This window comes from Paraburkholderia sp. LEh10 (genome assembly GCF_017814945.1).
GTDB lineage: Bacteria > Pseudomonadota > Gammaproteobacteria > Burkholderiales > Burkholderiaceae > Paraburkholderia.
Genome location: NZ_JAGIPX010000007.1, coordinates 170,191 through 216,416 on the forward strand (window position 1 = coordinate 170,191; position 46,226 = coordinate 216,416).

43 protein-coding genes and 1 pseudogene (1 of these 44 running past the window's edge) are annotated in these 46,226 nt (G+C 64.7%); 18 read left to right on the top strand and 26 right to left on the bottom strand.

Annotated features, from left to right (window positions below):
- From J8I87_RS08455 to J8I87_RS08490, 8 genes are all read right to left on the bottom strand, one after another.
- On the bottom strand, nt 1–987 hold the 5' portion of the coding sequence (locus J8I87_RS08455; RefSeq protein ID WP_209930985.1) for an efflux transporter outer membrane subunit. It extends 504 nt beyond the left edge of the window; the window shows 987 of its 1,491 coding nt (coding positions 1–987); its start codon is at nt 985–987; the stop codon falls past the left edge of the window.
- Nucleotides 988–1,030: 43 nt separating this feature from the next.
- Nucleotides 1,031–2,611 carry a DHA2 family efflux MFS transporter permease subunit gene (locus J8I87_RS08460; RefSeq protein ID WP_209930986.1) on the bottom strand — a complete coding sequence of 527 codons (1,581 nt, stop codon included), beginning with the start codon at nt 2,609–2,611 and terminating at the stop codon, nt 1,031–1,033.
- 22 nt (nt 2,612–2,633) lie between these two features.
- Complete coding sequence (locus J8I87_RS08465; RefSeq protein WP_209930987.1) at nt 2,634–3,737, bottom strand: HlyD family secretion protein; 1,104 nt, start codon at nt 3,735–3,737, stop codon at nt 2,634–2,636.
- Nucleotides 3,738–3,818: 81 nt separating this feature from the next.
- Nucleotides 3,819–4,262 (bottom strand): MarR family winged helix-turn-helix transcriptional regulator, encoded by a 444-nt coding sequence (locus J8I87_RS08470; protein ID WP_209930988.1) that lies wholly within the window; start codon nt 4,260–4,262, stop codon nt 3,819–3,821.
- A 59-nt stretch (nt 4,263–4,321) separates the two neighbouring features.
- On the bottom strand, nt 4,322–4,747 hold the full coding sequence (locus J8I87_RS08475; RefSeq protein WP_209930989.1) for a MarR family winged helix-turn-helix transcriptional regulator: 426 nt from the start codon (nt 4,745–4,747) through the stop codon (nt 4,322–4,324).
- Nucleotides 4,748–4,820: 73 nt separating this feature from the next.
- Nucleotides 4,821–5,711, bottom strand: a complete 891-nt coding sequence (locus tag J8I87_RS08480; protein ID WP_209930990.1) for a transglutaminase N-terminal domain-containing protein — start codon at nt 5,709–5,711, stop codon at nt 4,821–4,823.
- Complete coding sequence (locus J8I87_RS08485) at nt 5,708–8,320, bottom strand: circularly permuted type 2 ATP-grasp protein (protein WP_209930991.1); 2,613 nt, start codon at nt 8,318–8,320, stop codon at nt 5,708–5,710. The genes J8I87_RS08480 and J8I87_RS08485 overlap by 4 nt, the downstream gene beginning before the upstream one ends.
- 34 nt (nt 8,321–8,354) lie before the next feature.
- Complete coding sequence (locus tag J8I87_RS08490; protein ID WP_209930992.1) at nt 8,355–11,804, bottom strand: DUF2126 domain-containing protein; 3,450 nt, start codon at nt 11,802–11,804, stop codon at nt 8,355–8,357.
- A gap of 337 nt (nt 11,805–12,141) precedes the next feature.
- Between J8I87_RS08490 and J8I87_RS08495 the strand changes: the two genes are divergently transcribed.
- Nucleotides 12,142–13,212: a putative zinc-binding metallopeptidase gene (locus J8I87_RS08495; protein WP_209930993.1), complete on the top strand. Its 1,071-nt coding sequence runs from the start codon at nt 12,142–12,144 to the stop codon at nt 13,210–13,212.
- Nucleotides 13,213–13,251: 39 nt separating this feature from the next.
- Here the strand turns inward: J8I87_RS08495 and phaP are convergent, their stop codons facing one another.
- Nucleotides 13,252–13,671 carry a phasin family protein gene (gene phaP, locus J8I87_RS08500; protein ID WP_209930994.1) on the bottom strand — a complete coding sequence of 140 codons (420 nt, stop codon included), beginning with the start codon at nt 13,669–13,671 and terminating at the stop codon, nt 13,252–13,254.
- Between the two features lie 296 nt (nt 13,672–13,967).
- Between phaP and J8I87_RS08505 the strand changes: the two genes are divergently transcribed.
- The 8 genes from J8I87_RS08505 (at nt 13,968) to J8I87_RS08540 (ending at nt 21,290) form a co-directional block, all read left to right on the top strand.
- Nucleotides 13,968–15,389: a cytochrome P450 gene (locus J8I87_RS08505; RefSeq protein WP_209930995.1), complete on the top strand. Its 1,422-nt coding sequence runs from the start codon at nt 13,968–13,970 to the stop codon at nt 15,387–15,389.
- 234 nt (nt 15,390–15,623) lie between these two features.
- Entirely contained in the window at nt 15,624–16,793 is a 1,170-nt protein-coding gene (locus tag J8I87_RS08510; protein ID WP_245253790.1) for an HPP family protein, read from the top strand.
- Between the two features lie 120 nt (nt 16,794–16,913).
- Entirely contained in the window at nt 16,914–17,333 is a 420-nt protein-coding gene (locus J8I87_RS08515) for a MarR family winged helix-turn-helix transcriptional regulator (RefSeq protein WP_209930996.1), read from the top strand.
- Between the two features lie 20 nt (nt 17,334–17,353).
- Nucleotides 17,354–19,171, top strand: a complete 1,818-nt coding sequence (locus J8I87_RS08520; RefSeq protein WP_209930997.1) for a chloride channel protein — start codon at nt 17,354–17,356, stop codon at nt 19,169–19,171.
- Between the two features lie 151 nt (nt 19,172–19,322).
- Entirely contained in the window at nt 19,323–19,853 is a 531-nt protein-coding gene (locus J8I87_RS08525; protein WP_209930998.1) for a DUF4142 domain-containing protein, read from the top strand.
- 5 nt (nt 19,854–19,858) lie between these two features.
- Complete coding sequence (locus J8I87_RS08530; protein WP_245253803.1) at nt 19,859–20,191, top strand: cupredoxin family copper-binding protein; 333 nt, start codon at nt 19,859–19,861, stop codon at nt 20,189–20,191.
- Nucleotides 20,192–20,218: 27 nt separating this feature from the next.
- Nucleotides 20,219–20,923: an RNA polymerase sigma factor gene (locus J8I87_RS08535; protein ID WP_209930999.1), complete on the top strand. Its 705-nt coding sequence runs from the start codon at nt 20,219–20,221 to the stop codon at nt 20,921–20,923.
- A gap of 13 nt (nt 20,924–20,936) precedes the next feature.
- Nucleotides 20,937–21,290 (top strand): hypothetical protein, encoded by a 354-nt coding sequence (locus J8I87_RS08540; RefSeq protein WP_209931000.1) that lies wholly within the window; start codon nt 20,937–20,939, stop codon nt 21,288–21,290.
- A 13-nt stretch (nt 21,291–21,303) separates the two neighbouring features.
- Here the strand turns inward: J8I87_RS08540 and J8I87_RS08545 are convergent, their stop codons facing one another.
- The 6 genes from J8I87_RS08545 to J8I87_RS08570 form a co-directional block, all read right to left on the bottom strand.
- Nucleotides 21,304–21,510 (bottom strand): hypothetical protein, encoded by a 207-nt coding sequence (locus tag J8I87_RS08545; protein ID WP_409518733.1) that lies wholly within the window; start codon nt 21,508–21,510, stop codon nt 21,304–21,306.
- Between the two features lie 9 nt (nt 21,511–21,519).
- On the bottom strand, nt 21,520–21,855 hold the full coding sequence (locus J8I87_RS08550; protein WP_209931001.1) for a ribbon-helix-helix domain-containing protein: 336 nt from the start codon (nt 21,853–21,855) through the stop codon (nt 21,520–21,522).
- Between the two features lie 115 nt (nt 21,856–21,970).
- Nucleotides 21,971–23,554 (bottom strand): GMC family oxidoreductase, encoded by a 1,584-nt coding sequence (locus J8I87_RS08555; protein ID WP_209931002.1) that lies wholly within the window; start codon nt 23,552–23,554, stop codon nt 21,971–21,973.
- Between the two features lie 17 nt (nt 23,555–23,571).
- Nucleotides 23,572–24,195, bottom strand: coding sequence for a tat (twin-arginine translocation) pathway signal sequence (locus J8I87_RS08560; protein WP_209931003.1), 624 nt, complete (start codon nt 24,193–24,195; stop codon nt 23,572–23,574).
- Nucleotides 24,196–24,246: 51 nt separating this feature from the next.
- Nucleotides 24,247–24,645 carry a VOC family protein gene (locus J8I87_RS08565; RefSeq protein ID WP_209931004.1) on the bottom strand — a complete coding sequence of 133 codons (399 nt, stop codon included), beginning with the start codon at nt 24,643–24,645 and terminating at the stop codon, nt 24,247–24,249.
- Nucleotides 24,646–24,938: 293 nt separating this feature from the next.
- A complete protein-coding gene (locus J8I87_RS08570; protein WP_209931005.1) occupies nt 24,939–26,657 on the bottom strand; it encodes a SulP family inorganic anion transporter in 1,719 nt (572 codons plus the stop codon).
- Nucleotides 26,658–26,836: 179 nt separating this feature from the next.
- Between J8I87_RS08570 and J8I87_RS08575 the strand changes: the two genes are divergently transcribed.
- The 5 genes from J8I87_RS08575 to J8I87_RS08595 all read left to right on the top strand — a co-directional run bounded on the left by J8I87_RS08575 (nt 26,837) and on the right by J8I87_RS08595 (nt 31,642).
- Entirely contained in the window at nt 26,837–27,451 is a 615-nt protein-coding gene (locus J8I87_RS08575) for a LysE family translocator (protein WP_209931006.1), read from the top strand.
- A 328-nt stretch (nt 27,452–27,779) separates the two neighbouring features.
- Entirely contained in the window at nt 27,780–28,427 is a 648-nt protein-coding gene (locus tag J8I87_RS08580; protein WP_209931007.1) for a hypothetical protein, read from the top strand.
- 9 nt (nt 28,428–28,436) lie between these two features.
- A complete protein-coding gene (locus tag J8I87_RS08585) occupies nt 28,437–29,621 on the top strand; it encodes a GGDEF domain-containing protein (protein WP_209931008.1) in 1,185 nt (394 codons plus the stop codon).
- 211 nt (nt 29,622–29,832) lie between these two features.
- The gene (locus tag J8I87_RS08590) at nt 29,833–31,365 is read left to right on the top strand and encodes a sensor domain-containing diguanylate cyclase (protein ID WP_313064290.1); all 1,533 of its coding nucleotides are present in this window, start codon (nt 29,833–29,835) and stop codon (nt 31,363–31,365) included.
- Between the two features lie 85 nt (nt 31,366–31,450).
- Nucleotides 31,451–31,642, top strand: coding sequence for a hypothetical protein (locus J8I87_RS08595; protein ID WP_209931010.1), 192 nt, complete (start codon nt 31,451–31,453; stop codon nt 31,640–31,642).
- Nucleotides 31,643–31,687: 45 nt separating this feature from the next.
- Here the strand turns inward: J8I87_RS08595 and J8I87_RS08600 are convergent, their stop codons facing one another.
- A complete protein-coding gene (locus tag J8I87_RS08600; protein WP_209931011.1) occupies nt 31,688–33,106 on the bottom strand; it encodes a PLP-dependent aminotransferase family protein in 1,419 nt (472 codons plus the stop codon).
- 176 nt (nt 33,107–33,282) lie between these two features.
- On the opposite strand from J8I87_RS08600, the gene J8I87_RS08605 reads away from it, so the two are divergent.
- Nucleotides 33,283–34,611 carry an aspartate aminotransferase family protein gene (locus J8I87_RS08605; protein WP_209931012.1) on the top strand — a complete coding sequence of 443 codons (1,329 nt, stop codon included), beginning with the start codon at nt 33,283–33,285 and terminating at the stop codon, nt 34,609–34,611.
- A 65-nt stretch (nt 34,612–34,676) separates the two neighbouring features.
- Here J8I87_RS08605 and J8I87_RS08610 read toward each other — a convergent pair whose 3' ends face one another.
- Entirely contained in the window at nt 34,677–35,258 is a 582-nt protein-coding gene (locus J8I87_RS08610; RefSeq protein ID WP_209931013.1) for a DUF6496 domain-containing protein, read from the bottom strand.
- A 298-nt stretch (nt 35,259–35,556) separates the two neighbouring features.
- Between J8I87_RS08610 and J8I87_RS08615 the strand changes: the two genes are divergently transcribed.
- Nucleotides 35,557–35,808 (top strand): hypothetical protein, encoded by a 252-nt coding sequence (locus tag J8I87_RS08615; protein WP_209931014.1) that lies wholly within the window; start codon nt 35,557–35,559, stop codon nt 35,806–35,808.
- A gap of 76 nt (nt 35,809–35,884) precedes the next feature.
- Here J8I87_RS08615 and J8I87_RS08620 read toward each other — a convergent pair whose 3' ends face one another.
- From J8I87_RS08620 to J8I87_RS08640, 5 genes are all read right to left on the bottom strand, one after another.
- Nucleotides 35,885–37,093 carry an ABC transporter substrate-binding protein gene (locus tag J8I87_RS08620; protein WP_209931015.1) on the bottom strand — a complete coding sequence of 403 codons (1,209 nt, stop codon included), beginning with the start codon at nt 37,091–37,093 and terminating at the stop codon, nt 35,885–35,887.
- Between the two features lie 122 nt (nt 37,094–37,215).
- Entirely contained in the window at nt 37,216–37,929 is a 714-nt protein-coding gene (locus tag J8I87_RS08625) for an ABC transporter ATP-binding protein (protein WP_209931016.1), read from the bottom strand.
- Nucleotides 37,926–38,741: an ABC transporter ATP-binding protein gene (locus J8I87_RS08630; protein ID WP_209931017.1), complete on the bottom strand. Its 816-nt coding sequence runs from the start codon at nt 38,739–38,741 to the stop codon at nt 37,926–37,928. Before J8I87_RS08630 ends, J8I87_RS08625 begins: the two co-directional genes overlap by 4 nt.
- Nucleotides 38,738–40,651, bottom strand: coding sequence for an ABC transporter permease (locus J8I87_RS08635; protein ID WP_209931018.1), 1,914 nt, complete (start codon nt 40,649–40,651; stop codon nt 38,738–38,740). The genes J8I87_RS08630 and J8I87_RS08635 overlap by 4 nt, the downstream gene beginning before the upstream one ends.
- Nucleotides 40,652–40,888: 237 nt before the next feature.
- Entirely contained in the window at nt 40,889–41,107 is a 219-nt protein-coding gene (locus J8I87_RS08640) for a hemagglutinin repeat-containing protein (protein WP_209931019.1), read from the bottom strand.
- A gap of 17 nt (nt 41,108–41,124) precedes the next feature.
- Between J8I87_RS08640 and J8I87_RS08645 the strand changes: the two genes are divergently transcribed.
- Nucleotides 41,125–41,544, top strand: coding sequence for a helix-turn-helix domain-containing protein (locus J8I87_RS08645; RefSeq protein ID WP_209931020.1), 420 nt, complete (start codon nt 41,125–41,127; stop codon nt 41,542–41,544).
- Between the two features lie 39 nt (nt 41,545–41,583).
- Nucleotides 41,584–41,880, top strand: a complete 297-nt coding sequence (locus tag J8I87_RS08650) for a SymE family type I addiction module toxin (protein WP_209931021.1) — start codon at nt 41,584–41,586, stop codon at nt 41,878–41,880.
- Between the two features lie 48 nt (nt 41,881–41,928).
- Here the strand turns inward: J8I87_RS08650 and imm45 are convergent, their stop codons facing one another.
- The 4 genes and pseudogenes from imm45 to J8I87_RS44565 all read right to left on the bottom strand — a co-directional run.
- The gene (gene imm45 / locus J8I87_RS08655) at nt 41,929–42,255 is read right to left on the bottom strand and encodes an Imm45 family immunity protein (RefSeq protein ID WP_209931022.1); all 327 of its coding nucleotides are present in this window, start codon (nt 42,253–42,255) and stop codon (nt 41,929–41,931) included.
- Nucleotides 42,252–43,670: a hypothetical protein gene (locus tag J8I87_RS45935; protein ID WP_209931023.1), complete on the bottom strand. Its 1,419-nt coding sequence runs from the start codon at nt 43,668–43,670 to the stop codon at nt 42,252–42,254. Before J8I87_RS45935 ends, imm45 begins: the two co-directional genes overlap by 4 nt.
- 757 nt (nt 43,671–44,427) lie before the next feature.
- Nucleotides 44,428–44,778, bottom strand: a complete 351-nt coding sequence (locus tag J8I87_RS08665; RefSeq protein WP_209931024.1) for a hypothetical protein — start codon at nt 44,776–44,778, stop codon at nt 44,428–44,430.
- Nucleotides 44,775–46,226 (bottom strand): annotated as a pseudogene (locus J8I87_RS44565) (cell surface protein); the annotation flags it as partial. The gene J8I87_RS08665 and the pseudogene J8I87_RS44565, both read right to left, overlap by 4 nt.

Here is a 46,226-nt window from a genome sequence, read left to right on the forward strand (position 1 = left end):
CCCGAGATACGACGACGCGAGAATGCCGTCGCTCAGGCTCAGGCGGAACTTCGGATAACGGTCCGCTCTCGCGACACCCACTTCCGCCGCGCGCTGCTCGACGCTCGCATAAGCGGTGCGCACATCGGGACGGCGCAGCAGCGCTTCGGAAGGCAGCGTCTGCGGCACGCTTTGCGCGGGCACGGGAATCGGCCGCGCCTGCGCCAGCAGCAGACTGTCGACGCTTTCCGGCGTGCGCCCCGAATACACGGCGATCAGGCTCATGTCGTGCTGGATATCGGACTGGATCTTCGGAATCTGCGCTTGCAGATCCTGCAACTGGTTCTGCGCGCGCGCGACATCGAGCTGCGTCGAAAGCCCGTATTTCAGGCGCTGTTGCGTGAGCTTCAACGCGCGGCTGCGGATTTCCTGGTTGTCGTTGACGATCTGCAACTGCGATTGCGCCCAACGCAAGTCGATATACGCAGCCGCTGCATTGGCAGCCAGCGCGAGCCGCAATTCGTTCAGCGCCGACTGGCGTCCGGACACCTGCGCCTGCGCCGCGAGCACGGCAAGACGCTCGCCGCCGAACACGTCCGGCTGCCACGAAGCCGTCAAGCCGATGCCCGCCTGCTTCACATAGCCAAGCGGCGGCGGCGTGTTCTGACGCTCGTACGACGCCGTAGCACCCGCGTCGAGCTGTGGCGCAAGCGCGGCACGCTGCTGCTTCGTGATGTCCTGCGCCTGCCGCACGCGCTCCACGGCGGCCTTCACGTCGAGGTTGTCATTGAGCACGATATCGACGAGCCGGTGCATCGTCGGGTCGCCGAACTGCGACCACCACTCGTCGGCGTCCACCGTGTCTTTCGGCGCGTCGACGCTCCACGCGTCGGGCGCGACGGTCTTCACGGTCTGCGGCAAATCCGCGTGCGTCGCGGGCTGCACTGCGCATGCCGCAAGCGTCATGGCGGCGGCAACGGCAAGCGCTTTGGCTACGATCGATTTCATATCGGGTCTTTTGATCGGATACGTGGGTTGGGCTTCGCGCATGTCAGTGCGCATCGGGCGGCGGAGCCGCATTGCCGAACGGCCGCGAGAACAGCACGCTGACGAGGCCCACCGCAAAGCAAGCCGACACAGCGAGGAACGTGTCGGAGAACGTCAGCACGAGCGCTTCGCGCATCAAGAGTGCATGCAACTGGCCAAGCCCCGCCGCCGCGCCGTCCAGCATGTCGCCGCCGACTGCCGCGAAGTGCGCGGCCTGATTGCGCAGCAGCGCTTCGATCACGGGGCGCCCTGCCGTCACGTGTTCGTCGAGACGTTCGTAATGCAGGTTCAGCCGGTCGTTGAGCATCGTGCTGCACACGGCGATGCCGATCGCGCCGCCCAGGTTGCGCATCAGATTGAAGAGTCCGCTCGCCGACTTGAGCCGTGAAGGCGGCAGCGATCCGAGCGCCATCGTCACGATGGGCGGCACGCAGAACTGCTGGCCGATGCCGCGCAGCGCCTGCGGAATCAGCAGTTCCTGCCAGCCCCATTGATTCGTCAGCGGCACGTACAGATAACAGCCGACGCCGAAGCAGACGAGGCCGAATACCATCAACAGGCGCATATCGAGGAAGCGCGCCAGATACGAATACGCGGTCAGCGCAATCAACTGGAAACAGCCGACCGACAGCAGCGCGACACCGATTTGCAGCGAATCGAAACCGCGCACTCGCGACAGGAACACGGGCGTCAGAAACACGGCGCAAAAGAGCCCGATTCCCGTGATGAACGACAGCAGACTGCCGATGCCGAAGTTGCGGACCGCGAGCGCCTTGAGATCGACGATGGGCTCTTTGGCCGTGAACGCATGCACGAGGAACAGGAAGCCGCAGATTGCGGAGATCCATGTGCAAAAGAGAATCGCGCTATCGCCGAACCAGTTCTTGCGCGGACCTTCTTCGAGCACGTATTCGAGGCAGCCGAGAAAACCCGACATCAGCACGATGCCGGTATAGTCGCCGCTCTTGAGCAGCGACAGATCCGCGCGGTCGACGTCGACGTAGCGCGGCACGAGAAACGTCACGGCCAGGCCGGGCACGAGGTTCAGATAGAACAGCCAGTGCCACGACCATTGACCCGTGATCCAGCCGCCGATCACCGGACCGATCGTCGGCGCAAGCGACGCGAGCGCGCCGATGGTCGTCGATGCGAGCAGGCGCTGCTTGCCCGGAAACAGCATGAATGCCGTTGTGAACACGGTGGGGATCATCGCGGCGCCGAGCGCGCCCTGCAGAGCGCGAAACAGGATCATCGAGTTGATGTCCCAGGCGAGCCCGCACAGCATGCTCGTGACCGTGAAGCCGAATGCCGAGAAGGCGAACACCCAGCGCGTGGAGAACACGCGCGTGAGCCAGCCGGACATCGGAATCACCAGAATCTCGGCGATCAGATAGGAAGTCTGCACCCAGGACAGTTCGTCCTGGCTCGCGGACAAACCGCCACCGATGTCCTTCAGCGACGACGCCACGATCTGGATATCGAGCGTCGCCATGAAGAATCCGAGGCACAGCAGCGAGAACGCGAAGACTTTGGTTCCGGTCGGCAGATCGGCCGGATTCATCGGAGCGGATGTCGTCTTGCTCATAGTGGGCGTCGCATCCGTCGAATCAGGACGCCGCGCGGGCCGTTTCGCCGTCCGCGCGCAGGTGCACCTTCACCGTCGCCGAAAGGCCGGGGCGCAGCACGCCTTGCATTCCCTTCGGCACGGACAGACGCACACGCACGGGTACGCGCTGCACGATCTTCGTGAAGTTGCCCGTCGCGTTCTCCGCGGGCAGCACGCTGAAGGTCGCGCCCGTCGCCGGGGCGAGGCTCTCGACCACGCCTTCGATGCGGCGGCTCGATGCGTCCAGATCGACGTCGACGGTATCGCCCACCTGCATCCGCTTCAACTGGTCTTCCTTGAAGTTCGCGTCGATCCACAGGCCGTTGGCGGGCACCACCGTCAGCAGCGACACGCCGACATTCGCGAGCACGCCGACGCGCGCCGTGCGGTTGCCGACATAGCCGTCGATCGGCGAGCGGATCGTCGTGTACTCGACGTTCAGCTCGGCGACCCGCTGCGCCGCCTTGGCCGTCGCGATGCGGGCGTGCGCGTCGTTGATCTGCGCATCGATCACGGTCAGCTGACGCTGCGCGGCCGTCAGTGCGGCGCTGGTGCGATCGACGGCGGCGCGCGCTTTCAGGAGGTCCGCATCGGCGCGTTCGACGACCTGGTTCGATACCGCATCGTCCTTCACCAGCTGGCGATAGCGCACCGAGTCCGACGCGCTGCGCGTGAGCTCTGCGCCCGACGCGCGCACTTCGGCCGACTGCTCGTTGATCGTCGCGAGCTGCAGCGACTTCTTCGCTTCGAGTTCGGTCTGCGCCGCTTCCGCGCTCGCGACTTCCGCGTTGGCCTGCGCGAGCCGCGCGTCGTAGTCGCGGGCGTCGAGGCGGATCAACACTTGTCCCGCTTTCACAAACTGGTTGTCTTGCACCAGCACGTCGGTGACGAAGCCGTTCACCTTCGGCGCGAGCACGGTGACGTCGCCGCCCACGTACGCATCGTCCGTCGTCTCGACAAAGCGGCCTACGAAAAACCAGTACGACGTAGCCGCCGCAATGACGACCACCACGGAAAGCACCGCGAGCGCCATCCACGGAATGCTGCGTGTCTGTTTCGCGGCGCCGGCGGCGCTCGGCGGAGCAATGGAAGGTGAAGTAGACATGGCTAGTTGTGCGTATGCACTGAAAAACGTTGAAAAAAAGCGCCGATGAGCGCCCGTCGATCTGCCTGCAAAAATCCGCTGTTACCGCTTCGTCATATCGAACAGTTCGGTTCGCAGATCCGCTGCGCGCTTCGAGCCGAAGCGCTGTTCGAATTCGGTCTGCGCGGCGAACCAGTGGTCGCACGCGTTGATCAGGCGCTCTTCGCCGGCCGTCGTCAGCATGACCGTCAGCACGCGGCGGTTGCTGCGCGACGCCTCCGTGTAGACGAGTCCGTCGCGCTGCAACGGCTGGATCGCACGCACGAGGGTCGTGCGCTCCATCACCATCGAGTCGGCGAGTTCCTTCATCGTCATCCACTTGCGGCGGCGCAGGTGGTACATGATCGAAAACTGCGTCGTCTTCAAACCAACCTGCGCGAGATGACGGTCGTAAAGCTGCGTCACGTACCGCGCCGCCTGCCGGATTGCAAAGCAATCATCTTCGGGCGAAACCTTCATTTCTTCTGGTTCGGCTTCAACGTGCATATGCACACCAATGAGTCGAATTATTGAACCGTCCTGCGACGGACGAAAACGGAGTCTGATTACGATGACGTGAGATTGAACAGTTCGGCGCGCAATGCCTTCGCGCGGCTGCGTCCGAACTTGCTCTCGAATTCGTCCTGCGCGGCGCGCCACGCGATGGCGGCCTGCTCGAACGTCTCCTTGCCAGTCTTCGACAGCCTGAACAGATACGTGCGGCCATCATGCTCGGACGGCTCGCTGATGACGAGACCATCGCGCTGCAGCGGCTTGAGCGCACGCACGAGCGTGGTGCGTTCCATCACCATCGAGTCGGCGAGATCCATCATCGTCAGACCGGGCTTGCGCGACAGCTTCGCGACGATCGTAAACTGCGCCGCCGTCAGACCGACCTCGCCGAGATGGCGCTCGTAGATCTGCGTAACGTACCGCGCCGCCTGGCGCAGCGCGAAACAGTTGCAATCGTCATGGGAAAGGGGCTTGCTCATAAGAACGAAGTCTATATGTGTGTATGCACGGTGTCAAATCGCACCGCAGCATAGCAATTGAAATTCATTGTTGCTAAAGCGCGAGCACGCTGACGGCGACGTCGACACGATGCGCGCCCCCTCCAAGAATCATGCCGCGCAGAAGGGACACATCGCTGTAGTCACGGCCGATCGCGAGCGTCACGTGGTCCATATCGGCGAGCACGTCGTTGGTCGGGTCCAGATCAATCCAGCCGCTTTGCGGGCAATGCACCGACACCCACGCGTGCGACGCGTCGGCGCCGATCAGGCGCGGCTGCCCGGGTGGCGGATCGTTGCGCAGATAGCCGCTGACATAGCGCGCGGGCAGTCCGAGCGCGCGCAGGCAGCCGATCATCACCTGCGCGAAGTCCTGGCACACGCCGCTTCTCATATCGAACGCGCGTTCGGCGGGCGTATCGAACATCGTCGCGGACGGCTTGTAGTCGAAGTCCGCGTGAATGCGGTGCATCAGGTCGATCGCGCCCGCGACGATGGGCATGCCCGGCCGGAAGCTGCGCAGTGCGTACTCGCGCAACGTCGGCTTGAGCGCGATATTCGGCGACGCAAAACAGAACTCGACCTGCTCCTGACAGACGCCGCCCGCGCGAAAGCGCAGCGAGTCCGCGACTTCTTCCCATGCGGGCGTCGCGCCGGGGTCGAGACGGGTCCAGCGCGGCGCAAGCTGCACCGTCGTTTCGCTGATCATTTGCAGGCGCTCGTGCGGCGCATCGAGCGCGAAATAGAGCACGTCGTTGCCGAATGCATCCGTGCGGCTATGCAGGTACGAAGGCGTGGGCTCGATGCGCTCGCTGTGCGCGACCACGCGTTGCCACGCGCACGCGAGCGGACGGATCGTCGCCAGATGCTGCGCGGTTTCGACGAGCGTCGAGTAGTGATAGGTCGTGCGATGCGACACGGACAGCAGCGTCTGCGCGTCGCTCATGACGACACCTGCGCCGCGAACGTGTTCGCATGGCTGAAATAGCGCGCGCTGATTTCGTTGGCGGCCGCCGTCATGCTGATCGCGAGGCGATCGCACAGCGCAATCACTTCCGCGTACAGGCCGTTGCCGTCCGTCGTGCACAGTCGTTCGAGCGAAGGCAGCGAACTCGCGGGCGGCAGCAGCTCGCTGAACGGACGATGCCACGTGCTGCCCGCCGCCATCGAAATATCGTCGAGCTTCGCGCACAGCCGCGCGTACACGCCATACAGACCGCGCGGATTGGTCGGCTCGATCACGAGCAGATCGAGCAGCGCGGGCACCTCGAAGCGGCCCGGATAAAGCGATCGGTACGTGAGCGTGCTGTCGAACAATTGCAGCAGCAGATCGAAACCTGCGGGCGTCGCAAGCTGCCGCGTCAACGCGACGACGCGCAGTATCGACGTCATCGCCCACACGCGCTCGATGTGGCGGCCCGCGAACATCAGGCGCCACGCTTCGTCGCGCGTCATGCGGTCGCCTTGCGCGCCGCTGATCGCCGACAGTTGCGTCGCGAGATGCTCGAGCGCGTTCATCAGCGTGACGCGGTTGTAGCGCGCCTTGCCGCGCGACGACGCATGCGACGACATCGCGGCGGCAGGCGTCAGTTCGTGCAGCGCATCGCGGAAGTCGTTGCGCGCGGCCAGAATGATGCGCCAGTGATCGTTCGACAGACGCCCGCGAATCTCGCCGCTCGCGCGCGCCTGGCTCGCGAGGTTCTGCCCGATGCTGTAGGCGCCCGTGCTCTCATGCAGATTCGCGACCAGCGTGCGCTCGAAGGCCTGCAACGATTGCCCGGCCACCATGTCGCCCGATTGCACGAGACCGAAATGCAGCGCGAGTTCGGCGAGCGTCGAGAACATCGTGTCCGCGCCGTTGCTTTCCAGCGAGCCGAGTATCAGCCGCAACACGCGCACGTTGTTTTCCGCGCGTTCGCCGTAACGCCCGCTCCAAAACAGGTTCTCCGCCGCGCGGCTCGACACCGTGCGGTGCTTGCGCGCGAGATCGGCGGGCTTGAGCGGCGACGGCAGCAACGTGAACGTCGAGTTCGGATGGCTCGACAGCACCCATGTATCGACGCTGCTGCCGCCGAACTGCATCGACACCGACGCCTGCCGTTCCGCGGCGAGACGCGTGAAGCCGCCGGGCAACACGTGCCAGCCGCCGCTCGCATCCGCGACGGCGACCGCGCGCAGCACACTGGGCCGGTTGCCGAGCGCGCCGTCCTCATAACGCGGCGTGCACGAATACGGCAGCGGCTGCTGGATCGTGAACGCATCGGGCGAGCGCTCGATGCGGCTGCGCCAGCTTTCCAGCCGCTGCGCGCCTTGCGCGATGCCGGGCGGACCATCGGACGTGCGCGTGGGCCATGTCGGCTGAAGAAACGCGTCCGTCATGGTCGCGAACGCGTGCTCGCGCGCGGCATCCTCGCCGCACCACCATGTCGGCACGCCGTTGAGCAGCAGCGGCTCGCCGAGCAGCGCCTGCGCGATGCCGGGCAAGAAGCCGTGCATCGCCGGCGATTCGAGAAAGCCCGAGCCCGGCACGTTCGATACGATCACATTGCCCGCGCGCATCACCTGCAACAGCCCCGGCACGCCGATCGTCGAATCGGCTCGCAGCTCGACGGGATCGCAGAATGCGTCGTCGAGCCGCCGCAGCACGACATGCACGCGCTCGAGCCCAGTGAGCGTCTTCAGATACAGCATGTCGTTGCGCACCGTCAGGTCCTTGCCCTCGACGAGCGTCACGCCCAGATAGCGCGCGAGAAACGCATGCTCGAAATAGGTCTCCGCGAACGGCCCCGGTGTGAGCAGCGCGATATGCGGCGCGCTGTCCGTCTTGCCGTCGCGCATGGTGGCGCGTGCGCTCGCGGCGAGCATCGCGATCAAAGTCGAAAACGTCGGCGCGAGGCGGCTGACGCGCAGTTCGCGGAACGCATCGGCGAACACGCTCGAAACGATCATCCGGTTTTCGAGCGCGTAACCGGCGCCCGACGGCACTTCGGTGCGATGCGACATGACCGTCCATGTGCCATCCGGCGCGCGCGCCAGATCGACGCCGATCACTTGCAGGAACTGGCCGCCCAAGGGGAGAAAACCCTTCACCGAGCGCAGGTAGCCCGGATGTCCATAGACGAGCGCGGGCGGCAGCTTGCTCTCGCGCAACAGCCGCTGCGGCCCATACACGTCCGCGGCGATTGCGTTGAGCAGTTGCGCGCGCTGCTTCACGCCGCGTTCGATCTGCGCCCATTCATCTTCAGCGATGATGAACGGCAGCAGGTCGAGCGCCCACAAACGCGGCTCACCCTTGTCCGCATACACGTTGTACGTGATGTCGTTGTCGCGCACCTGCTGCGCGACGGATGCGCGCCCAGCCTCCAGTGCCGCGATGCCTTCCTCGCCGAGCAGTTCGAAAAAGCGCCGCCACGGCTCGCGCAGCGCGCCTGATGCGTCGCGCAGCTCGTCCCAGTGGCCTTCGCGCACGTCCAGCAGCGGCAACGTGCGCAGCAGCGCCAGCGCGTCGGGATGGCCTGCTGCCGCTTCGAACGGAAAGGTCGATTGAAAGGCCAAGGTTTGATCGCGAATCTGTTGTCGTGGGTTTGGCTTACCAGTGCCGCAAATCCAGCGTGAACGGAAACTCCGCGCTGCGCGGCGGTGCCTGCGTCACCAGCGGGCCCGGCGTGTGGCCCGTCGTGAAGAAGCGCGCACGGCGCCGGCTCTCCGCTTCGTACGCATTCACCGGGAACGTCTGGTAGTTGCGCCCGCCCGGATGAGCGACATGATACTGGCATCCGCCGATCGAGCGTCCCGTCCACGTATCGACGACATCGACGGTCAGCGGCGCATTCACGCCTATCGTAGGATGCAGCGACGACGCCTGCTGCCATGCGCGGAAGCGCACGCCCGCGACGAATTCACTGATGCGCCCCGTGGGCTGCAGCGGCAGCCGCACGCCGTTGACGGCCACCTGATGGCGATTGTCGTTGAGACCCAGCACCTTCACTTCGAGCCGCTCGACGGACGAATCGACGTACCGCACCGTTCCCCCCGCCGCGCCCTCCTCGCCCATCACGTGCCAAGGCTCCAGCGCGCCGCTGAGCGCAAGCGCGATGCCGTTCGCGTGCAGCTCGCCGATGGGCGGGAAACGGAACGCAACATGCGGCGCGAACCATTCGGCTTCGAACGCGAAGCCAGCCTCGTGCAAGTCCGCGAGCACGTCGTCGAAATCCATCTGCACGAACGTGCCGAGCAGGAAGCGGTCGTGCAGCTCCGTGCCCCAGCGCGTGAGGCGCGTCGTGTACGGCGTCTGCCAGAACTTCGCGACCAGCGCGCGCAGCAGCAGTTGTTGCACGAGACTCATGCGTGCATGCGGCGGCATTTCGAAGCCGCGCAGTTCGAGCAGGCCGAGGCGCCCCGTCGGGCCATCGGGCGAATAGAGCTTGTCGATGCAAAACTCGGCGCGGTGCGTGTTGCCCGTCACGTCGATCAGGATGTTGCGCAGCGCGCGGTCGATCATCCACGGCGGCAGTTGCCCGCCACCGCTGCGCTCAATCTTGCCGCCGAGCAGATCGACCTGCCGTTGCAGTTCCTTGAACGCGAGCTCGAGTTCGTAGACCTGGTCGTTGCGCGCTTCGTCGACGCGCGGCGCCTGGCTCGTCGGCCCGATGAAGAGCCCGGAGAACAGATACGACAGCGACGGATGGTTGTGCCAGTACGCGACGAGGCTCGCGAGCAGATCGGGGCGGCGCAGGAACGGACTGTCGGCGGCCGTCGCGCCGCCGAGCACGAAGTGGTTGCCGCCGCCCGTGCCTGCGTGGCGGCCGTCGAGCATGAACTTTTCGGTGCTCAGATAAGACTCGTGCGCGGCGTGGTACAGGAACTCCGTGTGATCGACGAGTTCGTCCCAGTTCCTGGCGGGATGTATGTTCACCTCGATCACGCCCGGATCAGGCGTCACTTGCAGCACTTGCAGGCGCGGATCGCGCGGCGGCGGGTAGCCTTCGATCACCACTGGCATCGCCAGCTCGGCGGCCGTCGCTTCGACGGCGGCGAGCAGCTCGAGATAATCGTCGAGCGCGGTCTGCGGCGGCATGAAGACGTGCAGCAGCGCGCGGCCGTCGCCCGACGTGCTGGCCTCGACGCCGGGCCCTGCCGCACGCGCCGGATTGCGCGCCTCGACGCACAGCGCGGTGCGAATCACCGACGACGCCGATTCGCCGCGCCCGGGCATGCGCTGTTGCGGCTCGATGCCCGCGGCAAGGCCACTGCCCGCCGCGCCTGAGCCTGCGCCACGGCCATTGCCGACTTCCCCGCCGCCGCGGCCTTCAGGCGACACACCTTCATACTGCATCCGCAATTGCGCCGATGTGCGCAGCGGCACGGGCTCGGCAAACGGATCATGCGCATGCTGATACGGATAATCGCCCTTCGAAACCCACGGCAGCGAATCGAGCGGCAAGCGCAAGCCCATCGGCGAATCGCCGGGAATCAGGTACATGCGATCGTCGCGGAAGAACCAGGCGCCGCTCGCCCAGCCCGGTCCGTCGCTGGCGCGGGCGAGCGGCAGCACGTAGCCCGTCACGCTCGACAGCCCCGCATCGAACACGCGGCGCAAGCGCATGCGCTCCAGTTCGTCGTCGAGACGCGAATCGAATGGATCGACGTTGACGGGCAAGCGTCGCTCGCGCCACAGGTAGTACCACGTGTCCTCGTAGCCCGCGTGCACGTACTGGCTGCCGACGCAAAGCTTGTCGGCGAGCCGCGTGATGAAGCGGCGCGCGTCGTCCGACGTATGGCGGCCCGGATCGCGCTCGTCGGCGAACAGCGTGGGATCGCGCCAGCACGGCTCGCCGTCCGCGCGCCAGTACAGCGACAGCGCCCAGCGCGGCAACTGCTCGCCCGGATACCACTTGCCCTGGCCGACATGCAGAAAGCCGTTCGCGCCGTAGTACGCACGCAGCTTGTCCATCAGCGTGACGGCATAGCCGCGCTTGGTGGGGCCGAGCGCGTCGGTGTTCCACTCGGCGGCGTCGCGGTCGCGCACCGACACGAAGGTCGGCTCGCCGCCCATCGTCAGACGCACGTCCATCGCGTCGAGCCGGCTGTCGACTTGCGCGCCCATCGTCAGCACGCGGTCCCATGCGGCTTCCGTGTAGGGCTTCGTCACGCGCGGCGTTTCGAGCACGCGCGTGATGGACATCGCGTGCGCGAACTCGACTTCGGATTCGTCGACGGCGCCCGAGATCGGCGCGGCGCTGCCCGGCTCGGGCGTGCACGCGACGGGAATGTGCCCCTCGCCCGCGAGCAGCCCCGAGGTCGGATCGAGGCCGATCCAGCCCGCGCCCGGCAGGAACACTTCGCACCACGCGTGCAGGTCGGTGAAATCGTATTCGGTGCCGCTCGGGCCATCGAGCGACTTCGTGTCGGGCGCGAGTTGCAGCAGATAGCCCGACACGAAGCGCGCCGCGAGCCCCAGCTGACGCAGCGTCTCGACCAGCAGCCAGCCCGAATCGCGGCACGAGCCCGACGCGTTGACGAGCGTTTGCTCGGGCGTCTGCACGCCTGGCTCCATCCGGATCAGATAGCGGATCTCGCGTTGCAGCCGCTGGTTCAGATCGACGAGAAAGTCGGATGTGCGGCGCGGCGAGCGGTCGATGCTCGCGACGAACTCCGCGAAGCGCGGCGTCATCTCGCGCGTCACGCGATACGGCGCAAGCTCCGCGGCGAGCTCGGGCGAGTAGTCGAACGGAAACTGCTCGGCGGCCGGTTCGAGAAAGTAATCGAACGGGTTGTAGACGGCCATCTCGGCAACGAGGTCGACCGTGATCTTGAACTCCGGCGTGCGCTCGGGAAACACGAGCCGCGCCTGATAGTTCGCGAACGCGTCCTGCTGCCAGTTGATGAAGTGCTGCTCGGGCTCGACACGCATCGAGTACGACAGGATCGGCGTGCGGCAATGCGGTGCCGGCCGCAGCCGCACGATCTGCGGCGACAGCCCGACGAGCCGGTCATAGCGGTAATGCGTGACATGGTTCAACGCGACACGTATGGACACTCGAGGCTCCTCAGCAGGAAGAGGCAATAAGGGGGCAGCCGCGAAAAGCAAGCTTTATGCCGTTGACCGGCCGGTCTGCTGGCTGAACTGCGTTTTGCATCTGTTGCGCGGTCACGCCCTGGCTTCATGCTTCGAGTAATTGCATGACATCGTTGCGCGCCCGGCTGCGCGCACCAAAGCGGCGCATCGCGTGAAGCGCTGCGCACGCAATGTGCGCAAGACCTGCGACGTCATAGCGAAGCGGCATGAGGATTGCGGGACGCTCGCTCGTATGCTGCACCGACTTTCATGCGGGACACGGACAGCCCGCTCACCGACAACACCCTGGATTGAAGCGATGAAAGCCTTCCACTGCAATCGATGCGACCAGCGCGTATTCTTCGAGAACGTACTGTGCGAGCGTTGCGAGGCGCTGCTTGGCTACGTGCCCGAGCTCGGCGAGATCAGCGCGTTCGAAGAGACGGGCGAAGGCCAGTGGCGCAGCCTGCATCCCGATGCCGACGGCAAGCTGTATCGTCAATGCCACAACTACGCGGTCGAAAACGTCTGCAACTGGATGCTGCCCGCCGACGACCCCGCAACGCTGTGCCGCTCATGCCGCCTCACGCGCACGATTCCGAATCTCGCCGAACCGAACAACCGCCTTTACTGGTATCGCCTGGAGACGGCCAAACGACGGCTGCTCTATACGCTTTACGCGCTGGACCTGCCAATCGAATCGCGCAAGGCGGACCCGCACAACGGCCTCGAATTCGACTTCCTCGAAAACACCGGCGAAGACGCGCCCGTGATGACGGGGCACGACAACGGCCGCATTACGCTGAACGTCGCCGAAGCCGACGACGCGCACCGCGAAAAAGTCCGCAACGACATGCGCGAGCCATATCGAACCTTGCTCGGGCACTTCCGTCACGAGTCGGGGCATTACTTCTTCGAAAAGCTGATTGCCGGCACGCGCTGGCTCGAGCCGTTCCGCCAGCGTTTCGGCGACGAGCAGGCCGACTACCGCGAAGCGCTCGACAACTACTATCGCGACGGCCCACCCGCCGACTGGACGGACAGCTTCATCAGCGCATACGCGACGATGCACCCGTGGGAAGACTGGGCCGAAACCTGGGCGCACTACCTGATGATCGTCGAGGTGCTCGACACGTCCACGGCATATGGGCTCGCGCTGTTGCCGCCCGCGCCGAACGAGCCGCGTCTGACCGACCAGACGCCCGTCGAGGAAGCGAGCTTCGATAACCTGATGAAGCGCTGGTTTCCGCTGACGGATGCGCTGAACAGCCTGAACCGCAGCCTCGGCATGCCCGACGGCTATCCGTTCACGCTCGCGCCGCCCGTCGTCGACAAGCTGCGCTTCGTGCATCGCGTGATCGCGCAAGCGCCGGGGCCGGCGCGCACGTAAGCCCGCGCGCCCGACCCGCCCGTCTTGCGTCGCGGCGCGCTACTTCTTCTGCAACAGCGCCTTGAGTTCCTCGACGTTTTCTTCGACCCGCTTGGCGATCACCGCATACGAGTCGGCTTGCGTGCGATAAGCGGCTTGCGTGAGTTGCTGCATGTCGGCGAGCGCCTTGTGCAGCGTCTGCTGGACGAGCTCCGCCGTTTGCGCCGACGGCATGCCGCCCGCCGCCGCCTGCTTCTGCACGAGCGTCTGAAGCTCGCCCAACGTGGAGCGCAGCATCTCGGCCTGCTTTTGCGCGAGCGACTGCATGCCCTGCACGGCCGTCTGATTCGCGGCGATCAACGCCTCGACGTCCTTGCGGCGCGCTTCCATCACGGCGGGCACGTCGAATCCGGGCAGCTTGAACTGTTCGAACAGCTTGTTGAATTCGGCGAACGGATTGGCGGCGTCAAAGGGTTCCATGCGAGATCTCCTCAAGGCGCGTCGGTGGGGGGAAATGTGCAGCGAAGGGTTTGAGCGCGCACATGGCTCGATCATGCCCGTTAATGCGGCGATGCGCCAGCGCAAGGCAAGCTTCTTCGCACAGCCGTTAAGCGTGCGCCTACAAGCGCGCGCCGCCATCGCCGCGCGCCGGGCGTCCTGCCGCGAGCAGCCCGGGTCGGCGTCGGAACTGATGCGCGGATGCACTATGCTTGTCGGCGTATCCGCTGCGCGGGCGCGCTGCGATGCGAGCCCGGCGGGACGGGATGGACGGGAGCATGAACACATTGACGACGGCGACCGCGCGCACGCGCCGCATCGCCGACCTGCCGCATCCGAAGGGCTTGCCGCTGATCGGCAACGCGCATCAGTTGAAGCCGGACAGGCTGCATCTGATCCTCGAACGCTGGGCCCAAGAACTCGGCGTGCCCTATCGCCTGCAGATTTGCGGACGGCCCGTCGTCGTGACGACGGACGCCGAGCTTGCGCAACGGATGGCGCGCGAGCGGCCGCATCGTTACCGGCGGATGCGACAACTCGAATCGGTGCTGGAGGAAATTGGCTGCAATGGCCTGTTTTCCGCGGAGGGTGTCGCGTGGGAGCCGAACCGCCGGCTCGTGATGCAGGCGCTGTCGATGCCGCACATCAAGGCGTTTTTTCCGACGCTCAACGCGATTACGGGGCGCCTGCGCGTGCGCCTCGCCCGCGCCGCGAGCGAAGGCCGCACGCTCGACATGACGCAGGAACTGAAGCGCTACACCGTCGACGTGACGAGCGCGCTCGCGTTCGGCGAAGACCCGCACACGCTGGAGCAGGAACGCGGCGTGATCCAGGAACATCTCGCGCTGATCATGCCGATGCTGATGCGGCGCATCAACGCGCCGTTTCCGTACTGGCGCTACGTCAGACTTCCGCAGGACCGCCAGGTCGACCGCGCGCTCGTCGAGATCCATCGCTATGTGCGCCGGATGATGCAGCGCGCGCGGGAACACATGCGCGACGATCCGCGCGAAACGCCGCGCCATCTGCTCGAAGCGATGCTCACGATGTGCGATGCGCCCGGCTCCAGCGTCACGGAAGACCAGGTCGCCGCGAACGTGCTCACGCTGCTGCTCGCGGGCGAGGACACGACCGCGAATGCGCTCTCGTGGGCACTGTTCTATGTCGCCACCGACCGGGCATTGCAACAACGCCTCGCCCGCCATGCACGGCGCGTGCTCGGCGAGTCGGCCGTCTGCCCGGACTTCGAATGGCTGAAGCATTTCGATCTGTTCGAGGCGGTGTGCACAGAAGCGGGGCGGCTGCGGCCGGTCGCGTCGATCAGTTCGTTCGAGCCGCTCGAAGATGTTCAACTGGACAATCTGTTCGTGCCCGCCGGCACGACGATTTTCTTCGTCCATCGCCCCGCGATGCTCGATCCGCGCCATTTCGCGAACCCAGAACGTTTCGACCCTGACCGCTGGCTGCATCCGCGCGATGCCGGAGGGCCCCATGAGCCGCGCGCGTGCATGCTGTTCGGCGCGGGACCGCGCGTATGCCCGGGACGCTATCTGGCCGGTGTCGAAATGCGGCTCGTGCTGTCGATGCTGCTGGCGGGCTTCGAGGTCGAACTGACCGTCGATCCGGCGTCGATAGAAGAAGTTACCGCCTTTGCGATGGTCCCGAACGTAATGCCCCTCAGATTGAGGCCCCGCGCGTGAAGAACGGCACCCGTTTTCGCGCCATTCGTATCACGTCATGATGCAGAGGGAATACGGCTGCCGTGCGGGTTTTCCCTGTATTTTGCGCCCTCGCAGAAGTATGCGGATGCGCTTGCGGGTGCGATTTATATCACGTTGGCATATATCCATGACGACAAGTTGTTTCATTTCTGACAGCTTTTCCCTTAACGTAGCCGTGCGGTTTTCCCTCGTCACCTACTACACAACAAGACCTTGTCCCGTTCCCCTATTGTCCCGTGGCTCGCGCGTTTCTATCCCGCCGCGATGAACGTCAAGTGGCCCGAGCGCCTGCGCTCGGCACTCGGCGCGTTAATCGGCATTGCGTTCACGGGCGGCAGCATGCAGCTGCTGCTCGGGCCGAACGCGAACATCCCGATGCTGGTCGCGCCGATGGGCGCGTCCGCCGTGCTGCTGTTCGGCGTGCCCGCGAGTCCCCTCGCGCAGCCGTGGTCGATCATCGGCGGAAACCTCGTGGCGGCGACCGTCGGTGTCGCCGGCGCGGCCCTCGTCGCCGATCCCGTCGCGGCGGCCGCGCTGGCCGTGTGCGTGGCGATCGTCGCGATGTTCGCGTTGCGCTGCGTGCACCCGCCATCGGGCGCGGTTGCGCTGACTGCCGTGCTCGGCGGTCCCGCGATTCACGCACTCGGCTTTCGCTTCGTGCTGGAGCCGATCCTGATCCAGTCGGCGGCGCTGCTCGGCGCGGCGCTCGTTTACCATGCGGTGACGGGCCACCGTTATCCACACGCGACGCGCGCAGCACCCGCCGCGCCGCAAATGCCCACGACCGCGAGCAGCATTACGCGCGCCGACCTCGAAACGGTGCTGAACCGCCGCGGCGAGCTGCTCGACATCGATCCCGAAGACCTCGAAGCCCTGTTCCGCGAAACTCAACTGCAGGCATACGCACGCACGTTCAGCGAACTGACTTCGCGCGACATCATGTCGTCGCCCGTCGTTAGCATCACGCCCGACATGACGCTGCGCGCCGCCGCGGAGCTCCTGCAACGGCATTCGATCAAGGCGCTGCCCGTCGTCGATCCGCGCCAGCGAGTAGTGGGCATCGTGACGCGCGCCGATCTCGTGAACAAGCCGAAAAGCGCGGACCTACGCCTGATGGAAGCGCTCGCATCGCGTCTGTTCAAGCGCGACGCGACGCGTGCACGCGTCGTCAGCACCGTCATGACGACACACGTGCGCACGGTCGAGACGGACACGCCGATCGCCGGCCTGGTGCCGTTCTTCGCTGACGACGGCCATCACCACATTCCCGTGATCGACGCGCATGACAGGCTGGTCGGCATCATCACACAATCGGATCTGATCGCGGGGCTCTACCGGCAGACCCGGATACAGGCCGAGATGCAGCAGCGGCCCGCCGCCTGACCTCGCTTCCGACGCGCGGTCGGCTCGACAATATCGATCGATTCCTCCGGCGACGCGCAAGCGTCGCCGAATATATCATTTTGTGATACATTTTGCGTTCACCCCGGCGCGATCATCGACATGAAAGTACTCACACGCACGTTGAACAAGGCGGACTTCGAACAGCTGTCGGAGTTTCGCTACCAGATGCGGCGCTTCGAGCGCTTTTCCGAACAGGCCGCGCAGGGCGAAGGCATTACGCCGCTGCAATATCTGTTGCTGCTGCATATCAAGGGCTATCCCGATCGCGAATGGGCGACCATCGGCGAGCTTGCGGAGAGGCTGCAGGCGCAGCATCACGGCGTCGTCGCGCTGGTGTCGCGCTGCGAGGCGCTCGAACTCGTCAAGCGCAAGATCAGCGAAACCGACCGGCGCCAGGTGGAAGTCCATCTGCTGAAAGCGGGAGAAAAGGTCCTCGCGCGGCTCGCGGAATTGCATCGCGCCGAACTGCGCTCGCTCAAGGGCGCATTCACGATTCCACAAATCGACCTTGAATCCTGACTTGACGCAGTGGCGCAGACATGAGCGACAACTCTCACAAGCGGGACTTTTCCAGCAACGCGCGTTTGCCCGGCATTTCCGCGCTGGCGGCGGGCATCGGCTTTCTCAGCACGCTTGCGGCATACGTGCTGCTGAGCCTGATTCATCTGTTCACGAACCTCTTTTTCTTCGGCAGCTTTTCGTTCGCCGACCGTTCGCCCTCCGGCAATACGCTCGGCGCGTGGGTGATTGTCATTCCCGTGCTGGGCGGACTGATCGTCGGCATGATGGCGCGCTTCGGCTCTGAAAAGATTCGCGGACACGGCATCCCCGAAGCCATCGAGGCCATTCTGTTCGGCAAGAGCCGCATGTCGCCGAAGGTGGCCGTGCTCAAGCCGTTGTCGTCGGGCATCGTGATCGGCAGCGGCGGCCCGTTCGGCGCGGAAGGCCCGATCATCATGACGGGCGGCGCGCTCGGCTCGCTGATCGCTCAGTGCGTGAAGGTCACGTCGGCGGAGCGCAAGACGCTGCTCGTCGCGGGCGCGGCGGCCGGCATGACGGCCGTGTTCGGCACGCCCGTTGCAGCCGTCCTGCTCGCCGTCGAACTGCTGTTGTTCGAATGGCGGCCGCGCAGCTTCCTGCCCGTCGCGCTCGCGTGCGCGGTCGCGGGCTTCGCGCGCGCGATCTTCTTCGGCACGGACCCGCTGTTTCCGCTCGAAACGGCAGCGCCCACGGCAATCTCGCTCGTGTCGTGCGTGATCGCGGGCCTGCTGTCGGGCGCGCTCGCGGCAGGCCTGTCGGCGGCGCTCTACAAGACGGAAGACCTGTTTCACAAGCTGCCCGTGCACTGGATGTGGTGGCCCGCAATCGGCGGGCTGGCGGTGGGCATCGGCGGCTTCATCGAACCGCGCGCGCTCGGGGTCGGCTATGACGTGATCGGCGATCTGCTGCATCAACACATCGTGTTGCAGGTGGCGATAGCGATTCTCGTCGTGAAGGCGGTGATCTGGGTGATCGCGCTCGGCTCGGGCACCTCGGGCGGCGTGCTCGCGCCGCTGCTGATGCTGGGCGCGGGCCTCGGCACCGTGCTCGGCCACGTGCTGCCGGGCAACGAGCCCGCGCTGTGGCCGCTCATCTGCATGGCCGCGACGCTCGGCGCGACGCTGGGCGCGCCGCTCACCGCGATCATGTTCGCCTTCGGTCTCACGCACGACGCCAACGCGCTCCTGCCGCTGCTCGCTGCAACGCTCGTCGCGCACGGCTTCGCAACCGTCGTCATGAAGCGCTCGATCATGACCGAAAAGATCGCGCGGCGCGGCTATCACATCTACCGCGAGTACGGCGTCGATCCCCTCGAACGGCACTACGTTGACGAAGTGATGACGCAGAAGCTCGATACGATCGACGCCGCGCTCAGCGTGCGCGATGCGCTCACCGCGTACTTTGGCGTGACGCAAAAACGCCGTGCGTATCCTGTCGTGCGCGGCAATGGCGTCGTGCTGGGCATCGTCGATCGCGCGACGCTCGATGCCGTCCGCGATGGCGCGACGCAGCACACGCTCGATTCGCCGCTTGCCGATGTGCTGAAGGACGCGTCGCCCGTCGTCGCGCTGCCCGACGAAACCTGCCGTCTGGTGGCCACGCGTCTTGCCGTGCACGAGCTCGAACGGCTGCCTGTGGTTGCCGACCGCGATTCGATGCATCTGCTCGGCGTCGTGTCGCGCAGCGATCTCGTGAAGCCTTCGTTCGCGCACTTCGAAGAAGAGCACAAGCGGGAGCGTTTTCGGCGCCTGAGCTTTTCGTCGGGCAACAAGCATTTTCCTCCCGTGCGCAAGACACCGACGCACACGCAAGGCTGAGCGCCGCACCATCGCATCGACAAAAAAGCCGCGTCCCGACGCGAGCCGGAACACCCTTCCGGCACGTGACATCTAACTCCCCGAATCGTGCCCAGAGCGCCCGCCGTCCGTGAAGACGGGCGGGGCGCACATCACGTCGAGGAGGCTTCAGATGAAATCCGCACGCTGGTTCCTGCTTCCCGCGCTCGCACTCGCAAGCGCTTTCGCCTGGGCCCAGGGCTCTGGCCCGACCGATCCTCAGATTGCCGCCATCGTCGTCGCCGCGAATCAGGCAGATATCGACGCGGGCAAGCTCGCCGAATCGAAAACGCATTCGAAAGACGTGAAAGCGTTCGCACAGCAAATGGTCACGGACCATACGGGCGTCAACAAGGCGGCCGCCGATCTCGTCCACAAGCTCGGCGTCACGCCCGAAGCGAATCCGACCAGCGACAGCCTCAAGCAGGGCGGCGCGGAGAACATCGCTAATCTGAAGCCGCTGCAAGGCGCGAAATTCGACCGCGCCTATATCGATCATGAAGTCACGTACCACCAGACCGTGATCGATGCCCTCGACAAGACGCTGATTCCCAGCGCGCAAAACGCCGAACTGAAGGCGCTGCTCGTGAAGGTCAGGCCCGCGTTCGTCGCGCACCTCGAACACGCGAAGATGGTGCAGTCGTCGCTGCCGCAAGCGCAATGAGGGCAATGAGGGGTGCGCGCGACGCCGCGCTGCGAGCGTGCGCGACGGCGCTATTCGCCGCCGCCGCGCCTGCGTGGGCCGGAACCTATGTCGTGACGATCGAGCAGATGCGCTTCAATCCGCCGACCTTGACCGTGCATCGCGGCGACGAGGTCGTGTGGGTCAACAAGGACCTCGTCGCACATACCGCGAGCACCGACGCAAAGGGCTTCGACTCGCGCAGCATCGCGCCCGACGCTTCATGGCGCTACCACGTGAGCGCGCCTGGCCGCTATACGTACCGTTGCATCTTTCATCCGACGATGCATGGCACACTGATTGTCGAACCGGCACCATGACGACATGACAACGACAGGGACAAGACAATGAACGGCATGACGGCCGACGCGCCCACCACACAAATGTCCGGCGACGACGATGCGGAAATCGTGCGCCGCATCGTGGCGGGCGACCGCGCCGCGTTCGAACTGCTGATGCGACGCCACAACCGGCGTCTCTATCGCCTCGCGCGCGCGACGCTGCGCAACGACGTTGAAGCGGAAGACGCGCTGCAGGACGCGTACCTGAACGCATACCGCGCCATCGGCCAGTTTCGCGGCGATTCGCGGCTTTTCACGTGGCTCTCGCGTCTGGTGCTGAACGAATGCTTCGCGCGGATGCGCCGCGAAGCGCGACGCCGGAACGTGCTGCCGATACTGCACGATTGCCCCGACGACGAGCAGATGTCTTCCATCATGGACACGACGAACGACTACTACAGCGCTCCCGACCAGGCAGCGGCACGCGCGGAACTGCGCGTGCTGCTCGAACGAAAACTCGACGCGCTGCCTTCAGGCTTTCGCACGGTGTTCGTGCTGCGCTCGGTGGAAGAGATGAGCGTCGAGGAAACGGCGCAATGTCTCGCAATTCCAGAAGCGACCGTGCGCAGCCGGCATTTCAGGGCGAAAATGTTATTGCGCGAAGCGCTTGCCGACGAAGTCGAGCAGTTGGGAACGGAGATCTTCGAATTCGGCGGCGCGCGTTGCGACCGCATCGTCGCAACGGTGCTGGCGCGTTTGCGCGACACATAGCGGGAGAGACGTCATGGCGCGAAGAATCAGCTTGCTCGTCTATATCGCCGTTGCCGGTTTCACTGCCAGCGCGGCAGCGCAGACACCGCACATCCGGATCGAATCGGGCACGTATGGCGCGAATTGCGGCGCGCGCGAAGGCAACGTCACGCGCGATCTCGCATCGCGATGCAACGATCGCGAAACCTGCCGCTACATCGTGAAAGCGAAGCTCGACCGCACGCAGCGCGCGTCGTGCGCGGCGGACTTCAGCGCCGAATGGTCGTGTGGCAGCCGCGAATTTCATCGCGCGATGCTCAGCGCCGGGGCGGGCAACGGCAGCACGCTGGTGCTGACCTGCGTGCCTTCCACGGGCGCCGGCAAATAACCTGAGCGTCGAATCAAAGATCCAGCGTTGCACCGGTCTCGTTGTGGGCGCGCACATTCAGTTCGTGATGCAATATCGCGATCATCGGCGTGATACCGATGCCGGCTGAGATCAACACGGCGGGGCGCGTGCTCGCGGCGTCGTAGACGAATGCGCCGCGCGGCGCCATCGCTTCGATTTCCATGCCCGCCACGAGATGATCGTGCAGCCAGTTCGACACCACGACGCGTCAAACCGTCTTCAGCACACGGGGCTTCGGTTCGGGTGCATGGGCAGGCCCGCTGGCTAACTCGCTTTTGCCCGCCACGATCGACAGATATCGCAGACAGCACACGCGCAGGAACGACGCGAAATTGCTCGGCACTTCGCCGCGCAACGTGATGAGCTCGTCATATAGCTTGACGGCGAATTGCGTGGTGGTCATGTTCTCGCGTGACGCGATTTCATGCAGCACGTCCCAGAACAGATTCTCGAGCCGCACCGTCGTGATGACGCCATGGATGCGCAGCGAACGCGTGCGCGATTCATAGAGAATCGGGTCCGCGTTGACGTACACGTTGCACATGATTCGTCTCCTTTGTGGACACGAGGCGACGCTCCTCGCGACCCGGGCCCATGCAAGTTGCCCGCTTTCGTCAGATGAGTGCGGCACCTGTCCGGGTGCCGCACCCGCGCCCCGATCAGATAGTGCGCCTGTTCATCTGCGTCGCGATGTAGTCCGCCTGACGGATCGCGAGCGTCACGATGGTCAGCGTCGGGTTCTCCGCCGCGCCTGTCGTGAACTGGCTGCCATCGGAGATGAACAGATTCGCGACGTCATGCGTCTGGCCGAAACGGTTGCACACGCCGTCCTGCGGCTTCGCGCTCATGCGCGCGGTGCCGAGGTTGTGCGTCGACGGATACGGCGGCACGTGGTACACGGTCTTCGCGCCCGCCGCCTGATACACGGCGCCGCCCTGCCTGAAGGCGTGCTCGCGCATCGCTTCGTCGTTCGGATGATCGTCGAAGTGCACATTGGGCACGGGCAAGCCGTACTGGTCCTTGACATCCGTGTTCAGCGTGACGCGGTTCGTCTCGCGCGGCATGTCTTCGCCGACGATCCACATGCCCGCCGTGTACTGGTATGAGTCCATCGCCTGCGTGAAGTCCGGGCCCCATGCGCCTGGATTGAGAAACGCCGCGTAAAACGGCAGCCCGAGCGACAGTGTCTCCAGGTGATAGCCGCCCGCGAATCCGCGCGACGTGTCGAAGCGCGCTTCGTCTTCGATGATGCCCGCCATCGTCGTGCCCTTGTACATGTCGACCTTGTCGTTGAACACGGCGTAGACGGAACCCGTCGTGTGGCGCATGTAGTTGCGCCCGACCTGCCCCGACGAATTGGCGAGGCCGTCGGGGAAGCGGCTCGAATGCGAGTTCAGCAAGAGGCGCGGCGTTTCGATCGCATTGCCCGCCACCGCGACGATGCGCGCTTTCTGCCGTTGCAGCTTGCCGTCGGCGTCGTAATAGACGACGGCGCTCGCCTTGCCCTTCGAGTCCGTTTCGATCTTCACGACTTGCGCCTGCGTGCGCAGTTCCATGTGGCCCGTGGCCTGCGCGCGCGGAATCTCGGTGTACAGCGTCGACCATTTCGCGCCCGTGCGGCAGCCCTGGAAGCAGAAGCCGCGCTGGAAACAATGCGCGCGGTCGTCGCGCACGATGCTGTTGGTCGCCATGTGCCCCGTGTTGCATTGCTTGTAGCCGACCTTGGTCGCGCCGTTGTACATCACCTTGAAGTTGTTGTTGCCGGGCAAGCCGGGCAAACCGTTCGTGCGCGTCACGCCCATCTTCTTTTCGGCGCGGTCGTACCACGGGGCCATTTCCTCGCTCGTCACGGGCCAGTCGAGCAGGTTCGCATCGCTGATCGCGCCGTAATGCGTTTTCGCCTTGAATTCATATGGCTGAAAGCGCAGGCTCGCGCCCGCCCAGTGCGTCGTCGTGCCGCCTACCGTCTTGCAGATCCACGCGGGCAGATTCGGAAAGTCGGTGGCGATGCGCCATGTGCCCGATGTCGTGCGCTTGTCGAGCCACGAAAGCATCGAGAACGAGCCCCACTCGTCGGTCGTGAAATCGCCTTGTGTATGCATCTTGCCCGCTTCGAGCACGATCACGTCGACGCCCTTCTGCGCGAGCTCGTTGGCGAGCGTGCCGCCGCCCGCGCCGGAGCCGATGATGACTACCGCATGCGCATCGTTGTGCGAAAAGTGCACCTTGTTGTTGTCGTCCATGTCAGGTCTCCCGTTGCTCAGCTGTCGGTCGGAATCGGGCCGCTCGCGGCGGCAGGCGGATTCGGCAGCCAGGCGAGATCGTTGAAGCCCTTGTTCAGATAGCCGCCGTCGCCTTGCGCCGCGCCATAGCCGAAGTGCGCGTACGCCATGTCGTTGCTGTACAGCGAGACGATGGCCGTCGTGCGCACGGTCTTGAAGAACGGCGTCTTCTCCATCGCGGCGACGTCGCGCGCCTGATCGGCGGGAGAACGTTTGGTCCAGTCCGAACCGTTGATCGCATCGAGTTGCTTCACGCCATCAGCGAGCTGCTGACGCACGGCCGGGTCTTTCTGGGCCTTCGCATCGAGATCCTTGACGACGAGGGCATACACGGCATCATCGAGCGTCTTGTGCGGATACTGCTGCTTCACGAATGCAAGCAGCACTGCACCCTGATGCGTATCGAGCGCCTGCATTTCGAGCGCCCATACGCGGCTCGGCGCAAGCGTCGCGAGTATCGACGGGAACGCGAGCGTGCCGATCAGCACCCCGGTGCCCTTCAGCCACTCTCGCCGGCTGAGCGCGTGCGTCCCATGCGGCGCGTGAGCGCCGGCAGACGTTGCGGCAGGCTCCGCTTCGATTGGAATCACTCTGCGATTCATGCCTGTCTCCTTGGTGGTTGCGTTGTGGGGCACGGCGTCTTGCGCGGCTTTCTATTGATAGTGCCCGTGCCGTTCGAGCACTTCGATCTTGTAGCCGTCCGGATCCTGAATGAAGAAGTAACGCGCGAGCAGCGCGCCGTCGTCGTTGTGAAACTCGCGGACGTCGTTGGGTGTCATGCCGAGTTGAATGAGGCGCTCACGCTCCCGCGCCACGTCATCGACGACGAACGCGACGTGGCCGTAACCGTCGCCATGCGAGTAGGCGTTCTCGCGGCCCTTGTTCCAGGTGAGTTCGATTTCGTTGTCCGACTCGCTGTTGCGCAGATAGACGAGTGAGAAGTCGGGGAAGTCGAGCCGATGCGAAGGCTCGAACCCGAAGGCGCTTTGATAGAAGTTCAGCGAGCGGTCCAGATCCTGAATGCGGATCATCGTGTGTATCAGCTTGGCCATGTCGTCACCCCTCCTTCGATCTTGAGTGTAGGAGTGCGTTTTGCGCGGTGGTAATGCTGGGCTAAATGCGCTTAGGGACTTGCCCTATGTTGCGCATGCGTATGCGTGGCGGGGATGGGGCGGCGCCAGGGGCGCGGCGATGAGGCGATGCGCCGTCCGGCAAATGAAGTGCGGCGCAGCATGCGCGCATCGGCCGGGCAGCCTTTGAAGGGAGATCCAGGGTAAGCGATAGGCTCATGTGCGCGTTGAGGCTCATGACGGCCGTGACGGCCGCAGCGCGCGATCATGTTCGTCTACACCGTGCCCACCTCATGCGGCGGCGGGGTCACGCCCGCAGCCGCAACCGCCTCGTGCAGCGTGTCGTAGACGTTCGACGCGCCGATCGCCTGCGTGATCCCGTGCCGGTCCATGTCGGATCGCAGATAGGGGTTCACACGGCCGAAGATGACGGTGAGGTTGCGTTCGTGCAGGTCCGCGATCAGGTCGCTCAACGTGCGCGCCGCCGAATAGTCGAGCGCCGTGATCGCGCCCGCATCGACGATGAAGGCGCGCAGTTCGCCCGACGCCGCGTCGATCAGCTTGATCACTTCCGACGTGAAGAAGTGATCGTTGGCGAAGAACAGATCGGCGCCGAAGCGGTACACGATGAGGCCCGGCGCCGTCATGATCCCAGGGCTCGCGGGAACGGGCAGCCACTTTCCGTTCGCTGGCGAGGGCTCCAGCACCATCGTATGCGGATGGTAGCTGTGCCGCACATGCCGCAGCAGCGACAACGCGACGGCGAGCAGGATGCCGTGCTCGACGCCCAGCATCACGACTGCAGCCGCCGTGACGAGCGCCAGCGTGAACTCGCCGGGGCTTTCGCTGCGGATCGCCGCGAGGCTCGGCACATTGATCAGGCCGACGGCGATCGTGAACACGATTCCGGCCAGTACGCAATGCGGCAGATACTGGAGATACGAGCTCAGAAACAGCAGCACCACCATCACGACGGCTGCAAACGCGAGTTGCCCGATCTGGCTGCGCGTGCCCGCGCGTTCGGCCATCGCTGTCTGCGTCGGGCTGCCGTTGACCACGAACGTGCCGCTGAAGGCCGCCGTCGCATTGGCCGCCGCGAGCCCGAGGATGTCGGCATTGGTATCGATTTCTTCGTGATACTGCTGCGCGAACACGCGCGCGGCGGCGGCGCTTTGCGCGATGATCATCACGAAGCACGACGCCGCCACCGGGACGAGATCGAGAAACTGCTGCCACGTAACAGCCGGAAAGGCCAGCGGCGGCAAACCGCCACTGACGGGACCGAGCACCGCAATGCCGTGCGCGGCGAAATCGAATGCCTTGCTTGCCGCGATGCTGCCCACCACGGCGATGAGCGGCATCGGCAAGCGCGGCCAAAATCCCTTGCAGATGAGAATGGCGCCCACCACCAGCACCGTGAGCGCAAGGGTCGGCAGATGGGCCTGCGCGCCATGACCGATCACATACAACAGTTGCGCGAGACTTCGCGACGAAGGATACGGCACGGTCATGCCGAACATGTCGCCGAGCATTGCGATCGACACCTGCAAGCCCACGCCCGTCAGAAAGCCGACCAGCACCGTGCGTGACAGGAAATCGGCGAGAAAGCCGAGCCTGAAGATGCGCGCGAGCAGCAGCAGCGCCGCCGTCAGCAACGCGACCATGCCTGCCAGCGCAACGTATTCGGCGCTTCCCATCGGCGCGATGGTCGACGCGCGGCTCGCGAAGATCGTCGCGGTGGCCGAATCGGCGGCGACGACGAGATGCCGCGACGCACCGAAGAACGCAAACGCGACGAGCGGCAGGAAGACGGTATAAAGGCCCGTCACGGCGGGCATGCCAGCGATGCGCGCATAACCCAGCACCTGCGGTATATCCATCGACGCAAGTGAAATGCCGGAGAACACGTCCCGCCATGCCGTCGCCCGGTCGATCGGGAGGATGCCCTTTAGAAGGCTCAGTCGCGCGGAGGGCTTTTCTTTCGGGGTGTGCATGCTGATCAGGGGCTTTGAAGAATTATCTGCGCATCGTGCCCTGAATGATCGAGCGATGGCAAGACGTTCCGAACGCGCGTTTCCGTACCGGAAATCATCTATGAATCTGTATAGGTACTGTACCGGCGCAGATCGATACACTGTCGCAAATCGGATCAATTGACTTTGCGGAGCCGTCCATGTCATTCGACACGTTGAGCGCCCTGCCCGCCGGCATCCTGTTCGCGCTCGTCACGACCATCACCCCCGGACCGAACAACACGATGCTGCTCGCGTCGGGCGTCAATTTCGGTTTTCGCCGCACGCTGCCGCATATTCTCGGCATCAGCGCGGGTGTCGCGTTGCTGATGCTGTCGGTCGGGTTCGGTCTGGGCGAGGCGTTCCGCCGCTTCGAGGTGCTGTACACGGTGCTCGAAGTGCTGAGCGTCGCGTATCTGCTGTATCTCGCATGGAAAATCGGCACGTCGGGCGCCATGCAGGTGAAAAAAGGCGAGCGCCGGCCAATGCGTTTTCACGAAGCAATCGCGTTCCAGTGGGTCAACCCGAAGGCCTGGATGATGGTGCTGACGGCCGCGACGACCATTCACCTGAGCGCCGACTTCGGCACCAACGCGCTGCTGATGGCCGTGCTGTTCTACGTGATCGGCCTGCCGTGCATCTGCCTGTGGGCGGCTTTCGGCACGGCGATGCGGCGCGCGCTGTCGAAGCCAGTCTGGCTGCGCACCTTCAATATCGCAATGGCGTTGATGCTCGTCGCGACGCTTTACCCCGTCGTCTTGCGGCTTTTCGCGTGATGGCCAGGGCCGCCCGTTCGCGCGGCCCACTGCACTTTTTTTCTTCTGATGCGTCGGTTTTTATCCAACGGTCATCCAACTGTCGCGCACTTCGAATGTCTGCTTCCTCGCAGATCCGTCCGGCGTTTTGCCATTAGAATAGCCGTTACTCCTCATCAGCGCGGCCCGCGCTGTTCGCGCCGATCGATGCAGTCGAATCGGCAACCGCCGGGCTCGCGAATTGCTTTGAGCCCAAAGGTTATCTGCGAGGCAGATCACACCGGCAGCGTGGCGCGCGCCGGTTCTCGTCATTGACGAACGCAGACCGCAAGGGTCGGAGGCGTTGCACATGGACGCACAGGAATCGCCGGACCGCGCGCGCGGCCGCCGGCTACAACACGACGACAGCGCGTTTGCGCCCGACAGCGACGATCAGCAAGCACGTCATTACAACTGGGTGCAGGTCTGCCTGATTTCCGCGATGGGTCTGGCCGTCGGCGTAATGGGGACTGCGGCCTACATCATCTGGTTCAGCCGCGATCAACAGGCGTACGCCGACGCGATGCAAGCGGCGCGACGACCGCCGCCCAATTTCATCATGTCGCGATCCGCTGCCGATCTCGCCGTCCCCGCGCATGCAGCCGTGCCCACGAGCGCCGTCACGGGCCGCGTGACCCCCGCCCTGCCGTCGTCGCAAAGGCGAGGCCTCGCCGCAAATGCCGCGCTCGATTCGGACCAGTCGTCCGACGACGATGCCGCCATCGCCGATGCGTCGGACGACCCGCCGCATAACGCGCGTCCCGCGGCGTCGGGCGCGGCCAACAACAGCGTTCGCGCCGATCGAAGCAAACAGGCAGCCGCGAGCCGGCATCCGCCACAACGGGCGAAACCGAAGGAAACGCTGGCGTCCCGCCTCACCGCGATGTTCCGCAAAATCGGCTTTCACCGCCGCGGCCGTGAACCAGGCAGCAATCCTGATCCGTACTCGCATCCCTGATCCGTCGGCGTGAAGCGAAACGTCGCGCCGGACCGCCGTCTTCGCCCGCAATGGCGGCCGCAGCCCATCGCGGTCGGCGTCGTCGCGCTGATATGCCTCGTGATCGGGCTGCTATACGTCGCGGTACAGGTCAAGGCGCTCTTCTCCGATCATTTTCAGTTGCAGTACGCATCGCTCGTGCTGGAGGCGGCCGAGCGCGCCGAGGGCGCGCGCAACGCCGCAAGCCTGTCCACGCAGCTCGCGCCGAATCGGCCCGCGAAGCCTGCTGATCAGCCTTCCATCCCGCCCTCGAAGCAATCTTCGAATCGCCCGCCGAATCGTCAATCGAACGCGCCGCCCGGCGCGAACGGCGCGAACGGCGAGGTCCAGCGCGCGCTGACCGATCTGCAGACGCATATCGTCGAACTCGACAGACTCCTCGGATCGAGTCCGATCCCGGCGCAGCGCGTGCCGCAGTCGGATGCCACGACGCAAAGTACCCGGAGCCTCTATGATCTGAAGCATGCGCTCGCCGCCATCGCGGACGACTGGCGCGAACGCCGCGACGCGATCAGCGCCGATGTCCACCGGCGGACGATGCGCATCGCGAGCGTACTCGCGGTGCTGACCGTCGTCGTGGTCGGCGCACTGCTGGCGGCGCTCGTCGTGTTCGCGCGGCGGCACCGGCGTCTTGCCGGTCTTACGCATCAGTTTCGCCACGCCGCTCAGCACGACGCGATGACCGGCTTGCCGAACCGCCAGCAACTGCTCGCGCAGCTCGACCGGATCGCAGCAGAGCGCGAGCAACGGACATGCGCGGTGCTGTATATCGACCTCGATGGCTTCAAGCAGGTCAACGACACGTGGGGCCATGCCATCGGCGACGATTTTCTGATCGCGGTCGCGCAACGCTTCCGCCAGTCGCTGCGTCCCGGCGATCTGGTCGCCCGCATGGGCGGCGACGAGTTCGCCGCGCTCGTCTCCGGTTTCCGCGGCGACGCGGAACTCACGGGCATCGCCACGCGGCTGATGAACTGCGTCGGCGACACCGACGCCCACATGGGACTCGGCCTCGTACGCGCGAGCGTCGGCATCGCGACATTCCCGGACCGGGTGCCCGATCACCGGCTGCTCGTCGCCGCCGCCGACGGCGCGATGTACGAAGTCAAACGCAGTGGCAAGAACGGTTACGCGTTCGCCGCCCGCTCCATTTGACCGGCGTCGCTCCGGCACTAAAATTCGGCTTTCGTATGATCTATTCGCATTCCTTCAGTACGACTGTACTGTTCCTTCCGAATCTGGAAATTGCGGTCAACTTTCGCGCAGCGCTGCCGTTATAACGGACCAGCAAGGTGACGGGCGCCGCAGCGTCGTTCCGTCGTTCATGAACGGTAGAAAGACGTGCCCAGGCGTCAGTCATCAGCCAGTGAAGAAAACAGCGCCCGCATCGGGGTCGCCCATCGGCGGACTTCCGGCCTTCCTCAAGCGCATGTGGCCGTCCGGCTTCGACCGTGGCCGCTTGCCTCATCGCGCGTTCATTTTGCTGCCCGCGCTGACCGTGCTGATCCTCGCCGTGCTCTGGGTCACGATCCTGATGCGGCTGCGCGTCGAGAGCGCGGCCGCGATGCACGACGCGCGCGTCGCGGCCCGCACGGTCGCCAGCGCGCTCGACACGCACACGCTGAAAACGATCCACGACGTCGATACGATCGCGCTGCTCGTCAAATACGGATACGAAAGCTCGCCAGAGACCTTCGACCTGAAGAAATACCAGGCGTACGGCCTCATTACGGCTGACACCGCGCTCCAGGTCACGCTGGCGGGCGCCGACGGCCACGTGATCGCGTCGACGATTCCCTTCACGGGCGCGGTCGATCTGAGCGATCGCCAGCATTTCCGCGTGCATCGCGAGCGCGCCGACGTCGGCCTCTTCATCAGCCAGCCGCTCATCGGACGGATCTCGCGGCAATGGTCGATTCAGGCGACGCGGCGCATCAACCGTGCCGACGGCAGCTTCGGCGGCGCGGTGATCGTGTCGGAAGATCCTGCATGGCTCACCGGCGGCTTCTACACGAGCGCGGCGCTCGGCGAGCACGGCATGATCGCGGTGCTGTCCCGCCACGGCTACATGCTGTCGCGCCGCGCGGGCGATATGCACAGCCGCGCGGGCGGCGCATTGCCCACCGCCTATGTCGGCCCGCTCCCGACCGACGATGTGTTCGTCGATCCCATCGACCACGTGGAGCGCATCGTCGCGACCCGCGAGGTCAAACGGTATGGACTCACGGTCATGGCGGGCCTGTCGGTCGCAGAGGCGCTCGACGACTACTACAAAATGCGCCGCGTCTACGTGACGATGGCGGCCGTCGTCACCGTGATTCTCGTCGGGCTGTCCACGTGGATCGGCGCGCTGATCCGCAAGCTGCTGAAGGGCAAGGAAGAACTGCGGCGGCTCGCGCACATCGACCGGCTGACGGGCCTGTCCAATCGCGGCTGCATCATGGATCTGCTCGAAGAAGCCGTCGCCGCGGCGGATGCCGCCGGCCGCGTCGGCGTGATCTTCGTCGACCTGAACCGCTTCAAGGAACTCAACGATACGTTCGGACACCATCTGGGCGACGCGATTCTCGCCGAGATCGCGCGCCGCCTGAAGGACGTGACGCAGGGCCGCGCGCAAGTTGGACGGCTGGGCGGCGACGAGTTTCTGGTCGTGATCGACGACGAGGCCGCATCGACGTCCGCGCCGGCGATCGCCGCCGACATCACGGCGGCGCTCGAAGCGCCCGTCAGCGTGCACGGCAACGATTACCGCGTCTGCGCGAGCCTCGGCGTGGCGGTGCTGCAGTCAGGCGAGCGCGCCGCCGATCTGGTGAGAACGGCGGACCTGATGATGTACGGCGCTAAGGAGCGCAGCCGCACGAGCCGGGCGGCATCGGCATCGAACGCGCTCGTCGCGTGACACCGGACCCGATCGCATTGCCGCCGACGCGCGATTGCGGGGCAACCGGCTCAAGCTTTTCAACAGGCTGTCGATAGCGCAAGGTATGGAAAAGAAACTCGCACAACGGATTGTCAGTTCCGCGCACCGCGCGGCCGAAGCGATTGCCAATGCGCGCGCTGACCTGTCCGAGCTCGAGCAGGATCAGCTGTATAGCCGCGTGTTTATCGGACTGCTCGAAGACAACGTCGGCGCGCAGAATATCGGCGAACTGATCGACGCGCTCGCGAAGCCGTAAGCCTCGCTTCGCGCCCGTGCATGATCCGTCGTCATCGGCTGGACATCAAATCCCGGACCCGCGCCCTACCCGTTCGATGAAGCGCCACAACGCGTCGTCGGTCGAATGCGGGACGTTGAAGCGAAACCACGCGCTCGGCGCATCGTCGGGACGGAAATACGAGCCGGGCGCGAGCCAGATGCCGTCGGCCAGCGCCGCCGTCGCAATCTCGCCCGCGCGCTCGGCCTCGACGGGCAAACGCGCGAGCAGGAACAGCCCCGCGCGCGGCCGGTGAAATGCCTCCAGGCCCAGCGCGTCCAGCCGCTCTTCGACGACGGCATGGGCGGCGCGCAGGCGCTCGTTGACCTGCTCGACATGGCGCGCGTAGCGCCCCTCGTTCATCACCTTGTCGACGATCCGCTCGATCGCCTCGGACGACGTCAAGCCCACCGCCATCTTCGTGCGCGCCAGTTCGCGCAGCACGTCACGCTCGGCGACGATGTAGCCGCAGCGCAGCGCAGGCGTCACCGTCTTCGAAAAGCCGCTGATGTACAGCACGCGCCGCAAGCCTTCCATCGCCGCGAAAATCGGCGCGCCCGGCGGCGCGAGCTCGCGGCTGACGTCGTCCTCGATCACCCACATGCGGTTGCGCTCGGCGATCTGCAGCAGCCGGTACGCGGACGCCATGCCGTACGTTGCGCCCGTCGGATTCTGCAGCGTCGTGTTGACGAAAATCGCCTTCGGACGATGCTCGTCGACGATCTTTTCGAGCACGTCGGTATCGACGCCCGCCGGTGTGCGCGGCACGCCGATCACGGTGAGCCCCGCGAGCTTGAGGATTTGCAGCAGATTGCAATAGCCGGGATCTTCGACCACCACGGCATCGCCCGCGCGCAGCAGCGTGCGCACGATCAGGTCGAGCGCCTGTGTCGCGCCCTGCGTGAGCAGCACGTTCGACACCTCGACGGGCAGGCCGCGCCGGTCCATCTGCTCCGCGATCTTCGCGCGCAGCGGCGCAAAGCCGTACGGATGCCCATAGTCGCCGAGGCGCGCGGCAGGCACGCGGCTCATCGCGCGAAACGCGTGCTGCATGCCTGTCTCGTTGATCCACTCGTTCGGCAGCCAGCCGCCGCCCGCCTTGATCGGCACGGAATGATCGGCGAACACGTCGGACAGCAGCCAGGTCGCCGTCAGGCTGGGCGGCTGCCAGTCGACGACGTTCGCCTGCGCGTTGCGCGAGGTCGGCGCGACGCGGTAGCCCGAGCCTCGCCGCGCGATCACGAGCCCCATCGACACGAGCCGGTTGTACGCCTCCGTCACCGTGAACGTGCTCAACGAATGCGACTGCGCGAGCTGCCGCACCGACGGCAACAGCGCGCCCGCGCGCAGCGTCTGCGCGTCGATCGCGTGCGCGAAGCCCTGCACGACCTGCTCGACGAGCGTCGGCGCGCAACGGCGGTCACGGTCCAGTTCGAGTTCGATCATCTTCGGTATCCAGGCGGGTACGGACGGAAGCGGTGGCTCGCGCTGTCGGCTGCGGCCAAAGACCAACACAGTCCAGCCGATTCGGCCAGCACAGTTAGCAGCGCAGTGAGTCAACTGTTTATGTCCGCCATTTAACCTCGGACGCTACAGTTTCGCTACCCATTGGAGGAGAAACCATGACTTCGCGCCCTGTCATCGACGATCTGTCGAACTTCTGGATGCCGTTCACCGCCAACCGCCAGTTCAAGGCCGCGCCGCGCCTGCTGGAATCGGCGAAAGGCATGTACTACCGCTCGACCGACGGGCGCGACGTGCTCGACGCGTGCGCGGGCCTGTGGTGCGTGAACGCGGGCCACGGCCGTGACGAGATCGTCGCCGCCGTGCAAAAGCAGGCCGCGACGCTCGACTTCGCGCCGACGTTCCAGATGGGCCATCCGCTCGCGTTCGAGGCGGCGTCGAAGGTCGCTGAACTGATGCCCGAAGGGCTGGACCGCGTGTTCTTCACGAACTCGGGTTCCGAATCCGTCGACACCGCGCTGAAGATCGCGCTCGCCTACCACCGCGCGCGCGGCGAAGGCCAGCGCACGCGCCTGATCGGCCGCGAGCGCGGCTATCACGGCGTCGGGTTCGGCGGCATTTCAGTGGGCGGCATCGCGCCGAACCGCAAGACGTTCTCGGGCGCGCTGCTGCCGTCCGTCGATCATCTGCCGCACACGCACGACCTCGAACACAATGCGTTCTCGAAGGGCCAGCCGGCCTGGGGCGCGCATCTCGCCGACGAACTGGAGCGCATCGTCGCGCTGCATGACGCGTCGACGATCGCCGCCGTGATCGTCGAACCCGTCGCGGGCTCGACGGGCGTGCTGATTCCGCCGCAAGGCTACTTGCAGAAGCTGCGCGACATCTGCACGAAGCACGGCATCCTGCTGATCTTCGACGAGGTGATTACGGGCTTCGGCCGCCTCGGCGCCGCGACGGCCAGCGAATACTTCGGCGTGAAGCCCGATCTGCTGACGATGGCCAAGGCGATCAACAATGCAGCCGTGCCGCTGGGCGCCGTCGCCGCGAGCCGCACCGTCCACGACACGATCATCAACAGCGGCGCGCAAGGCGCAATCGAACTGTTCCACGGCTACACGTATTCGGCGCACCCGCTCGCGGCCGCCGCATGCGTCGCAGCGCTCGACCTGTATCGCCGCGAAGGCCTGTTCGAGCGGGCGGCGTCGCTGGCACCGAAGTTCGAGGCGGCCGCGCACGCGCTGCGCGACGCGAAGCACGTCAAGGACGTCCGCAATCTCGGGATGGTCGCGGGCATCGAACTGGCGCCGCGCGACGGCGCGCCGGGCGCGCGCGCTTACGAGGCGTTCGTCAAATGCTTCGAAGCGGGCGTGCTGATCCGCTTCACGGGCGACATTCTGGCGTTCTCGCCGCCCCTCATCATCGACGAAGCGCAGATCGATCACATCTTCCAGACGGTCCGCAACGCGCTCGCGTCCATCCAGTAAGCGTTCCGCGTTGTGCCGCCGCGCTCGTCGTCAAGACGGGCGCAGCGGCGCTGCCCCACCTTTGCCTAATGATGCGCACGCGCGGCCCGCGTCTGCGCAGCCTTCTTCGCCGCTGCCGAGCGGCCCGCCGCGCCCTTGGTGGCAGCCGCCTTCTTTGCCGAGGCCGAGCGGCTTGCCGCCGGACGGCGCGCGGCCGCCGACTTCGTCTGCTTCGACAACGCTTCCTTCGATGCGCCGCGCCCACTTTCGCGCTTCAGCACGGCCTCGCTGACTTGCGAGCGCTTCGCCGTCGATTCGCTGCTCGGGCGGCGTGCCGCCGTCTTCGCGCCCGTGGTCTTTGCAACGGCCTTGCGGGCCGCTGTCCGTTTCGCGGCAGGCGACTTCTGCTTGCCCGCTGCCGTATCGGCGGCCGCCTTCTTGCGCGTGGCTTCGCTCGTCGTCCCTGCCTTTGGCTGCTTCAACGCGACGCCCGCGCGCCGCGCCTTCGACAAACCAATCGCAATCGCCTGCTTCGCCGATTTGACGCCGTGCTTGCCTTCGCGCACGTGGTCGATTTCTTCCTTCACGAACTCGCCGGCCTGAGTGCTCGGCGACTTGCCGGCGCGCTTGTCCGCGGCGGCACGCTTGAGGGTTGCTTTTTCAGGCATGTCAGTGCTCCCGTATGTGACCGTTGGCTTCATTAGCACAGCAACGGATGTGCCTCACCCGTCTTTCAACGGTACGCCGCGTGGAAGTCGGGCGGCTTCCGGGCGTTCCGTCCCGCTGCCGGTCGGGAGCATGCGTAAATCCGCGCTGCCTTGCAGTATCGACACATGCAACGCCGGGCGCCCGCGAATCACGCCCGCAGCCGCCATTCGATGCACAACGAAGGCTGCGCGATGCGCGCATAGCGTCTATGGTTTACGACAAGGGCCCGCACGACGAATCCGGCCCGGGAGACGCCTCATGAATACATCTACAGTCAGGGCAGGCACGCATATCGAAGGCATTCACTGGGTGGCGGAGTACGCGGAGACGATGCACGAGATCCGCATCTTCCGCGAAGGACAAGAGGTGGATGTCCACGACGCGCCATCGACGCTTTTCGGCGACGAAGAGAACGCCGGTTCAAAAAGCTGCGCCGATCATCGCGCGGCGGAAGCGGCCGTGCTCGCGTATCTGCGGCACTTCGTAGCCGAGCACGACGCGGAGGAATGACGCGGCGCGCAGCAAAAAAGGCCAGTCACGCAAGCTGCGCGGCTGGCCTCGATGCGCGTGCGCTCGACACGTGGAATCAGTCGGCGGGACGCAGCTTCTTCACTTCCGCATCCGACGGCTGCACGCTCGCGCCGTCGATATATCGATACGACGTCATCACACCCTTGCCGTCCTTCAGCGCCGTCACGCCGACGAACGCGCCCATCGTCGACTGGTTGTCCTGCGGGCGATACGTGATCGGCCCGAACGGCGTATCGACATTCAAGCCCTTGAACGCAGCCGCGAGTTTGTCGGGGTCGGTCGAACCGGCCTTTTTGATGCCGTTCGCGATCGACATCAGCGCCGTGTAGCCGACCACCGAGCCGAGGCGCGGATAGTCGTGATACTTCGCCTCGTAGTCCGCGACGAACTTTTTGTTTGCGGCCGTATCGATGGAGTACCACGGGTAGCCCGTCACGATCCAGCCGACGGGCGCTTCCGCGCCGAGGGGATCGAGATAATCCGGCTCGCCCGTCAGCAGCGAGACGACGCTGCGATCCTTGAAGAGCCCGCGCGTATTGCCTTCGCGGACGAACTTGCCGAGGTCCGCGCTGAACAGCACATTGAAGATCGCGTCGGGCTTCGCGTCGGCGAGCGCCTGCACGGTCGCGCCGGCGTCGAGGTTGCCGAGCGGCGTCGCCTGCTCGGTGACGAACTCGACGTCGGGCTGCGCGGCCTTCAACAGTTTCTTGAACGTCGCGGCCGCCGACTGGCCGTACTCATAGTTCGGATAGACGAGCGCCCAGCGCTTTTTCTTCAGCTTTGCTGCTTCGGGGACGAGCATCGCGACCTGCATGTAGGTCGAAGGACGCAGCCGGTACGTGTACTTGTTGCCGTCGGCCCAGACGATCTTGTCGGTGAGCGGCTCGGCGGCGAGGAAGAACATGTGCTTCTGCTTCGCGAAGTCGGTCAGCGCCAGGCCCGTGTTCGACAGATAGCCGCCGAACAGCAGTTGCACCTGCTCGCGCGCGATCAGTTCCTGCGCGACGCGAATGGTGTCGCCGGGGTTCGCGTTATCGTCGCGCGACACGACTTCGAGCTTCTTGCCGAGCACGCCGCCCGCCGCGTTCACCTGGTCGAGCGCGAGATTCCAGCCGTTCTTGTACGGCATGAGGAACGCGGGCTGCGCCTTGTAGCTGTTGATCTCGCCGATCTTGATCGTCTGCTGCGCGGATGCGCCGAGCGCCGTCAGCGATAGCGTCAGTGACACGGTCATGCGGGAAATCCAGGCTGAGCGCGAGATCATGCGTAACTCCGTTTTGTTGTCGGTTGAATGGTGCGGCAGCGCTGGCCGCCAGACGCTGCATCGTACCGGAGTTTAGCCGCCGCGCCCGGCAGCGCGCCGCCGCGAAACTTCGCGGCCAACCATCAAACGCTCAGATACGCGCGCCGGACGGCATCGTCCTGCGCCAGTTCGGCCATCGTGCCGCTGAAGCGGATTTGCCCTTTTTCGAGCACATAGGCGCGATCGCTGACCAGTTCGGCGAAATGCAGATTCTGCTCGGACAGCAAAATCGACAGCCCTTCGCGCTTGAGCTCGACGATCATGTTCGCCATCTGCTCGACGATCACGGGCGCGACACCCTCGGACGGCTCGTCGAGCAGGACCAGGTACGGGTTGCCCATCAGCGTGCGCGACACCGTGAGCATCTGCTGCTCGCCGCCGCTCATCTGGCCGCCGGGACGCTCCGGCATTTCGCCGAGGTTCGGAAAGAGCTTGAAGAGCTTGCCGGGTGTCCAGCAAGGCGCGCCCTCGCGCATCGGCTGGCGGCCTGTGTCGAGGTTCTCCATCACCGTCAGCGCCGAAAACACGCGGCGGTCTTCCGGCACGTAGCCGAGTCCCATGCGCGCGATCCTGTGCGGCGGCAGCGCGGAAATATCGGCGCCGTTGAAATGGACCGTGCCGTCGCGGCGTGGCAGCAGGCCCATGACGGCCTTCATCGTCGTCGATTTGCCCGCGCCGTTGCGGCCCATCAGCGCGACGACTTCGCCGCGCCCCACTTCGAGACTCACGTCGAACAGGATATGCGCGCGCCCGTAGTACGCGTTCAGCCGCTCGATTTTCAGCATCGGTGCGTTCATGCGCGCGGCCCCGCAGGGGTTTCGCCGCCGTCCCGCCCGTACATCGATAGCGCCGCGCGCGGCTGGAACGTCTTGCCCGTGCCGAAGTACACGGCTTGCACGTTGGCGTCGTTGCGGATCGTGTCCGCGTCGCCTTGCGCGATCAGCTTGCCGCGTGCGAGCACGATCACCCGGTTGGCGTATGAGAACACCACGTCCATGCTGTGCTCGGTGAACAGCACCCCCATCTTGCGCTCGACGACGAGACGCTTGGTCAGCGCCATCAGCTCGTTGCGCTCGCGCGGCGCCATGCCCGCGGTCGGTTCATCCATCAGCAGCAGCTTTGGACGGTTGGCGAGCGCGATCGCCATTTCGACGCGCTTCACGTCGCCATACGCGAGCACGCTGCACGCGCGCCGCGCGTGCGCGGCCATGCCGACCTGATCGAGCAGCGACAGCGCTTCATCCGTGAAGCACGACGCGGCCGGCTTCCACAAACCGTATAGACGCTTCTCACGCGACACGAGCGCCATTTGCACGTTTTCCAGCACCGTCATCGAATTGAAGGTCGCCGCGACCTGGAACGTGCGGCCCACGCCGCGCCGCCAGATATCGCGCGGCCGCATGCCGACGAGTTCCTGCCCGTCGAGCAGGACCGAGCCGCGCGACGGCCGCAATTGTCCATTGAGGATATTGAAGCACGTCGATTTGCCCGCGCCGTTCGGGCCGATCAGCGCGAGCAGTTCGCCGGGCTTCACGTCGAATGACACGTCGTCGACGGCTTTCACGCCGCCGAACGACATCGACAGGTTCGCGACGCGCAAGAGGCTCATCGTCCGCCTCCTGCCGTTTGCGTGGTCTCGCTCGCATCGTCGCGCCCGAAGCGCTCGCGCACGAAGCCGACGATGCCCTGCGGAAATGCCATCACCATCAGCAGGATCGCGACGCCGAGCAGCGCCTGCCAGTAGTCGGTCTGACGCGCGACGGCGTCCTGCAGCCACGTGAAAAGCGCCGCGCCCGCGACGGGTCCCGTCAACGTCTGAACGCCGCCGAGCAGGACCATCACGAGGCCATCGACGGAACGGCTGACGCTGATCACTTCCGGCGAAATCGTGCCTTTCGAAAACGCGTACAGCGAACCGGCGAGCCCGCAGAACAGCGACGCGATCACGAATGCCGCCCATTGCACGCGCTGCGTGTCGATGCCGATGGCTTCAGCGCGCAACGCCGAATCGCGTGACGCGCGCATCGCGTATCCCAGCGGCGAGAACAGCATGCGCCGCAAAAGCCACACGCCCAGCACCGCGCACGCGAGCGTCATGTAGTAGTACGCGACGGGCGACGACAGCCAGTTCGACGGCCACAAGCCAAGAATACCGTTGCTGCCGCCCGTCACGTCGTCCCACTGATACACCACCGACCACACGATCTGCGCAAACGCGAGCGTGAGCATCGCCAGATACACGCCCGACAGGCGCACGCAGAACCAGCCGAACACCAGCGCGCCGAGCACGGCGAGCAACGGCCCGAGGAAGAGCGCCGCTTCCATCGGCAGATCGAGCACTTTCAGAAAGAGCGCCGCGCCGTATGCGCCGAGGCCGAAATACGCGGCATGACCGAACGAGTGCATGCCGCCCGGTCCCATGATGAAGTGCAGGCTCGCGGCGAACAGCACGGCGATCAGAATTTCGACGAGCAACACGGGCATGTACGGAAACGCGCTGGCCGCGAGAGGTGCGAGAACGAGCATGGCGAGCACGCACGCGGCGAGCCATTTGACGCGTTTGCCGGCCGGCTTCAATGGCGGTTCGGCTGCGCCTGCCGTGCGAAGCGCGGGCGTCGCGCGCCCCAGCAGACCCCAGGGCCGCACGACGAGCACGACGGCCATCACGACGAATTCCGCGACGAGCGTGAAGCGGCTCAGCGACAAGTCGATGCCGAACAGCGACACATGGCCGATGCCGATGCACAGCGCCTTGATCTCCGCGATCAGCAGCGCCGCGATGAACGCGCCCGGAATCGAGCCCATCCCGCCGACCACGACGACGACGAACGCATTGCCGATCGTCTCGAGATCGAGCGACAGATTCGCGGACATGCGCGGCCCCTGCAACGCGCCGCCCAGCCCCGCGAGAAACGCGCCGACGAAGAACACGCCGGTGAACAGCCACGCCTGGTTGATGCCGAGCGCGCCGAGCATCTCGCGGTCCTGCGTCGCCGCGCGCACGAGCGTGCCCCAGCGCGTTCGCGTCAGTGCGGACCAGAGGAGCAGAAGCACGAGCGGGCCGATGACGATCAACGCGATGTCATAGGTCGGCAGCTGGTGGCCGAGCAGTTCGACGGCGCCTGCAAGGTGCGGCGCGCGCGGACCGAACAGGTCCTGCGGCCCCCAGATCGCGAGTGCGGCGTCGCGCAAGATCAGCACGAGGGCGAAGGTCGCGAGCAGGTGGAACAACTCGGGCGCCTGATAGATGCGCCTTAGCACGACGAATTCGACGAGCGCGCCCAACATGCCGATCACGAGCGCCGACGCGAGCATCGCCAGCCAGAAGCCTGCCGTGCTCGCACCGAAGCGGCTCGCGATGCTGTAGGCGACGTAGATGCCCAGCATGTAGAACGAGCCGTGCGCAAAATTGACGATGCGCGTGACGCCGAAGATCAGCGACAGCCCCGCTGCGACGAGGAAGAGCGCGGAGGCGTCCGCGAGTCCGTTGACAAGTTGGACCAGCAGGTTCGGGAGCATGGTTGCCTGGTGGCGGGATTTTTTGCGATGGGCAGCATCATATAGGTTTTGGCTGGTTTTGCTTTGCGGGCATCTGCGATGGGGTTCGCTTTTGCTCTTGCGCGGGCGTTCGCGATGGGGTTTGTTTTGCCGCTATCGCTGGCATCCGCGATGCGCCTCGCGGCGCGGGCGTTGCCCCTGTGCGGGGCATTTAACAGCACCATAAACAACAAACCCGGCTCGAAGGCCAGTTCGTTGTTATTCCCTATTTGGCGGCGCTGCGTTTTCTTCTCTCGATAGCGCTTTACATACCGCTTCCTGCCAGTCTTGCCACGCCCCAGGGTCGGCAGGGCCGTGCACGCTCCGGATAGCCAGGTTGCCGCGCACATCGGCCGTCACCTGTTTTGCGTTGACCTGCGAACCCGTGATGTTCGTATCACCGCCGCTGATGATCGTCGCGCTGCTGGCCGCGTTCACATGCGAGGCGTTCTGGAATGGCTTACGTTCAACTCTTCCGTCTGCCCATGAGCTTCCCCGAACGCCTGAGCGCTTACCGGAAGGAATGCGGCCTGACGCAGCAACAGATGGCCGACAAGATCGGCATGCATGTATCGCAGTACAAGCGGTACGAGGCTGGAACGTCGCAGCCGACCATTGAGGTCTTCCGACGCATCGCCCTTGCATTGAGTGTGAGCGCAGATACGTTGCTTTTTGAGGAGAGTGAGCGTGGCCCGGACGAACGGCTCAAGCTTCAGTTCGAAGCCGTCTCCCGGCTTGATCCGAAGGAGCGTGAAGCCATTGAAACCGTGATCGCCAGCGTCTTGCATATGCACGACGCCAAGCGATGGGCGCAGCTTGCAGCCGCACCAGCTACACCGGCGCCAACGCAGGGCACCGGCAAGCGAAGCCGCTAAAGAAGGGGGACGCAGTAACGTAAACGAAGCGCGGGCCGCATGGGCGGCAACCCATACGACCCGCTGACCACCACCAGTTCACACGGAGAACTGATCATGGCTGACGCCAATCTTAAACCACGTTCACCACGCCAGCGAACACATGCATGTGTCACGCTGCGCGATTCGCCCGACTACGGTCCAGCGCAGCACGCGCGCCCATCCGCGCCATTCATGCCCTGGATGCAGATCGCCGATGTCTGGCTCAGACAGGCCGGTTTCACGCCTGGCCAGCGCATGCGTATTACTTTCGATTGCCGCAATGCGTCTCTCACCATCACGCCTGATTTCGGTTAGGCATACCACAAACAGCAAACCCGGCAAGTGCCGGGTTTGCTGTTTGTACTATGTAATTTCCTGTGCCTCCAAGGGATCGCGAACCACGACCTCGTTCACATCGCCTCCTGGCCAGATCCACTTCTGCCAGTTATCAATAAGCCATTTTGTTGATAGCTGGTATGAAGCCGCCTCTTCAGGAAACACAACGTAGCAGTTTATTCCCGCTTTATAACCACTGATCGCCATCAATCCGAGTCGCCCAGATTTATCCGGTGCCTCGCAGACCATCATTACCACATGATCCTCGAATGGCTGACCCGCAGCGAACCGGAGTAAAGCACCTCGCTTTACCTCCGCTTCCGCGTAATCAACAAGTTTTGTCCAGTTCATCATTTCAATTTCAGATCGTGTCGCCCAGATGCATCCGCCGGTTTCGTCGGCTGAAGTCCCATCATGCTGACCTCACCCATATGTTCGCCAGTTTTCGCATTGACTTGCTCGAATCGGCCGTGCTGCGTGTCAACTGCATATAGGGTGCCATCGTCGGCGCGATATACATCACGGCCATTAATACGGCTAAGCTGAGAGTCCTTTTGCCAACCATTATCAACTGCCACTGTTTGCGCAGTCTGCTTGACTTGCGCGACCCGCTCACCTGGTGGAAGGTTAACCAGAGACTTTTCGAATGCCTGTGCATCTGCTGTAAGTTCCGCCGCGGTCCCTTTGCCGATCCCTCTTGTTGCCAGAGCAAATTCGACACCTTCACCAATTTGATCCCCGGGCGTATAAGGCAGCTTCAGTCCATTCGCCGAGATATATCCCGGATCACCAGGCGAAGCAAACGGCCCGCCATTCGGGATATTGGCAACCATCTCGCCAAGGCTGACCAGACCATTCCACGCGCCAGCCGCTGCGTTCTTGACAGTATCTACAGCTGTATTCGCCGTGCTGCCCTGGCCGTCACCGTTACCCGTGCTCCGGTTGTAGAGATCGGCATTACTGGCCGAGAACGCACCGGTCGTCCCGCCGATCAGGAACCCGCCCGCGCCTGCAACGACGTTAGCCAGCACGTGACCCGCCGTCTGCGCCGCGTCACCACCACCCAGCGCATTACGCGTGCCGTTGGCCAGCCGGTTCAGGTCGCCCGCAGCCCACGCCGCGACACCCGCACCCGCTGCGCCCTGTGCCGCGCTGCCGATACTGCCACCACCCAGTCCCGCCACCAGCGCACCGCCCGCAACATGCAGCGCAATCCGGTTCGTCCCACCCTCATCCCATGAATCCGCCTGCGCCTGGTACTGCGCAGCAAGGTCGGTATTACCTGCCGCCTTTGCTGCGTCGGCCTGACCCTGTGCCGCCTTCTGCTTGTCATTCGCATATGCGGCAATCCCCTGCGCCACCACCTGACCCGCCGCCTGTGCCGCCTGCATAGTGTCGGCCTGCTGCGAGAGCATGTCGTTCACGTCCGGCGTCTTTGATACCGTGCCGTTCGTGTCCGTCGTGTCGCGGCTCAGGCTGGCAATGTCCTGCGTCTGATGCGCGCCGTCCGTGACGTTGATCGTGCCCGCGCTGATCGCACTGCGCGTGGTCGCGTTCTGGTCGCCGCTCTCGTTCTGGGCCATCGGCATCCCGCCGCCCGAGCCGCTCACCGAACCCGTCCCCGTCGCCTTGCCCGTATTACCGACTCCCACCCCCGCACTGATCCCCGCACTGTTGGCGCTGTAATGCGAGCGGTTTTCGATGTCGCTGTACGTCAGCGTGCCCGTCGTCAGGCTGTTCTTTTCCGCATCCACGGTGCTGGATATCACCCGCGCCCTTCAGACCCGTATTGCCCTTAATACGCATCCCCGACACACTCGCCGTTCTCGAACCCACCCAACCCCTGACGGGGCAAGGCTTGCCGAAGCGGTTTTCCCTGACGCGCACCTGTACCTGCAATTTTTTGCCCCGACGCGGGTTTTGCCCTGAAGGCGCGAGTCTGCCAGAGGAGGCACCTGCTTCATCTGGATTTACATCGCATGCCGAACCTTCAGGCCACCAGGTTTGCCGGCGGAACAGGGCCGTCGTGTCCCACGGCTCCATGACCTCGCAAGCCTTCGCGTACCGCTCCGGAGCCGAACCCGTCAAGGCCGCGCAACGCGCGCCGAAGGGCAGCCTTGACGGCGGGCGGTGTGCCACGCTCGGACATGCGGTGCAAGACGACTCGGCGGCTCGCGCGGGCCATGGGCGTTACCAGCACCCACGGCCCGCTGACCACCACCAACTCGACCAAGGAGTTGATATGGCTGATGCCAATCTTAATGCATTGCACGCTCATCCCGAGCGACACGCCACCGTCCAGCAACTCATGCGCTGGCGGCCCTCACCCAAACCCGGCAGGGACTGGCGTACACCCGCGTTCTTTCCGTGGCTTCGCATCGCCGGTATGTGGCTTGAATAGGCCGGCTTCGAGCCCGGCCAGCGCGTCAGGGTCGAGGTCCAGTACGGCCGCCTCGTTATCACGCCAGACTGAACAACGCCATAAACAACAAATCCAGCTTGATGGCTGGGTTTGTTGTTTGCGCCTTAACTACTTTTGATCAGCTCGACTCCGACCTTTAATCGTTGTCGAACATCACGCGAATGCCGCTTCTTCTGGTAAGCATCAAGGGCCACTATTTTTAACGAAGGCGAATTGCTCTCCGCGCCTATCACTCGCGGAATCTCAATTTCTGCGACCTCTGTTGAGCTAACCAGAACCCAATAGATATCTTCACCCTGTTCCGGTATCCAGTTCATTACAAATGCACGTTTCAACTCCGGGAAGAAACGGCGCAGAGCAAGCCCCAAAGCATCGTTACTAACAAGTAGGCTTGCCGAGCTTTGAAGCAAATGCTGCCGAATTGCTTCCACTGCCATCTGTCTACCTACACTCATTTCAGTTTCCCTGGAAACGCTGTTACGAGATTCCCATACTTATCTGTAAGAACAGTCAGAACAGATGTGGGCTGCCCGTTACTGTATTTGTCGGTCCCAATAGTTTTACCTACGTCGATCTCTCGCACGTATCTAATACCGTCTGCACTCGGTATCTCCCGCGTAATCGGAGTTGATATCGTGTTCGGATCTTGCAACAAACTGCGAAGATCACCTTCACCAATCGAGAACTGGCTCGCGTTCACGCTCGGATCAAGGTGACGATCATTTATATGTTCCATGCCGTCGTTCGTCACGTTAATGCGCGATTGAGCGCGGCCGGGAACCGAACTGCTGCCATCGTTTGCTGACTGCCGATCGTTGCCGGCGCTATTCCCGCTATTGAACGTCGCATTACCGGCCCCATACCCCGCCACCGAACTGCCAGATGATATCCCGGCACCCGCTGCCTGGCCCACCGCCGAATCCACCAGCACAGCCCCCGGACTCGCCGCAGGTGGCTTGCCCCCTCCCATGCCCACAACCGCATTCAGACCGTTGGCGATACCCATCAGGAACAATTCGCCCAGCGAAGGCCGTTTGCTCCCGGTTTCCCCCATCGCCTGCGCAATCTGCTCATCCGCATATGCGCCCGACTTGTCGTTCCACTGGTTATACAGGTTCACGTTCGACGCCGTCGCCGCGCCCGCCGTCCCCCCTACCAGGCCGCCCCCCAGCGTTGCCACCACGTTGGCCACCACCTTGCCAACTATCTCCGAACCTGTCTCGCCTGCCACCGAGTTCGCTATCGCCCGGCTCTGACCCGCAAGGTACGACGTCAGCCCCGCGCCTAACGCCCCGCCCGCTGCCGTAAAGACACTGCCGCCGCCCAGTCCGCCGATCAGGCCACCGCCCGCCATATGCAGTGCGATCCGGTTGGAACCGTCGTCGGCCCACGACTGCGCCTCGCTCCAGTAGCCCTGCGCCGCCTGCGTGTCGCCGCGGTCCTTTGCTGCCTTCGCGTTCTCTATGGCCGTATCGCGCTTGCTGTCCGCATACGCCCCAATCCCCTGCGCCACCACCTGACCCGCCGCCTGTGCCGCCTGCATCGTGTCGGCCTGCTGCGAGAGCATGTCGTTCACGTCCGGCGTCTTTGATACCGTGCCGTTCGTGTCCGTCGTGTCGCGGCTCAGGCTGGCAATGTCCTGCGTCTGATGCGCGCCGTCCGTGACGTTGATCGTGCCCGCGCTCACCGCAGTGCGCGTCGTCGCACTCTGGTCGCCGTTTTCGTTCTGCGAAATCATCGGCGAGATACCACCTGCATTGCTCACCGAACCCGGCCCGACCGACTTGCCAGTGTTCTGCATGCCGACGCCCGCACTGATCCCGTTGCTGTTCGCGCTGTAATGCGAGTGGTTTTCGATGTCGCTGTACGTCAGTGTGCCGGTCGACAGGCTGTTCTTCGACGA

Excerpts from the sequence above, each read along its gene's own strand:
- J8I87_RS08635 (WP_209931018.1), bottom strand. The coding sequence starts at position 40,651 with ATGCTCCCGAACCTGCTGGTCCAACTTGTCAACGGACTCGCGGACGCC.
- J8I87_RS08615 (WP_209931014.1), top strand. The coding sequence starts at position 35,557 with ATGAATACATCTACAGTCAGGGCAGGCACGCATATCGAAGGCATTCAC.
- J8I87_RS08565 (WP_209931004.1), bottom strand. The coding sequence starts at position 24,645 with ATGGCCAAGCTGATACACACGATGATCCGCATTCAGGATCTGGACCGC.
- phaP (WP_209930994.1), bottom strand. The coding sequence starts at position 13,671 with ATGGAACCCTTTGACGCCGCCAATCCGTTCGCCGAATTCAACAAGCTG.
- J8I87_RS08560 (WP_209931003.1), bottom strand. The coding sequence starts at position 24,195 with ATGAATCGCAGAGTGATTCCAATCGAAGCGGAGCCTGCCGCAACGTCT.
- J8I87_RS08570 (WP_209931005.1), bottom strand. The coding sequence starts at position 26,657 with ATGCACACCCCGAAAGAAAAGCCCTCCGCGCGACTGAGCCTTCTAAAG.
- J8I87_RS08460 (WP_209930986.1), bottom strand. The coding sequence starts at position 2,611 with ATGAGCAAGACGACATCCGCTCCGATGAATCCGGCCGATCTGCCGACC.
- J8I87_RS08580 (WP_209931007.1), top strand. The coding sequence starts at position 27,780 with ATGGACGCACAGGAATCGCCGGACCGCGCGCGCGGCCGCCGGCTACAA.
- J8I87_RS08495 (WP_209930993.1), top strand. The coding sequence starts at position 12,142 with ATGAAAGCCTTCCACTGCAATCGATGCGACCAGCGCGTATTCTTCGAG.
- J8I87_RS08555 (WP_209931002.1), bottom strand. The coding sequence starts at position 23,554 with ATGGACGACAACAACAAGGTGCACTTTTCGCACAACGATGCGCATGCG.
- J8I87_RS08595 (WP_209931010.1), top strand. The coding sequence starts at position 31,451 with ATGGAAAAGAAACTCGCACAACGGATTGTCAGTTCCGCGCACCGCGCG.
- J8I87_RS08520 (WP_209930997.1), top strand. The coding sequence starts at position 17,354 with ATGAGCGACAACTCTCACAAGCGGGACTTTTCCAGCAACGCGCGTTTG.
- J8I87_RS08610 (WP_209931013.1), bottom strand. The coding sequence starts at position 35,258 with ATGCCTGAAAAAGCAACCCTCAAGCGTGCCGCCGCGGACAAGCGCGCC.
- J8I87_RS08605 (WP_209931012.1), top strand. The coding sequence starts at position 33,283 with ATGACTTCGCGCCCTGTCATCGACGATCTGTCGAACTTCTGGATGCCG.
- J8I87_RS08515 (WP_209930996.1), top strand. The coding sequence starts at position 16,914 with ATGAAAGTACTCACACGCACGTTGAACAAGGCGGACTTCGAACAGCTG.
- J8I87_RS08540 (WP_209931000.1), top strand. The coding sequence starts at position 20,937 with ATGGCGCGAAGAATCAGCTTGCTCGTCTATATCGCCGTTGCCGGTTTC.
- J8I87_RS08475 (WP_209930989.1), bottom strand. The coding sequence starts at position 4,747 with ATGAGCAAGCCCCTTTCCCATGACGATTGCAACTGTTTCGCGCTGCGC.
- J8I87_RS08645 (WP_209931020.1), top strand. The coding sequence starts at position 41,125 with ATGGCTTACGTTCAACTCTTCCGTCTGCCCATGAGCTTCCCCGAACGC.
- J8I87_RS08465 (WP_209930987.1), bottom strand. The coding sequence starts at position 3,737 with ATGTCTACTTCACCTTCCATTGCTCCGCCGAGCGCCGCCGGCGCCGCG.
- J8I87_RS08665 (WP_209931024.1), bottom strand. The coding sequence starts at position 44,778 with ATGAGTGTAGGTAGACAGATGGCAGTGGAAGCAATTCGGCAGCATTTG.
- J8I87_RS08535 (WP_209930999.1), top strand. The coding sequence starts at position 20,219 with ATGAACGGCATGACGGCCGACGCGCCCACCACACAAATGTCCGGCGAC.
- J8I87_RS08525 (WP_209930998.1), top strand. The coding sequence starts at position 19,323 with ATGAAATCCGCACGCTGGTTCCTGCTTCCCGCGCTCGCACTCGCAAGC.
- J8I87_RS08480 (WP_209930990.1), bottom strand. The coding sequence starts at position 5,711 with ATGAGCGACGCGCAGACGCTGCTGTCCGTGTCGCATCGCACGACCTAT.
- J8I87_RS08650 (WP_209931021.1), top strand. The coding sequence starts at position 41,584 with ATGGGCGGCAACCCATACGACCCGCTGACCACCACCAGTTCACACGGA.
- imm45 (WP_209931022.1), bottom strand. The coding sequence starts at position 42,255 with ATGATGAACTGGACAAAACTTGTTGATTACGCGGAAGCGGAGGTAAAG.
- J8I87_RS08505 (WP_209930995.1), top strand. The coding sequence starts at position 13,968 with ATGAACACATTGACGACGGCGACCGCGCGCACGCGCCGCATCGCCGAC.
- J8I87_RS08600 (WP_209931011.1), bottom strand. The coding sequence starts at position 33,106 with ATGATCGAACTCGAACTGGACCGTGACCGCCGTTGCGCGCCGACGCTC.
- J8I87_RS08530 (WP_245253803.1), top strand. The coding sequence starts at position 19,859 with ATGAGGGGTGCGCGCGACGCCGCGCTGCGAGCGTGCGCGACGGCGCTA.
- J8I87_RS08630 (WP_209931017.1), bottom strand. The coding sequence starts at position 38,741 with ATGAGCCTCTTGCGCGTCGCGAACCTGTCGATGTCGTTCGGCGGCGTG.
- J8I87_RS08625 (WP_209931016.1), bottom strand. The coding sequence starts at position 37,929 with ATGAACGCACCGATGCTGAAAATCGAGCGGCTGAACGCGTACTACGGG.
- J8I87_RS08550 (WP_209931001.1), bottom strand. The coding sequence starts at position 21,855 with ATGTGCAACGTGTACGTCAACGCGGACCCGATTCTCTATGAATCGCGC.
- J8I87_RS08620 (WP_209931015.1), bottom strand. The coding sequence starts at position 37,093 with ATGATCTCGCGCTCAGCCTGGATTTCCCGCATGACCGTGTCACTGACG.
- J8I87_RS08470 (WP_209930988.1), bottom strand. The coding sequence starts at position 4,262 with ATGCACGTTGAAGCCGAACCAGAAGAAATGAAGGTTTCGCCCGAAGAT.
- J8I87_RS08575 (WP_209931006.1), top strand. The coding sequence starts at position 26,837 with ATGTCATTCGACACGTTGAGCGCCCTGCCCGCCGGCATCCTGTTCGCG.